This is a genomic window from Caulobacter sp. 17J80-11, from assembly GCF_014349105.1.
Classification (GTDB): Bacteria; Pseudomonadota; Alphaproteobacteria; order Caulobacterales; family Caulobacteraceae; genus 17J80-11.
Map to the genome: position 1 here is coordinate 109,724 of NZ_JACSJI010000003.1, position 53,400 is coordinate 163,123.

Genomic DNA, 53,400 nt, shown 5'->3' on the forward strand with positions numbered 1-53,400 from the left:
CTCGACCACCTCGGGCACCAGCAGGGCCTGGCGGGCGGCGCCGCCGGCCTCGGCCATCTGCGCCTTCATGCGCTCGTAGACCAGCCGCTCGTGGGCGGCGTGCTGGTCGACGATGACGATGCCGTCGCGGGTTTGGGCGACGACGTAGGTCTCGTGCACCTGGGCGCGGGCGGCCCCCAGCGGATAGTCGACCGGGTCGATCACCGCGGCCTGTTCGAAGCCGGGGGCGGGGGCTTCCTGAAGGCTGTGGACGGCGGCGGCGAAGACGCCGGCGTCCAGGCCCTGCGGCTCCACCCGGGCCGACATTTCGCCCAGGCCCGGGATGAAGCCGGTCTGCGCCCGCGGCGGCGGGCTCCAGCCGCCCCAGGACGGCGTGGAGGGGGCGACGCCCGGGCGGAAGCCGGACAGGGCGCTGACCGCCACGGTGGTCGAGGCGCGGTGGCCGGCGGCGGCCAGGGCGTGCTTCAGGGCGCCGACGATCAGGCCGCGCACCAGGTTCGGATCCCGGAAGCGGACCTCGGCCTTGGCCGGGTGCACGTTGACGTCGACCTCCTTGGGGTCGAGGTCGAGGTAAAGCGCCGCCAGCGGATGGCGGTCGCGGGCCAGGAAGTCGGCGTAGGCGGCGCGCAGGGCGCCCTGCAGCAGGCGGTCGCGCACCGGGCGACCGTTGACGAAGAGGTACTGGTGGGCGGCGTTGCCGCGCGAATAGGTCGGCAGGCCGGCGTAGCCCGACAGGCGCACGCCCTCGCGCGACTGGTCGATCAGCAGCGCGTTCTCCTCGAACTCGCGGCCCAGCACCGCCGACAGGCGCGCGAGGCGCCCCTCCGGCCCGGCCCGCTCGGCCGGCAGGCGCAGGATCTTGCGGCCGTCCAGGTCGAGGGCGAAGGCGGTGGCCTCGTGGGCCATGGCCTGGCGCTTGATCTCCTCGGTGATGGCCAGCGACTCGGAGCGCTCCGACTTCATGAACTTCAGGCGGGCGGGGGTGGCGTAGAACAGGTCGCGCACCTCCACCCGCGCCCCGTGCGGCCCCGGGAAGGCGGCAGGCGCGATGTCGGAGACCGCCCCGCCCTCGACCCTGACCGCATAGGCGTCGGCGGCGCCGCGGGCGCGTGAGGCGATGTGCAGGCGCGCCACCGAGCCGATCGAGGGCAGGGCCTCGCCGCGGAAGCCCAGGGTGGAGATGTGCAGCAGGTCCCACTCGCCGGTTTCGTCGGGCGCCAGCTTGGAGGTGGCGTGGCGCTCGATCGCCAGCGGAAGCTCGTCGACGCCCATGCCCTTGCCGTCGTCGGCGACCAGGATGCGCGCCAGGCCGCCCTGGTCGGCCTGCACCTCGATGCGGGTCGAGCCGGCGTCGAGCGCGTTCTCGACCAGCTCCTTGATGGCGCTGGCCGGGCGCTCGACCACCTCGCCGGCGGCGATGCGGTTGACGGTCTCTGGCGGAAGGCGGCGGATCGGCATGTGTGGAAGCCCAGAAGAGCCTCGAAAAACCAAAAGGGCCGCTCAGGATATCCCGAGTCGGCCCTTGAAGCGGTCGCTTGAGGCTGCGGCTTAGAGGCCCGGCAGCTTCAGCTTGTTTTCCTTCTTGGCGATGACCACCGGCTGGCCTCCGGTCAGGCCCTTGACCCGCTCGGCTTCCTTGGCGGCGTCGACCGGATCGGCGCTCTCGGTCGGCTGCGCGGCCTCGCCCTTGTCGTTCTTCCAGAACAGGACTTTGTCGGCGAAGCTCTTTTCCTTGTAGGCCAGGTCGCCGTTCTCGTCGTCGACGACGTAGCGGGCCAGCGGGTCGGCCTTGTCGGCGCCGGCCTTGGCGGCCAGCAGCTTCTCGCCTTCCGAGCGCATCTGGTTCTGGCGCTGGCCCAGCAGGACCTGACGCGCCGAGCTTTCCGGCTGCAGCTCTTCGGGGCGCGGCTCGCCCGGCGTCGGCGGACGCAGGGCGAAGTCCGGCGGCACCACCAGCGGGGCCTTGGAGACGACGCGGAACTCGTCCGGCGTGACCTTGGTCATGCCGAGCGCCTGGCGGGTCGACTGGCAGGCCGTGGCGCCAAGCGCCGCCGCCGTCAGGATCGCCACGGTGATCACGCGGTTGATATTCATGCCCTGCTCCGAAGACCCGTCCCGGTGGGAGTGCTCAATCGTCAGTTAACCCGATCCCGGCGGGAAGCCAACACTTCCCGCGCGCTGGGCCAAAAGGTCTCAACCAGCAGCAGGATGACGCCCACGGTGATGGCGCTGTCGGCCACGTTGAACACCCACGGGAACATCAGCCCTGAGAAATCAAGGAAGTCGACCACCTTGCCGAAGCGCACGCGGTCGATCACGTTGCCCAGCGCCCCGCCCATGACCAGGCCCAGCGACCAGGCGGTCCAGCGGGAGGTGGTTTGCCGCACCCACCAGCCGATGGCGATCGACACGCCGACGGCGAAGACGGTGAAGAACCAGCGGCCGAACTGGCCGCCGGACTGGCCGAGCCCGAAGCTCATGCCCTGGTTCCACACCATGCGCAGGTCGAAGATCGGGGTCAGTTCGACGAAGCCGCGCTCGCGCAGCTTCACCCCGTAGAGGATCCAGGCCTTGGAGAGCTGGTCGAGCACGATCACGCTGGCGGCGATCGCAAAGGCCATGCGCCCCTGCCGGGAGGTTTGAGTCTTTAGGTCCATGTGCGTGTTAAACCCCGAACCTGTGCCTCAGGCCACCGCTTCGTTTCGACGCGCGTCCCACCAGGCCACCGCGTCGGCGTCGCGCAGGGACAGGTCCGGATAGCGGGGATCGGTCCCCACCTCCGGCAGCACCCGCCAGGAGCGCGCGCACTTGCGGCCTTCGGCCTTGTGCGGGGCGACCCACACGCCGGCGATCTCCGGCATGGCGAACAGGCCTTCGGTCGCTGGCGCCGCGTCGACCTTCTCCAGCTTCGCGGCGCTGGTGCGGAACACCTCGGCCGGGTCGACCGGGGGCAGGCCCGCGCCGCCCGCGAAGGCGTCGAGCAGGGTGGCGTCGACGGTGTAGAGCGTCGGCGCGGCGTCCAGCGCCGAGCCGATGCGCTTCTCGCGACGCTCGACCTCCAGTGCGCCGGTCACCACCCGCAGGCCGCGGTCGATGTGGGTCCAGCGCTCGAACTCCGGCGTGTTGCGCCATTGCTCCGGCGTCTCCGGGAAGACGCGCAGGCAGTTGGAGCCGGCTTCCGGGAAGCGCGTTGTCCACGCCTCTTCGGTGGTGAAGGGCACGAGCGGCGACAGCCAGATGGTCAGGCGTTCGAACACCAGGTCCATCACCGTGCGCGCGGCGCGACGGCGGTCGCTGTCGGGACGGTCGCAATAGAGGCTGTCCTTGCGGACGTCGAAGTACAGAGCCGACAGCTCGTTGGAGCAGAACTCGGCCACCGGCCGGATCACGTCCGAGAAGCGATAGGCGCCGTAGGCTTCGCGCACCTGGCCGTCCAGTTCCTGCAGGCGGTGCAGAACGAACCGCTCCAGCGGCGGCATGGCCTCGTAGCCGACCCGCTCGGCCTCCTCGAAGCCGGCCAGGGCGCCCAGCAGGTAGCGGAGCGTGTTGCGCAGCTTGCGGTAGGCGTCGACCGTGGTCTGCAGGATCTGTTTGCCGATCCGCAGGTCGTCCTCGTAGTTCGACAGGGCCACCCAAAGCCGCAGGATCTCGACCCCGCTCTCCTTGGCGACGTCCTGCGGGGCGACGACGTTGCCCTTGGACTTCGACATCTTCTCCCCGGCCTCGTCGAGCACGAAGCCGTGGGTCAGCACCGCCTCGTAGGGCGCGCGGCCGCGCGTGCCGCAGGCTTCCAGCAGCGAGGACTGGAACCAGCCGCGGTGCTGGTCGGAGCCTTCCAGGTAGAGGTCGGCCGGCCAGCGGCTGTCGGCCCGGCCTTCCAGGGTGAAGGCGTGGGTCGAGCCGGAGTCGAACCAGACGTCGAGGATGTCCTCGACCTTCTCGTAGCGCTCGGGATCGTGGTTGCCGAGGAACTCGCGGGCGTCTTTGGTGAACCAGGCGTCGGCGCCTTCGGCGGTGATCGCCGCGACGATGCGGGCGTCCACGTCGGCGTCGTGCAGCGGCTGGCCGGTGTTCTTGTCGATGAACATGGCCAGCGGCGTGCCCCAGGCGCGCTGGCGGCTGATCAGCCAGTCGGGCCGGCCTTCCACCATCGAGCGGATGCGGGTCTTGCCGGCGGCCGGGAAGAACTGGGTCGCCTCGATGGCGTCCAGGGCGGTGTCGCGCAGGCTCCGGCCGGACGGCAGCGGCTGGCCGTCCATGCGCACGAACCACTGCGGCGTGTTGCGGAAGATCACCGGGGCCTTCGAGCGCCAGCTGTGCGGATAGCTGTGCTCCATCCGCCCGCGGGCCAGTAGGCGGCCGGCCTCGATCAGCTTCTCCACGACGGCGCCGTTTGCCGGGCCGAACTTGCCGGCCTTCTTGCCCTCGGTCTCCAGCACCTTCAGGCCGCCGAACAGCGGCACGTGCGCATAGTAGGCGCCGTCCGGATCGACGGTGTCGGGGATCTCGTGGTGGCCGTGGGCGCGCCAGACGTCGAAGTCGTCGGCGCCGTGGCCGGGCGCGGTGTGCACGAAGCCGGTGCCGGCGTCGTCGGTGACGTGGTCGCCGGCCAGCATGGGCACGCTGAAGCCGTAGCCGCCGTCCAGCGCCGCCAGCGGGTGGCTCAGCACCGCGCCCTGCGGGTCGAAGCGGTCGACCTTGCGCCATTCGGCGATCTTGGCGGCCTGGCGCACGTCCTCCGCCAGCTTCTCGGCGACGATCAGCCGGTCGCCGGGCTTGGCCCAGGGCTCGAACGGCAGGTCGGTCTCCATCGCCTCGACCTCGTAGACGCCGTAGGCGATGTCGGGGCCGTAGGACACGGCGCGGTTGGCCGGGATGGTCCAGGGGGTGGTGGTCCAGATCACCACGTCGGCGCCGACGGCGCTGTCCTGGCCCTGCACGACCGGGAAGCGCACCCAAACGGTCGGCGAGACGTGGTCGTGGTACTCGACCTCGGCGTCGGCCAGGGCGGTGCGCTCCACCGGGCTCCACATCACCGGCTTGGAGCCGCGGTAGAGCTGGCCGGAATTCTTGAAGGCGTGGAATTCACGAACGATCGCCGCCTCGGTGGCGAAGTCCATGGTCGCGTAGGGGCGCTCCCAGCGGCCCAGCACGCCGAGCCGCTTGAACTCGACGCGCTGCTTGTCGATCCACTCGGCGGCGTAGGCGCGGCAGCGCTCGCGGAACTCGGCCTTGGAGACCTCGTCCTTGCGCCGGCCCTTGGCCCGGAACTCCTCCTCGATCTTCCACTCGATCGGCAGGCCGTGACAGTCCCAGCCGGGCACGTAGTCGACGTCGTAGCCCATGGCGAAGCGCGAGCGGACCACGAAGTCCTTCAGCGTCTTGTTCAGGGCGTGGCCGATGTGGATGGCCCCGTTGGCGTAGGGCGGGCCGTCGTGCAGCACGTAGAGCGGCGCCCCGGCCGCCTGGCGCTCGCGCCGCAGGGTCTCATAGAGCTTGATGTCTTCCCAGCGGGCCAGGGTCTCCGGCTCGCGCTGGGGCAGGCCCGCGCGCATGGGGAAGGGCGTTTCGGGCAGGAAAACGGTGTCGCGGTAATCGCGGGCGGATTTGACGTCGTCGGCCATGACAGGTCCCGGCGGAAGTTCGGACGAAAATGGTGCGAAAGCGGGTAGCCCGGCGCGCGCTGGGACACGTCCCGGCGGCGTCACGCCGGGGAAGTAATTCGCTTCGCGGGGAGGGTCCGAAGAGCCATGCGCGGCGGTGTAACAGAGGGCAGGGGGAGGGGGAAGGGCGGCCCGTCGGCTGATCGGACGCCGCCGCCGGCCAGGAACCCCGGGGCCGGAGTCGATGCTGTCAGCCCATGGAGCGCACCTACAACCGCATCGCCGGAAGCGGCGTGGAGCGTCTGGCGGCGCTGAGCGACGGCCTGTTCGCCATCGCCATGACCCTGATCGTGCTGCAGATCGAGGTGCCGGACCCCGGGGCGATCCGGTCGGAGGCGCAGCTGGTGCGCGCGCTCGTCGCGCTCGCGCCGCCGATCGTGACCTACCTGATGAGCTTCATGACGCTGGGGATTTTTTGGGTCGGCCAGCAGACCCAGCTCAACCAGCTGGCCCGCAGCGACCGCAACCTGACCTGGCTTCACCTCGGCTTCCTGGCCGCGACGGCGACCATGCCGTTCTCGACCGGCCTCCTGGCCGAGTTCATCACCTATCGGCTGGCGCTGGTGATCTACTGGCTGAACATCGCCCTGCTCGGGGGGATGCTCTACGCCACCTGGATCTACGCGGTCGGCGCCGCCGTCCTGAAGCCCGACGTGTCCGAGGAGATCTCGCTCGCGGTGAAGCGGCGCATCGTGGTCGCCCAGTCGCTCTACGCCGTCGGCGCGGCCCTGTGTCTGATCCACCCGGGCTGGAGCATCGCCTTCCTGTTCCTCGTGCAGCTGAACTACGTGATCGCGCCGCGGCTGCCGTGGATCTGGAAGACCTGACCCTAGAGGGGCGGCAGCAGCAGGTCGCGGGCGGCCTGGGCGTCGGCGGCGATCTGGGCCTTCAGGGCGTCCAGGCCGTCGAACTTCTGCTCCGGGCGCAGGAAGGCCAGCAGCGCCGTCTCCACGGTCTGGCCGTAGAGGTCCTCGTCGAAGTCGAACAGGTGCGTCTCCAGCCGCTCGTCGGCGCCGTTCACGGTGGGGCGGCGACCCAGGTTGGAGACGCCCGGAACCTCGCGGCCGTCCTCCAGCCGGGTGCGGGTGGCGTAGACTCCGAAGGCCGGGCGAACGTAGTCGCTCAGGGACACGTTCAGGGTCGGGAACCCGATGGTGCGGCCGCGCTTGTCGCCGTGGACGACCTGCCCCTCGATCGCGAACGGACGACCCAGGATCTCGCCCGCCTCCTCGGGACGTCCGGCCTTCAGGGCGTCACGCACCGCCGAGGAGGAGTACTTCACGTCGCGGTCGTCGGCGGCCCGCTCGGCCACCGAGACGCTGAAGCCCAGCCGCCGGCCGTCTTCGGCCAGGGACTGGGGACTGCCGGTGCGGCCCTTGCCGTAAGTGACGTCGAAGCCGACGGCCACGTGGCGCGCGCCCAGGCCTTGCGCCAGCACCTGTTCGGCGAAGGCGTGGTCGCTCATGGCGGCCATCTCGGCGTCGAACGGCAGGACGTAGAACAGGTCCACGCCCAGCGCCTCGAGTGCGCGGGCCTGCTGGCCCAGGCTCATGACGTGGAACGGCTCCGCGTCCGGCTGGAACAGCCGGCGCGGATGCGGGTCGAAGCTGATCACCCCCAGCGGCGCCTTGAGGCGGGCGGCGGCCTGGGCGGCGTCGGCGATCACGCGGCGGTGGCCGCGGTGCACGCCGTCGAAATTGCCGAGCGCGACCGACGCGCCGCGGACCTCAGCCGGCAGGTCGCGCCAGCCTTTGACGACGGTCAGGCTCAAGCGACGGCGCCTTCCGCCTTGGCGCGGCGCGGCGCCTGCACCATGGCCTCGCCCTCGACCACGGCCTTGCCGTTCACCAGGCAGGTGGTGTCGAGCCAGACGAAGCCGCGGCGCTCGTCCAGCTTGGTCACCTCGATGCGGGTGACCACCTCGTCGCCCGGGCGCACCGGGCGTTTGAACTTCAGGTTCTGGGACAGGTAGACCGAGCCGGGCCCGGGCAGTTTGTTGGCCAGGGCCGCGGAGATGAAGGCGCCGGACAGCATCCCGTGGGCGATGCGGCCCTTGAACGGCGTGGTCTGGGCGTAGGCCTCGTCGAGGTGGACCGGGTTGAAGTCGCCCGAGGCCTCCGCGAACTTCACGATGTCGGCGTCGGTGACGACATGCGCGACCTCGACCCGACGGCCGACGGCCAGGTCCTCGAGAAACAGCCCTTCCGACATCGGATCATCCACTCCGCAAGCAGGCGGGGTGTTTAGCGCGTTTTCCGGCGAAGGGGAGGGGCGGCGTGACCGCCTTCAGATCGCGACGTAGTCGGTCGCCGCGCGGTCGGTCGAGCGACGCAGCGGGCCGGCGTAGGCCGGGTCGGGCTGCCGACGACGGTCCGGGCCGAAATAGCTTTCGGTGCGGATGAAGGGACGCGGATGGAAGATCACCGCGTTCAGCCGGCTCAGCAGCGCCTTGGCGGTGACCGGCTTGACCACGAATTCGGTCACGCCGGCGTCGCGGGCCTCGACCACGCGCGAGCGCTCGGAGTGGCCGGTCATCATAATGATCGGCAGGAACGGATTGGGGCTGTCGGCCGAATTGCGCACCAGCTTGGTGAACTGCACCCCGTCCAGCGGGAACATGTTGAAGTCGACGATGGCGATGTCGGCCGGCCGGTGACGCAACTGGGTCAGGGCCTCGGAGCCGTCGCCGACCTCGCGGATATTGTTCACGCCCGCGCCGCGCAGCACGGCGACCACGATCCGCCGCATGTACGGATTGTCGTCGACCAGCAGGATGTCGAGGGCGTCCAGGGCCATCAGCGCTCGGCGGGGTGGGCGGAAGGGGGACTATGCCCTTGAGTCGGCTCGAAGTCTCCTCCGAACGAACGCGTTCAGGCGGGCGCGCGGGCCCCCACCATCAGGCTGGGATCGAGGTTGCGGCCCCGCCACTTCATGCGCCAGCACAGGTGCGGGCCGGTGGCCCGGCCGGTCTTGCCGACCGCGCCGATCAGCTGGCCGCGCGCGACCCGATCGCCCGCTCGGACCGCTTGCGCCGACTGGTGCAGGTAGATGGAGATGAGGCCTTGTCCGTGGTCGATGGCGGTGATGCCGCCTTCGAAGTGCATGTCCGGCTCGGCCAGCACCACCAGGCCCGGGGCCGGGGCCCGGATCGGCGCGCCGACTGGAGCGGCCATGTCGAGGCCGTAGTGCGGACGCGCGGGCGTGCCGTTGAGGATGCGCTGCGAGCCCCAGGCGCTGGTCACCCGCACCTCGCTCAGCGGCCAGGCGAAGCCGTCGCGGAAGTCGTCGCCGGGTGCGATGCTGGCGAAGGCGGCGGCCTTCACCTCGGTCTCCCGGCGGATACGCTCCAGCACGGCCGGGTCGGTCGGCTCGACCGTCTGCGGCGGCAGGCCGTCGATGCGCTGTTCGGGAAAGGCGCCCCTTTCAATGGCCAGGGCGCGGACGAAGGCGTCGGCCCCGCCGCGCACCTCCAGCGTCGCGCTGGGCGCGGCGTCGCGGTCGAAGCCGATCACGAACAGTCCTGAAGGGGCCGCCTGGGCGACGGTGTCGTCGAGCCGGACCTCGGCGCCCGGTCGGGCGCGGCCGAACAGGAAACCGCCCTGGACGGAGCGGCCCGACAGCGGCAGGTCGGCGGCCCGCACCGGGCCGGCCAAGCCCAGCGCCGCGGCCGAGGCCAGCGCGCCGCGGCGCGTCAGGCCTTTTCGTTCAGCTCTTTCCATCGCTTCAGGGCCTGTTCCGGACCGGCGTAGGCTTCCTGAAGCTTCGGGTTCCAATAGCGCAGGCCGTCGAGCGGAATCTGCTCGCCGCTCACCGCGCACAGCACGTAGCGGCCGGGCTTGAGCACCACGTACTCGCCGTCGCCGTAATGGACGACCGCCTGTCCCCCGAGGTCTCGATCGAAAGCGTTCATGGCCGCCAATCTAGTGGTTCGCCCGTTCGGGCGGAACCCCGCGCGTCAGAACAGGTCGCCTTGCCGCGTGTCGGGCTTGGCCGCCGGCTTGGGCGCGGGTTTGGCCGTGGGCTTAGGGGCGGGCGTCGGCGGCGCGGGCGGGGCCTCGCCGTCGACCACCGCGGCGCGGTCGCCGTCGTGGAAGACCAGGCGCACCGCTTCGCCGGCGGTCAGCTCGCCTGCGCCATGCGCCAGCGCGCCGTCCGCCTTGTGCACGCGGGCGAAGCCGCGCTTGAGCGGCCGGTTCGGGTCCAGCGAATTGCGCAGCTGGTCCAGCGAGGCCAGCCGGTCGGACGCCATGCGCAGGCGCCGACCGACAGCCGCCGCCATGCGTTCGTCCAGCTCCGGCAGGCGGGCGCGGCGCTCGGCGTTCTCGCGGGCGCGCAGGGCTGCGGAGTCCAGGCGGGACGACAGCTCGGCCAGCCGCTCGGCCTTCAGCCGGCGCGGGCGATCCAGCAGCCCCGGGGTGAGACGCGAGGCCCAGCGCAGCAGGTCGCGCTCGTGGGCGGCGGTGTTGCGCTCCAGCGCCGAGGCCAGACGGCCGGCGACCAGGTCGAAGCGCTGGCTGGCCATGGCCAGCAGGTCGGCCGGTCGCGGCAGGCCGCGAGCGGCGGCGTTGAGCCGATGGCGGCGGTCCTCCAGCGTGCGCGCGGCGCTGCGCATCAGCCGGCGCTCATAGTCGGCGGTGGCCGCCTTAAGTTCGGCCAGCACCGGCGTGGCCATTTCGGCGGCGCCGGTCGGCGTCGGGGCGCGACGATCGGAGACGTAGTCGATCAGGGTGGTGTCGGTCTCGTGCCCCACGGCCGAGATCAGCGGGATGCGCCCTTCTGCGACCGTGCGGGCCAACGCTTCGTCGTTGAACGGCCACAGGTCCTCGATCGAGCCGCCGCCGCGGGCGACGATCAGCACGTCGGGGCGCGGCACGGGCCCGCCCGTGGCCGGCAGGGCGTTGAAGCCGCGCACGGCGGCGGCCACCTGGGCGGCGGCCTGGTCGCCCTGCACGATCACCGGCCAGACCACCACGCGGCAGGGCCAGCGGTCGCGGATGCGGTGCAGGATGTCGCGGATCACCGCGCCGGTCGGACTGGTGATCACCCCGATGGTCGAGGGCATGCGCGGCAGCGGCCGCTTGTGCTCGGCGGCGAACAGCCCCTCGCCGTGCAGCTTGGCCTTCAGCCGCTCCAGCTGGGCCAGGAGCGCGCCCATGCCGGCGTGCTCCATGGTCTCGATGACGATCTGGTACTTGGACGAGGCCGGGAAGGTGGTGATCCGCCCGGTGACGATCACCTCCAGACCCTGCTCGGGCTGGGCCTTCAGGCCGCGGACCTGACCCTTCCAGATCACCCCGTCGATGCAGGCGCGTTCGTCCTTGATCGACAGATAGACGTGGCCGGAGGAGTGGCGGGTCACCTTCGACAGCTCGCCGCGCAGGCGCACGAAGCCGTAGGCGTCCTCCAGCGTGCGCTTCAGCGCCATCGCCAGTTCGGACACCGAGTAGGACGGCGCGTTGCCTTCGTTCTGCGGAGCTGAATCGACCAGGGACATCCCCGACCTATAGCGCATCGGAACGGGCCGTCGCGCCGCTCGTTCGATCCGCGAAAGGATCACCGCGTATGTCCCGCGTTCCGGAGCCGCTGTCCGAGCCTTCCCCGCCCCCGCATCCGCCCGCCGCGCCCGCAGAACTGCAGGCCGACCCGGCCGCCGCGCTCTCGGCCGACGAGATGGACGTCTTCGACCCCGCCGCCGGACTGACCGCCGACGAGATGGACACCTACGAGCCCGTCGAGCCGGCGCGGACGCCAGAACGGCGGCTGGGACCGGGCCTCGTCCTGCTGATGGTCGGGGCGGTGCTGCTGGTGGCGCTGGCGTTCACCTTCTTGAAGTGACGCGACCGCTTGACCGCGCACGCGACGCGGGCGAGACGCGGGGCATGAACATCCTCGTCGTCGGTTCCGGCGGCCGCGAACACGCGCTGGCCTGGAAGATCAAACAGTCCCCGCTGGTGAAGCGCCTGGTCGTGGCGCCCGGCAACCCAGGCATGGACCACCTGGCCGAGCTGCATCCGGTCAAGGCGACCGACGTCGACGGCCTGGTGGCGCTGGCGCGCGAGATGCGCGCCGACCTGGTGGTGGTGGGACCGGAAACCGCGCTGGAGACCGGACTGGCCGATCGTCTGGCCGCCGTCGGGATCCCCTGCTTCGGGCCGACCGCCAAGGCCGCGCAGCTGGAGACCTCCAAGGCCTTCACCAAGGCGTTCTGCGACCGGCACAACATCCCGACCGCGGCCTACGGCGTGTTCGAGGACGAAGCGCAGGCCAAGGCCTTCCTGTCCAACTTCCAGCCGCCCTACGTGATCAAGGCCGACGGCCTGGCCGCCGGCAAGGGCGTGGCCATCTCGCCGGACCGCCGCGACGCCGAGGCCGAGATCGAGGCCCGCATCGGCGGCCGCTTCGGCGGCGGCCCGGGCGCGCGGGTGGTGATCGAGGAGTTCATGGCCGGCGAGGAGGCCTCGCTGTTCGCCCTGTGCGACGGCGAGCGCGCCCTGCTGTTCGGCGGCGCCCAGGACCACAAGCGCGCCTTCGACGGCGACGCCGGCCCCAACACCGGCGGCATGGGCTCCTATTCGCCGACCTCGGCCTTCACCGACACGGTGGTCGAGGCGGCCCGCACGAAGATCGTCGAGCCGACCGTGCGGGGCATGGCGGCCGAGGGCGCGCCGTTCCGCGGCGTGCTCTACGCCGGCCTGATGATCGGCGAGGGCGGGCAGCCGCGGCTGGTCGAATACAACACCCGCTTCGGCGACCCGGAATGCCAGGTGCTGATGATGCGCCTGAAGAGCGACATCGTCCCGTTCCTGCATGCGGCCGCCACCGGCAACCTGGCCAAGGTCGGCCAGCCCCAATGGCGCCCCGAGGCGGCGGTCTGCGTGGTCATGGCCGCGCGCGGCTATCCGGACAGCCCGATCCCGGGCTCGGTGATCCGTGGGGCGGAGCAGGACTTCGGCCCCGACGTCACCGTCTTCCACGCCGGCACCAGCCGGCGCGCCGACGGCACGCTGACCGCGGCCGGCGGGCGCGTGCTGAACGTCTGCGCGCTGGGCGCCGACTTCGCCGAGGCGCGCAACAAGGCCTATGCGGCCGTGGGCCAGATCGACTGGCCGGGCGGCTTCTACCGCACCGACATCGGCTGGCGCGAGCTGGCGCGCCAGCGCTAGGTCAGGTTCACGCCGCCGCGAACAGCAGCCGCCCCTCGCCCAGGCGCGGGCGCAGGGTCTGCAGGTCGGCGCTGGCGGTGGCGAAGCAGCCGTAGCTGCGGCCCAGCTTTCCGTGCGTCTCCAGGTACGCCGGCTCGCAGTAGTCGGCGCCGTGGACGATGATCGCCCGGGCGCGCGCGGCCGAGTTGGTCGGGTCCAGGCCTTCCAGGATGGTGTTCGGGCCGTGCTTGGCCCCCATGCCCGGGCCGCCGGTGACGTACGCGCCGACCGACGAGGCGTGCGAGTCCGCCACGTTGGAGAACAGCCGCGCGAAGCCGCTGTGGTTCGGATCGGACCCCTGGCCGTGGGCGGTGCGGAAGCGGCGCACGTCGCCCGAGTGCATGTCCAGTTCGAACAGGCGCTGCTGGCTGGAGTGCTTGCTGAAATCGACCAGGTAGATCCGGTCGCGGTTGGTCAGGCTTCGGCCGTGACGCTCGTAGGCCTCCAGGCCGGCCTGGAGCAGCGGCTGGCGGATCCAGCCCTTGGGGTCGTAATTGGTCTGCGCCGCAGCCACGACGTTGAGCGTCGCGCGGGCCGGAGGCAGCACGGGCGCGGTCGGGGGCGGCGGGGCGGCCGCTTGCAGAACCGGAGACGGACGCCGACCGGCCGTCGCACAGGATCCGGCCAGGGCCGCGCACCCCAGGATCAGTCCTCGACGCGACAGGTCCATTTACAAACTCTCGAAAACGCTAAACTTTCGCTATTTGGGCGAGTCCTTTGGGCCAACGAAAGGCGCCCTTGGCGTCTGAGGCTGCGGCCTTATGCTGCACTTCGTATTGTTGGAGGGGATTCATGAAGCGTCTGATCGTCGCGGCCAGCCTGGCCGCCCTGTTGGGGACCGGCCCCGCTGCGTTCGCTCAAACTGCTCCGGCCGGAGCTAAGTTCATCCAGGTCGGTCGCCTGATGGCCGATCCGGCCACCGGGAAGGTCGAGACGAACAAGACTCTGGTGGTCGTGGACGGGAAGGTCGTGGAGATCCGCGACGGCTTCGTCGGCGAAGGCCAGGTCGTCGACCTGCGCGACAGCTTCGTCCTGCCGGGCCTGATCGACAGCCACGTGCACCTGACCAGCCAGCAGGGCGCCAACGCCCGCCTGGACGAGGTGACCCAGTCCTCCGCCGACCAGGCGATCATCGGCGCGGCCTACGCCGCCAAGACCCTGCGGGCCGGCTTCACCACCGTCGCGGACCTGGGCGCTGAGAACGACGCCATCTTCGCCCTGCGCGACGGCATCCGCGCCGGCAAGGTCCCGGGCCCGCGCATCCTGGCGGCCGGCTCGGCCATCACCCCGGACGGCGGCCACGCCGACGCCCACGGCTTCCGCGAAGACATCCTGCACGTCATCTCCTCGCCGACCGCCTGCTCGGGCGCCGACGAGTGCCGCAAGGCCGTGCGCATGCAGGTCAAGTACGGCGCGGACCTGATCAAGATCACCGCCACCGGCGGCGTGCTGTCCAACACCAAGGCGGGCCTGGGCCAGCAACTGGCCGACGACGAGCTGGTCGCCATTGTGGAAGCCGCCCACTCGCTGGGCCGCCGGGTGACCGCCCACGCCCACGGCGTCGACGGCATCAACGCCGCCCTGGCCGCCGGCGTGGACTCGATCGAGCACGGCACCTTCGCCGACGCGGAGTCGTTCAAGCTCTACAAGAAGAACGGCGCCTACCTGATCCCGACCCTGATGGCCGGCGACTTCGTCACCCGCGTCGCCAACAGCCCGAACAACTTCTTCTCGCCGGCCCAGACGGCCAAGGCCAGGGAAGCCGGGCCGAAGATGCTGGACATGGCCCGCCGCGCCCACGACGCCGGCATCAAGATCGCCTTCGGCACCGACTCCGGCGTCTCCGCCCACGGCGACAACGCCCAGGAGTTCGCCCTGCTGGTGAAGGCGGGCCTGAGCCCGCTGGAGGCCATCCAGGCCGCCACCGTGCGCGCCGCCGACCACCTGCAGATCTCCGACGAGGTCGGCGCCCTGAAGCCCGGCATGGCCGCCGACCTGGTGGCGGTGAAGGGCGATCCGCTGGCCGACGTCACCGTGCTGGAGCACGTCGCGTTCGTCATGAAGGGCGGCGAAATCTACAAGAACTGAGCTGGAAAAAGGTCGCCGCCTCGCTTGGGGTGAAGGGGCGGCGACCCCATATATTTCTTGTCGCCGAGGCCTCCAGGGGGCTTCGGCGGCGGCCCCCGAGGCGACCCAGCCTGCGGCGCCGCCGCGTCCCTTTCGGACGAGACGACACCACGACTTCGCCAGCTTCGAGCGGCTCCACTCTTAGAGAGGAGATGTGAGATGCTACGCGATCTCGCGCCCTGGACGCCTGAACGAAACCTCATCCCGCGTGGGATGGATTCCGTCCTGACGCTCAACAGGGAAATGACTCGCCTGTTCGAGCGCCTGGCCCGCGACGGTTTTGACCTCGCCTATCCTGCCTACGCCTACCGGGCGGACACTCCCGCCGCCTCGGTCTGGCCGCAGGTCGAGATTTACGAAGCCGAGACCGGCTACAAGGTCAGCGCCGAACTGCCCGGAGTCGACGAGAAGGATGTCGAAGTCCTGCTCGAAGACGACGGGACCCTGATGATCAGGGGCGACAAACACGTCGAACATGAAGGCGTCGGAGCCTTCAGCGAACGCATGTACGGGCATTTCGAACGCACCATCGCGCTCGGACCGGCCGTTGATGCCACCCGCTGCGGGGACGACTGCAAGGCGACCTTCAAGAACGGCGTCCTGACCGTCTTCATTCCGAAGGCGGCCGAGGCCTCCCAGTACCGGAAGATTCCGGTCAACGGGGCGGCCGACAAGCAAGCGGCCCCGGCCCCGCAAGGCGCCGAAGCCGAAACGGCCGCGCCTTTCCGTAAGGCGGCGTGACCGTCAAGCCGGCGGCGAAATCTCCGCAAGGAGCGCCTTCGCCGCCGGTTCGTCGTCGAAGCGCGCGCGGATACGCCAGGGGCTCACCCGCGCGCGCCAGCGGGGCGGCAGTCGCACCCAATCCTTTTCCGTCGTCACCAGCCCGGCGCCTGACGCCTCAGCGCGCCCGGCGAGGCGCTTCAGCGTGACCTCGTCGTAGGCGGCGTGGTCGGGGAACGGCTCGAAGGCGACCAGCTCCGCGCCGGCGGTGGTGATTGCGCGCTCGAACTTCCACGGCTTGGCGATGCCGGCGAAGCCGACCAGCGGCCCGGGCGGCGGCGGGGCGGCCTGCTCCAGCCGCGCGACCAGCACCGGCTTGCCGACGAACATTTCCAGCAGTTCCGGGTCGGGCGCGGCGAGGTCGGCCGGCAGCAGCACGATCACCGCGTCGGCGCGGGCGAGGCCCGCGGCCAGCGGCTCGCGCATCGGGCCGACCGGGAACACCGAGCCGTCGCCGAACGGCCACTCGCCGCCGCGGGTCTCGCCATCCACGACCACCAGAGACAGGGTCTTCCTCAGCGTCGGGTTCTGATGGGCGTCGTCCAGCACCAGCGCCCGCGCGCCGGCCGCGACCGCCGCCTCCGCGCCGGCGGCGCGGTCGCGGGCGATCCAGTAGGCGCCGTCGCCGGCGAGCATCAGGGGCTCGTCGCCGACCTCGGCCGCGCGGTGGACGGCCGGATCGACGCGCAGCGGGCCGGCCTCGCTGCCGCCGTAGCCGCGCGACAGGCCGTGCGCCTCGACGCCGGCATCGCGGAGCAGGCGCAGGATTTCGCGCGCGATCGGGGTCTTGCCCGAGCCGCCGACCGTCAGGTTGCCGATCGAGATCACCGGCGCGCCGGGATCGACGGGGACGGCGCGCGCGATCTTGCGGGCGGTGACTCCGGCCCACAGCCACGACAGAGGCGTCAGCAGCCGCCGCGCGGCCGGCGCGCCCTGGCGCGCGTACCACCAGCGCGGCGTCGACAGGTTCATGCCGGAAGCAGGCGCGCCAGCGCGGCGTAGGCGCGGTCGGCGACGTCGGCGCGGCTGTCGGCCAGGCCGCGGGCGCGGGCGGCGCGGGCGCGGGCGTCCTTGGGCGCGTCGAGGTCGTCGGCCCAGGCGTCGCCCAGGCTGACCACGCCGGCCACCGTCTTCAGCGCCCGGGCCGCTTCGAAGTCGCGGAACACCGCCGCCCAGTTGTCGACGTAGGGGCCGGACATGAACGGGCAGTCCAGCCGGGCTGGCTCCAGCGGGTTGTGGCCGCCGACGTCGGGGACCAGGCCGCCCCCGACCAGGGCGGTGCGCGCCAGCCGGAACCAGAGGCCGAGCTCGCCGAGGGTGTCGGCGACGTAGACCTCGGCCTCGGCCGCGGGCGGCTCCTGGGCGGCGCGGCGGCGGGCCTCGTAACCGAGCTCGCGGGCCGCGGCGACGATCTCCGCGCCGCGCACCGGGTGGCGGGGCACGATCACCAGCAGCGGCCGGTCGGGGCGCTGCTTGAGCGCCTTGAAGGCCTTCAGGACAATGTCCTCTTCGCCGGGGTGGGTGCTGGCGGCCAGCACCACGGGGCGGTCGCCGATCTCGGCGCGCAGGCGTTCCAGGGCGTCCGGATCGGCGGGCAGGGGTTCGCCGGCGTACTTCAGGTTCAGCCGGCCGTCGTCGCGGGCGCCCAGCGCGCTCAGGCGGCGGGCGGCGTCGACGTCCTGCGGCAGGACCAGGTCGAAGGCGCCGAGCAGTTCGCGCGCGGCCTGCGGGAACAGCGACCAGTTGCGCTGACTGGATTCCGACAGCCGGGCCGAGATCAGGGCCAGCCGCGCGCCGCGGGCCTTGGCGCCCAGGATCAGGTTCGGCCACAGCTCGCTCTCGACGAAGCCGACGACCGTGGGGCGCCAGTGGTCCAGGAAGCGGTCGGCCACGCCCGAGGCGTCGACCGGGGCGAACTGGTGGATCACGCCTTCGGGCAGGCGCTTGGCCAGCAGTTCGGCCGATGTGACCGTGCCGGAGGTCACCAGCACCGAGACGTCCGGGCGTTCGCGGGTCAGGCGCTCGACCAGGGGCAGGTGCGACAGGCTCTCGCCGACGCTGGCCCCGTGCAGCCACACGAGCGGGCCTTCGGGGCGCGGGCGGCTGGCGTAGCCCAGCCGTTCGGTCAGGCGCGCCGGATCCTCCTTGCCGCGCCGGGCGCGGTCGCGCAGCACCGCCCCGACCAACGGTTCGAGGGGAGCGGTCAGGCTCCGATAGGCGCGCAGGGCGACCGTCACGCCGCCAGCTCCTCGGCCCGGTCGGTGACGCGGGTGAGCCGCGCCGACCAGGCGCGCCGCAGCTCGTCCAGGTCGGCGTCGCGCGGGGCGATCACCGGGTCTTCCCAGACCACGACGCCGCGCGAGAACGGCAGCGGCACGACCGAGCGGTCCCAGGTGCCCAGGCGAATGGCCGGGTTACAGGCCACCCCGAACATCAGCACCGGCGCGCCGGAGGTCTTGGCCAGCATGGCGGCGCCTTCGGCCATCTCCTCGGCCGGGCCGCGCGGGCCGTCCGGCGTGATCGCGACCGCGCCGCCGTTCTTCAGCCAGCGCAGCAGTTCGCGGAAGGCCGCGCCGCCACCCTTGGCCTTGTCCGTCGCCGTCTTCTTCATCGACGAGCCGCGCACCGCCGGGAACCCCAGCTTCTCCATCGCCCGGGCGAAGAACTCGCCATCGGGCGACATGGACACCAGGGCGCGGATCTCCTGTCCGCGCGAGTGGTCCCAGACCGCCGGCCCCAGCGCCACGCGGGAATGCCAGAACAGCACGATCACCGGCCCGCCGGACGCCCACACGCGCTCGACCGCGGCGCGGTTCTCGTGGCTCCAGCGGATGGTCACGAAGCAGAGCTTGAGCCAGGAATAGAAGACCCAGGACAGCACGGCCTGGACCCAGGGATGACGCATAGGACGCTTCACGAGGCGGCGCTCTCCACCGGGGTGTCCAGGCTCTGGCTCTTGGCCAGGCGGGCGTAAAGGCCGCCCTTGCGGGCGAGGGCGGCGTGGGAGCCCTGTTCGACCACGCGACCGGCTTCGATCACGTAAATGCGGTCGGCGTTGCGCACGGTCGACAGGCGGTGGGCGATCAGCAGGGTGGTGCGGCCCTGCATCAGACGCTCCAGCGCCTCCTGCACGCGCGCCTCGCTCTCGGTGTCGAGCGCGCTGGTGGCCTCGTCGAGCAGCAGGATGGGCGCGTTCTTCAGGAAGGCGCGGGCGATGGCGATGCGCTGGCGCTGGCCGCCCGAAAGCCGTCCGCCAGCCTCGCCGACCGGGGTGTCGTACCCCTTCGGGAGGGCCTCGATGAACTCGTGCGCGGCGGCCGCCTTGGCCGCCTCGACCACGGCTTCGAACGGCGCGTCGGGGCGGGCGTAGGCGATGTTGGCGCGGATGGTGTCGTCGAACAGGAACGGCTCCTGGGTGACCAGCGCGATCCTGTCCCGCAGCGAAGCCAGCTCGACCTGGCGCACGTCCAGGTCGTTGATCAGCACCCGGCCGGAGACCGCGTCGTAGAAGCGCGGGATCAGGTTCAGCACCGTGCTCTTGCCGCCGCCCGAGGGACCGACCAGGGCGATGGTCTCGCCGGGGCGCGCCTCGAGCGTGACGCCGCGAAGGATCGGGGCGTCCTCGTGATAGGCGAAGCCGACGTCCTCGAAGCGGACCGAGCAGGGGCCGGGCGGCAGGGCCGTGGCCCCGGCCGCGCTGCTGATCTCGGGTTCGACGTCCAGCGCGTCGAACATGCGCTGCGCAGCGGTCAGGCCTTCGGCCAGCACGGTTTGCAGATTGGCGAGTTGGCGCAGGGCCTGGGAGGCCATGGCCAGGGCGGTGATAAAGAAGGTGAACTTGCCGGGGTTCATCGCCCCGCTTTCGGCCCGCCAGCCGCAGTAGAGCAGGACGGCGGCGGTCACCACCATCATCAGCGCCTCGGTCACCGGCGCGGACAGAGCGCGGGAATCGGCGCCCTTGATGATGTGGGTCTGGCGGCGTTCGACCACGTCGGCGACCCGCTGCTCTTCATAAGCCTCGCGGTTCTCGATCTTGACGATTTTCACCCCGTCCAGGCTCTCCATGATCGCCGTGGACAGGTTGGAGGTCTCGGCCATGGCGCCCACCGCGGCCTTCTTGGTCTGCTTCTGGAACGTCTGGATCACCCATCCGGCCACCGGGGCGACCACCAGGACCAAGCCCGCCAGCAGCGGGTCCTTGTAGAGCATGGCCCCGACCACCGCGATCAGGGTCAGGGCCTGCTGGGTGTAATTGACCACGCCGTTGGTGAAGGCTTCGCGGATCAGGTTGGCGTCGTAGAGCACCGACGAGACGTGCGCGCCGGAGTGGGCGCTTCGCAGGCGCGACAGGTCGGCGTGCACCAGCTTGCCGAACAGCTGGATCTGCACGACGCCGACGATCCGGTGCCCCATCCGGTTGACGATGCGGGCCTGGATCACCTGGGCTACGGTGCGCGCCAGCGCGAGGCCGACGACCGTCAGCGGGATGATCACGAGCGCGCGCGCGTTCCGGTCTTCGCCCATCAGCTGGTTGACGGCGGGCTCGAGCACGGTCGCGAGCTTGGCGGTCAAGCCGGCCACGGCCGCGGCGCACAGCAGCGAAAACAGCAGCAGCGGCCAACGCGGCTTCAGATAATCGCGCCAAATCCGCCCCAGCAGGGGACGCGCGCTTTCGGAATCTTTCGCCGTCGCGGCGGAGCTGGTCATGTGCGTTCGGTCGGATGCGGCGGCTGCGAAGTCAAGCCGCGCTTTTCAAAGCGGGTTCAGGGCCCTAGGTAGGCGCGGCCGCAGCACGGCCGGAGATGACGTTTTGGCGCGTTACGACCTTTCCACGCCGCAGGGGCGGTTCAAGGCCCAGTGGGACTTCATCTGGGGCGACCATGCGTTCCTGCGCGTGGGCTTCCAGAACGCCCACTGGATCGGAAAGGACCTGGTGCGCACCAACCAGCCCTGGCCGTTCCAGCTGAAGCGCTGGGCCGACAAGGGGATCCGCACGGTCCTGAACCTGCGCGGCACCTTCCCGGACGTCGCCTACTACGCGCTGGAGAAGGACGCCTGCGAGCAGTTCGGCCTGAAGATGGTCGATTTCAAGATCGGCTCGCGCGAGGCGCCGTCGCGCCAGCGCATTCTGGGCGCGCGCGACCTGTTCGCGCAGTTGGAGTACCCGGTGCTGATGCACTGCAAGTCCGGCGCGGACCGGGCCGGCATCATGAGCGTGCTGTACCGGCACTTCCATCTCGGCCAGCCGATCGAGATCGCCATGACCGAGCTCAGCCTTGAGAAGCTGCATGTGAAGCAGGGCAAGACCGGCGTGCTGGACTACGTGTTCACCCGCTACCTGACCGAGGGCAAGCCGGCCGGCCTGAGCTTCGTCGAGTGGGTCGAGAGCGACGCCTACGATCCGGTCGCGATCAAGAAGGATTTCCACGCCCAGTGGTGGGGGAACCTGATCACCGAAGGGGTGCTGCGCCGCGAGTAGGGCCTAGAACTAAATGCGATCCACTTGGATCGGATTTAGTTCGGGAAGACTTTGAGTGAGCGCATTTTCTTCGCCGAACCGGCCTCCACTTCGGCGGAAAATGCGCTAGCGGCCGGCCTGAATCAGTCGCCGTCGCCGACGTCGTTCGGGTCCTGCGCGCCGCCCTTGGCCTTGGTGGCCAGGACCAGCAGCAGCAGGACCACGAGCAAGCCCGCCATTCCGATCAGAATGATGGTCGTCATGAGCGTTCCCCGGACTCGCCCACGAGGGAGGCTCTCACGGGCGGCTTACGCCCGCAAGGCGAGTCGGAGACCGGCGTTATTCCGAGTCGTGCGTCGGGTCCAGAAGCCGGTGGGCGTGGATCACGAAATAGCGCATCAGCGCGTTGTCGACGGTGGCCTGCGCCTTGGCCTTCCAGGCGCGGCGCGCCTCGTCGTAGGTCGGATAGGCGCCGACGAACTCGACCTTCGACAGGTCGCGGAATTCGGAGCCGGCGACGTCCTTGAGTTCGCCGCCGATGACGATGTGCAGAAGCTGTTTGGAAGCCATGGTTCGCTCGCTGGAGACGCGCCGAGCCGGACCGGCGGACGCGCTATTCGGGCAGGCTGATAGGCGCGCAGCGGGACAAGATCAACGGGTGCACGCCCGGGGCGGCGCAGACCAGGCTGGGCTGGGCCGGCACGGGCTGGTTGAAGCGGAACGGTCGTCCGCGGTGGTCGGTGGTGATCGCGCCGGCTTCTGCGGCGATCAGCGCGCCCGCGGCGACGTCCCAGTCGTGCTTGGGCGACAGGGCGACGGCGGCGTCGAAGGCGCCGGCCGCCACCAGCGCCATGCGGTAGGCGATGGAATTTCGCTTCTCAAAGCGCATGGCCGGCCAGGGATCGGCCCAGATGTCCCGCTCAAACAGCTTGGCGTCGGCCAGCATGGCCGCGTCTTCCAGGCTGTCGGCGTCCGAGGCCCGGATCGGCTGGCCGTTGCGCCGCGCGCCCTGGCCCGCGGCCGCCTCGTAGAGCTCGTCCAGGGCCGGGGCGTAGACCACGGCGGCGACCGGCTGCTCGTCCTCGACGACGGCCAGGGCCACGGTCCACCACGGCTTGCCCTTCATGAAGGCCACGGTGCCGTCGATCGGGTCGACCACGAACAGCCGCCGCCGCGAGAGGCGGGCGGGGTCGTCCGCCGTCTCCTCCGACAGCCAGCCGTAGTCCGGCCGGGCGGCCAGCAGGATGTCGTGCAGGCGCTTGTCGACCGCGAGATCGGCGTCGGTCACCGGCGAGCCGCCGGACTTCGACCAGATCTTCAGGCCGCGTTCCCGGTGCTCGCGCGCGATCCGGCCCGCCTCCAGGGCCGCGTCCCGGAGCAGGACCAGGTCGTCGGTCATCGGCCGGCGATGGCGATCGCGTCGGCCATCAGCGACGGCGAATTGGTCGAGCCGCGGAACTCCAGGTCCGAGCCCGGGATCAGCCGGCCGTACACGTCGACCAGGTTGCCGGCGATGGTGATCTCGGTGACCGGATAGGCCGGCTCGCCGCCCTCGAACCAGTAGCCCGACACGCCGGCCGACCAGTCGCCGGTGTTGGCGTTCAGCGACGGGCCGAACATGGCGGTGACCAGGAGGCCCGAGCCGGCGTCTCGCATCAGGCCGCTCAGGTCCAGCTTGCCGGGCGTGACGTGCAGGTTGTGGGTCGACACCCCCGGCGGTCCCGCCAGGCCGCGCGTGGCGTGTCCGGTCGAGGTCATGCCCAGCTGGGCGGCGGCCGAGCAGTTCAGCAGCCAGGTGGTCAGCACGCCGTCTTCGATGATGGAGCGCTTCTCCACCCGAACGCCCTCGTCGTCGAAGGGGGCGGAGGACAGGCCGCGCGGCCGGAACGGGTCGTCGACGACCTGGAAGCCGGGGGCGAACACCCGCTGGCCCAGCTTGTCCTTCAGGAAGGAGGTGCCGCGCGCCACGGCCGGGCCGGAAATGGCGCCGACCAGGGCCGACAGCATGCCGGCGGCGATGCGGTTCTCGATGATCACCGGCGCGGTGCAGCTGGCGATCTTGCGCGCGCCCAGGCGCTTGACCGCCCGTTCGCCCGCGTCGCGGCCGATGGCCTCGGCCGAGGGCAGGTCGCCGAGGTTACGGGCCGTGCGGCCCTCGCCGGCGCGCTCCATGCCGTTCTCGTCGGAGGCGATGACGCTGGCCGACAGCGAGAAGGCGCTGCCGCGGTGCGCGCCTTCGAAGCCGGTGGAGGTGACAAGCCGCCAGGCGCCGGTCGACCAGGACGAGGAGGCGCCGTCCGAATTGCTGACGCCCTGCACCGCGCGCGCCGCGGCCTCGGCGGCCAGCGCCTGGGCTTCCATCTGCTCGGGCGACAGCTCGGTCGGATCGTAGAGGTCGAGGTCCGGGTGAGGGCCGCGCGCCAGCAGCTCCTCCGGCGCCAGGCCGGCGTAGGGATCTTCCGGCGCGAGCTTGGCCATGGCCACGGCCCGCTCCACCAGCCGGCTGCGCGTGGCGGGCGAGAGGTCGGAGGCGGAGACGGTCGCCTGGCGGCGGCCCATGAACACCCGAAGGCCCAGGTCGCGGGACTCTTCGCGCTCGACCTCCTCCAGTTCGCCGAGTCGGGTGGTGACCGACAGCGCCTGGCGTTCGGAGACCACGGCCTCGGCGGCGTCGGCGCCGGCCTTGCGCGCGGCGGCGATCACCTCGTGAAGGAGGGCGGAATGTTCTTCGGACATAGGGCGACGGATATGACCGACCCCCGGTCTGCGGGCAAGCCGGGCCGTCAGCCCATGCCGTAGAACAGCAGGCAGACCGCGGCCATCAGCCAGGCGATCCAGGTCAGGATCATGCCGACGCTGCGGCCGAGCGAGGTGCCGGCGCTCAGGCTGAGGCCGACGCCGTGCGCGACCCGGCCGAAGAACAGGATCGCGCCCACGACGTGAACGATGGCCGGATGCGCGCCGGCCAGGGCCAGGATGGCCAGGGCGGCCAGGCCGGCGGGGATGTACTCGCTGGCGTTGCCGAAGGCGCGCAGCGCGCGGACCAGCTCGGGCACGCCGTCGTCGCCGACCGCGACGCGATGCCGGCGGCGCTGGCGCGTGACGAGCACCGACAGGACCAGCAGCACCAGCAGGTTCAGCCCGGCCCACAACGCAGCCGCACCGCCCGCCGGGATCAAGACGTCCATCGTCGACCTCAAGTCACCAAACGGGCGCATAAGGCCAAGCTTCGGACGCCGCCGCAAGGCGACTCCAGTCTAGAACTTGATGAGGCCCTGCTCGTGGGCGCGTTGCAGGGCCGCGCGGCCTTCCTGCTGGACCTGCGGCAGCCACCGGCTCAGCGCCGCGCACCGGTTGGCCGGCGGCTTGGGCCGATCGGACCAGGCCAGCTGCAGGGTGTCGGCCAGATAGTCGCCGACCGCCTCCTGGCGCATCCGCTCGCCGCCGCCCTTGGCCAGCGAGCTCATGGTGGCGAGCTCGAGCGCGGCCACCGCGCCCGCCTGCAGCACCTCGGTCTTGGGCAGGTCGCAGGCGTAGGCGTCGGCGATCGCCACCGACCATTTGGCCACCGCGGTGTCGACCTGCTGCTCGGATGGGCGACCGGCGAAGAAGGCCCCGGTCTGGCCGTGCGAAGCCGCGGTCGCATAGTGCACCTGCGGCAGGTCGCCGGGCGTGTAGGCGCACGCGCCGAGCGCGAGCGCGAGGAGCAGCGCCCCCGTGGGGCCGGGGCGGCGAGGAGCGGTCATGAGCGTCGGCCTCCTTCCGGCGAACGCCCCGATAACTCCGCGGTCGCCGCCCGGCTCCCGACGGCGGCCGGAATTCGTCAGCCGGCCGGGGCGGGCGCGACCTCAGCGGCGACCGGCTGGTCGAGCTTCTTGCGCAATTGCAGGCGCAGCAGGCCGATGCTCAGCAGCGCCTGCATGAACACCGAGGCGACCGACAGCTTCCAGAAGGTCTCGAGCGGCACGCCCGGCTGGTGCGTCAGCCACAGGGCCGGCGCCACGAAGGTCAGCAGGCGGCTGGCGCTGCTGAAGAAGGCCGGCCGGGTGTCGCCCAGCGCCTGGAACATGCCCGAGCAGGTGAACACCAGCCCGGTCGCCACGAAGTTCCACGAGGCTATGCGCAGGAAGGCGGCGGCCACCGCGGCGGCCTGCGGCTCCTGGACGAACGGGCGGACCAGCAGCTCGGGGCTGATCTGGCAGAGCAGGGTCAGGCCGACCATGATCGCGCCGCCGATCAGGGCCGACTGGCGGAACGTCTCGCGCACGCGCGCGGCCTGGCGGGCGCCGAAGTTCTGGCCGGCGATCGGGGCGGCGGCGAAGGCCACCGCCATGGCCGGCAGGAAGATCGACTGCATCACCCGGCTGCCGACGCCGAAGCCGGCCTGGGCGTGGGCGCCGTAGTCGCGGATCACGGCGTAGACCACGCTGGCGATCACCGCCATCAGCAGGAACTCGCCGCCGGACGGCAGGCCGATGCCCAGGATGCGGCTCCAGGTCTTGAGCTGCGGCTTGATCTCGGCCCGCTCGAGCTTGAGGCGCGACTGCATGCGGGTGAACAGCAGCAGGGTGACCGCCAGCGCGGCCGCGACCGCGATGGTGCTGGCCAGACCCGCGCCGGCCACGCCCATCGGACGGCCGGTGCCCCAGCCGGCGATCAGCACCGGCGCGAGGGCGGCGTTCACCGCCACCGAGCCGGTCTGGATCATCATCGGCGGACCGGCCACGCCGGCGGCGCGCAGGGCCGTGCCGAGCGCGGCCATGGGGAACATCAGGGCCAGCGACGGCAGGAAGAACGTCAGATAGCTGCGGCCGGCGGCGACGGTTTCCGCGTCGGCGCCCAGCGCGCCGAGCGCGATCGGGCCGAGGCTGTAGCCCAGCACCAGCACCAGCAGGCTCGTGCACAGCGACATGCCGACCGTCTGGTTGAAGACCCTGCCGGCGTCTGCGTCGTCCTTGCGGCCCAGCGCCTGGGAGATGAGGGCCAGGGCGCCGACCGCGATGGTCTGGCTCAGGGCCATCACCACCATCCAGGCCGGGCCGGCGGTGCTGACGCCCGCGATGGCGTGCTCGCCGAGGTGCGAGACGAAGTAGAGGTCGACCAGGAAGTACAGCGTCTGCACGATCATGCCGACGCCGATGAACGCCGCCATGCCGAGCAGATGGCGGGTGATGGAGCCTTGGGTCAGGTCACGCATGGAGAGGCCGCCCCCCCGCGGCCGAACAGCAAAGTCGGGCGAGACGGTGCGCCTGCGCCGTCCCGCGCGCAAGGCTCAGCTCACTTCCAGATCGGCGTTCCGTCGCCGGGCAGGCCCAGGCTCGCCCACATGTCGCTGACCCGGTCGACCACGGCCTGGTCCATGCGGATCTCCTCGCCCCATTCGCGCTTGGTCTCCGGCGGCCACTTGTCAGTGGCGTCTAGGCCGATCTTCGAGCCGAGGCCCGACTCCGGCGAGGCGAAGTCGAGATAATCGATGGGCGTGCTTTCGATGACGGTGATGTCGCGGGCCGGGTCCATCTTGGTCGACACCGCCCACATCACGTCCTTCCAGTCGCGGGCGTTGATGTCGTCGTCCACGACGATCACCCACTTGGTGTACATGAACTGGCGCAGGTAGCTCCAAACCCCCAGCATCACGCGCTTGGCGTGGCCGGGGTAGGCCTTCTTCATCGACACCACGGCGATGCGGTAGCTGCAGCCCTCCGGCGGCAGCCAGAAGTCGGTGATCTCCGGGAACTGCTGGCGGATCAGCGGGATGAACACCTCGTTGAGCGCCTCGCCCAGCACCGAGGGCTCGTCCGGCGGACGCCCGGTGAAGGTGGTCAGGTAAATCGGGTCCCGGCGCATGGTCACGGCCGTGACCTGGAACACCGGGAAGCGCTCGACCGAATTGTAGTAGCCGGTGTGGTCGCCGTACGGGCCCTCGTCGGCGTACTCGTCCAGCAGGACGTGGCCTTCCAGCACGATCTCGGCCTGGGCCGGGACCATCAGCGGCACGGTCTTGGCCGGCACGAGGTCGACCTTGGCCCCGCGCAGCAGGCCGGCGAACTGGTACTCCGACAGGGTGTCCGGCACCGGCGTGACGGCGGCCAGGATGGTGCCCGGGTCCGCCCCAAGCACGGCGCAGGCGGGCAGGGGCTCGCGTTTGCCCTCCTTCTTCCAGCGGCCGTAGTGCTGGGCCCCGCCGCGGTGGGCCAGCCAACGCATGATGCAGCGGTCCTTGCCCAGCACCTGCATGCGGTAGATGCCGAGGTTGAAGTCGTCCTCGCGCGCGTCGGACGGGCCCTTGGTGACCACCAGCGGCCAGGTGATCAGCGGGGCCGGCTCGCCCGGCCAGCAGGTCTGGATCGGCAGCTTGGTGAGGTCGATGTCGTCGCCCTTGAGCACGACCTCCTGCACCGGGGCCTTCTTGACCACGTTCGGCCGCATCGACAGCACCGACTGCATGGTCGGCAGCATGTCCAGCGCGCCCTTCAGCCCGCGCGGCGGCTCCGGCTGGCGCAGGAACGCCAGCAGCTCGCCGACCTCGCGCAGGTCGGCGCCCGTGGTGCGCTCCTTGTCCTGCAGGGTGACGCCCATGGCCACGCGCTTGACCGTGCCGAACAGGTTGGCCAGGGCCGGGATCGGCGAGATCTCGCCGTCGGCGCGCACCGGCTTCTCGAACAGCACGGCCGGGCCGCCGGTGGCCAGCAGGCGGGTCTGGATCTCGGTCATTTCGAGCACGGTGGAAACGGGTTCCTTCACCCGCACCAGCTCGCCCTCGGCCTCCAGCCTGGCCATGAACTCACGCAAAGACCGGTAGGCCGCCATCGAACGCTCCATTCGCCGCGTCGAAGCTCTAGAGCGCCTGTCCTTGACTGTCACGCTTCCGACGCGAACCTCGGCTATGGGCCGCCGCGAGTGAGCGTGCGGAGGCGTTCGTGAGCGAGTTGGTGCTGGAATTCGAGGGCGCGGACGCGTCCACGCGGGAGTCCCTGACCACGCTCTGGAACCGCGCCTACGAGGGCTACTACGTCCCGCTCAGCTTCAAGCCGGAGCAGCTGGACCGCCACGTCCGCCGGGCCGGGATCAGCCTCGCGGCCTCTCGCGTGGGCCGGATCGAGGGCCTGACCTTCGGCCTGTCGCTGGCGGCGGTGCTGGGCGACCAGGCCTGGATCGGGGGCTTCGGGATCGCGCCGGAATTTCGTCGCAAGGGGCTGGCTGGGCGGCTGATCCAAGCTCAGTGCGAGGCGCTTCACGCCGCCGGCGTGAAGCGCACGCGGCTGGAGGTGATCGACTTCAATCCGGCGCGCCGGGTGTACGAGGCGGCAGGCTTCACCGCGCAACGCGAGCTGCTGCTGCTGGAGGGGCGGTCGCCGGACGGCGGCGAGCCGGGCTGCATGCTCAGCTTCGACGAGGTGGTGCAGGCCCACGGGGCCGCCCACGATCCCGCCCCGCCCACCTGGCGGCGCGGCCTGCCCAGCCTAGTGAAGACCCTTATGGAGGAGCGCGCGGTGATCGTCGGCGTGAAACGCGGCGACGACGTCGCCGCCTTCGCCGTCGGCGTGCCGGAGCTGTCGCGTGTGGTGCTGATCGACGCCGCCGCGGCCGACCTGCGCGCCGCCGAGGCTCTGCTGTCGGCGCTGGGCGCGCGCTGGCCGCACACGCCGCTACGCCTGGTCGATGAACCGGGCGAAGGCCCGATCGCCAAGGCCTGGACCGCCGCCGGCTTCGAGGTTCCGCTGCGGCAGGTGGAGATGGTGCGCCGCGCGGTTTAAGCCGCGTCGGCCTCCAGCCAGTCCCACACCTCGGCCCACACGCCCTGGCCGGCGGCGCGGAAGGCGCCGTCGTGGCCGAGGCGCCTGGCGCCGTAGTCGCGCGGGCGGCGCTCGATCAGCTCGGTGGGGGCGTTGGGGAAGAGTTCGAGGATGTCACGCGCCGCCGCGGGGGTGGCGATCGGGTCGTCGGTGAAGGCCCAGGAGCGGATCGGCGCGGTGACCGCACCGAACCGGTGCCAGCCGAAGCGGCGGTCCAGCTCACCGGCGAAGTAGCGGCTCTGGTGGGACCAGCGCCGCCAGGTGGTGAACACGCCGCGCGGGAGGGCGGTGCCGCCCCACATGCCGCCGGCCGGGATGTAGCCCCTGGTCGCCAGGCAGGCCGGCCCGTACAGCCACCAGAAGAACACCTCGCGCGGTCGGTGGCTCAGGTGGTGGCGCGGGCCGTAGCCGGAACCGACCGCCACGAAGGCGTGGCGCGAGATCCGTTCGTGGTTGCGCATGAAGCCGACGAACTGACCGCCGGCGCTGTGGCCGACGTGGACGATCCGCCGGCCGGGCACGGCTTCGGCCAGGGAGTCCAGGGCGGCGGGCATGTCCAGCCGGCCCCAGTCGCTGTAGTCCATGGAGAAGCGCTTCAGGTCGGCGGGGGCCGAGCCGCCGATGCCGCGGCAGTCGAACACCAGCACCGCGCAGCCTCTGGCCGCCCAGGCCTTGGCGAAGCGCAGGTAGAACTCCTTCGGATAGCCGGTCGCCGGCGTGATCAGCGCCGCCAGCGTCGGCTCGGCGGGCGCGACCAGCACGCCGGCCAAGGGATGGCCGTCGTCGGCGGCGAACTGGATCGTACGGACGCTGACGTCCTCGGCTCGGGAGTTCGTTTTCATTCGAAACGATCTATCACGGCGCCCTTGCGTCAACACAAGCCTGCATTAGGACGGGGCCGAGTTCGAGGAGTCGGGGATGTCGGAACAGGACGGCGCGGCGCGGCGGCGCGCCACCTTCGTGGGGCTGAGCGCGGTGGCCATGTGGTCGACCCTCGCCCTGCTGACCACGGTGTCGGGCGAGACCCCGCCGTTCCTGCTGAACGCCCTGTGCTTCGGCCTCGCGGGCGTGCTGTCGCTGGTCATGCTGCTCGCGCGGGGCCGCAGCCTGCGGGTGCTGGCCCAGCCGTGGAAGGTCTGGGCGCTGGGGGTCGGCGGGCTGTTCGGCTACCACTTCCTCTACTTCACCGCCCTGAAAAGCGCGCCGCCCGTGGCGGCCAACCTGCTGAACTACCTGTGGCCGCTGCTGATCGTGCTGCTGTCGGGCCTCTTGCCCGGCGAGCGGCTGAAGGCGCACCACGTGGCCGGCGCGGCGCTGGGCTTCGCCGGCGCGGCGGCGGTGGTGCTGAGCGGCGGCGGCGTGTCCCTGAGCGGCGGCGCGGCGGCCGGTTATCTGGCGGCCCTGGGCGCGGCCTTCACCTGGGCGGTCTATTCGGTGCTGTCGCGGCGTCTGACCATGGTGCCGACCGACGCGGTGGCCGGCTTCTGCCTCGGCACGGCGGCGCTCAGCCTGGTCTGTCACCTGATCTTCGAGCGGACGGTCTGGCCGGACGGCGCCGGCCAGTGGCTGGCGGTCGCGGCCATGGGCCTGTTCCCGGTCGGCGCGGCCTTCTTCGTCTGGGACCATGGGGTGAAGCGCGGGGACATCCAGGTGCTGGGCGCCGCCGCCTACGCCACGCCGCTGCTGTCGACCCTGCTGCTGCTCCTGGCCGGCAAGGGCCGCGCCACCCCGGCCGTGGCCTTCGCCTGCGTGGCGGTCACCGCCGGCGCGGTGCTGGCGGCCAAGGACATGCTGTTCAAGCGCAAGGCCGCTTAAGGCCGGTCCCGCTCCCAGGCCGCGACCACGCGCTTGGGCGCGCGCGCCCGCCAGCTGCGCTCGATCAGCCCGCGCAGGGCGTCAGGCCCGGCTGCGGTCAGCCGGGCCAGGACGCACGGGTAGTCGCGATAGTGGTCGGTGAAGTGGAAGACGTCCGGCCGGCTTTCGATCAGCGCCTCGCGCTCGTCGAAGCCGATGTCTTGCAGCACCACGGTCGCGCCGTCCTCGCGCAGGCGGACCAGCAGCCTGCCGCCGACCTTCAGCGCCGGCGTGCCGTAGGAGGTCCCGTCCTCGACGCCGGGCAGGGCGCGGGCCAGGCCGCGGACCTCCTCCCAGGTCATCAGTAGGTCAGCGCAAGACCGTCCTTGCGCATCTCCGAGGCCGCGCCGTAGGCCTCCGGGCCTTTCAGGATGGCCTGGTAGCCGCCGAAGCCCCCGTCGGACGGCCCCAGCTTCCAGCCCATGTCGGCCAGGGCTTTGCGGGTCGCCTCCGGCACGCCGGTCTCCAGGTGCAGCACGCCCACGCCCTCGGCCGGCTCGCCGGTCGGCTCGGACGAGCCCTCGTGGTGCCAGCGCGGCGAGTCGCCGGCCTCCTGAACGCCCAGGCCGTAGTCGACCATGTTGGCGATGATCTGGGCCTGGCCCTGGGGCTGCATGTCGCCGCCCATCACCCCGAACGACAGCCAGGGCTGGTCGCCCTTGGTGGCGAAGCCCGGGATGATGGTGTGGAACGGCCGCTTGCCGGGCGCATAGCTGTTCGGCCGGCCCGGCTTCACGTCGAACAGCTCGCCGCGGTCCTGGAACATGAAGCCCAGCCCGTCGGCCACCAGCCCCGAGCCCATGCCGCGGTAGTTCGACTGGATGAAGGACACCATCATCCCGTCGGCGTCGGCGGTGGTGAAGTAGGTGGTGTCGCCCTTCGACGGCGCGTCGCCCGGGAACACCCGGTCCATCACCCGGTCCGGGCGGATCAGCTTGGCGCGCTGCTTGGCGTAGTCCTTGGAGGTCAGCTGCTCGATCGGGGTCTTGGAGAAGTCGGGATCGGCGAACCAGCGGGCGCGGTCCTCGAAGGCCAGGCGCTTGGCCTCGGCCTGGTGGTGCAGCGAGGCGGCCGACTGGAAGCCCATCGACTTCAGGTCGAACTGCTCCATGACGTTGAGCATCTGCAGGGTCGACAGGCCTTGGGTGTTGGGGGCCAGGCCCCAGACGTGCACGCCGCGATAGTTGGAGACCAGCGGTTGGGTCCACTCCGAGTGGTGGGCGGCCAGGTCGGCCTTGGTCATCCAGCCGCCGATCCGCTTGAAGTAGCGATCGATGATCTCGGCGATCTCGCCTTGGTAGAAGGCGTCGCGCCCGCCCCTGGCGATCAGGCGCAGGGTCCGGGCCAGGTCGGGGTTTCTGAACACCTCGCCTTCGCGCGGCGTGTGGCCCTTGGGGGCGTAGGTCTTCAGCGCGTTCTCGACCTCCTCCACGCCGGCGCCCGGCGCGGTGAAGCGTTTCATGTTGCCGTCCATGTACCAGGCGATGGTCTGCGGCACCGGCGCGCCCTGTTCGGCGAGCGCGGCGGCCGGCTCCAGCACCTCGGCCCAGGGCAGCTTTCCGTAGCGCTGGTGCAGGGTCCACCAGGCGTCGACCGTTCCGGGCACGCTGACCGAGACCGCGCCGTAGGAGGGGATGTGCCCGTCCCGGGCGCGCGCCTGCACGGTGGCCGCCGACAGCCCGCGCGGGCTGCGGCCCGAGCCGTTGAGCCCGACGACGGTCTTCAGCTTGGGGTCCCACAGCATGACGAAGGCGTCGCCGCCGACGCCGTTGGCGGTCGGCTCCAGGAAGCCCAGCGCCGCGTTGGCCGCGATCGCCGCGTCGACGGCGGAGCCGCCGCGGCGCAGGGTGTCGATCGCGATCATGGTCGCCATCGGGTGGGCGGTGGCCGCCGCGCCGTGCGTTCCCCAGACCGCCGAGCGGCCGGCGAAGCTGGCGCCCGAGATACGGTCGCCCGGGTAGACGCCGGGATAGACCGTCGGCGCGGCGTTCGCGGCGGCGGACGCCAGGGCGGAAGCCGGCAGGGCCAGCATGAAGGAACGGCGACGCATGTTGGCCCCCCAACGACAGGACTATCGTCCCGCATAGAGGAGCAAGCGTCGCCGTCGGGCAAGCGGCGAAACCGCTCAGTGCTGGACGGGAATGCGCAGCGCCTGGCCGGGATAAATCTTGTTCGGATCCGACAGCATCGGCCGGTTGGCCTCGAAGATGGCCTGGTACTTGTTGGCCGAGCCGTAGAATTGCTGGGCGATGGCCGACAGGGTGTCACCGGGCTTCACCGTATAGAACTGGCTTTCCGGCTCGATGCGCGGCGGCGGGGCGGCGGCCGCGCCGGCTTGCGGGTTGGTCTGCGGCACGGCGGTGCGGACCTGGGCGGCGGTCGGCGCGGCGATGCGGATGTCGTCGTCGACCTTCTCCACGCCCTTCACGTTGCCGACGATCAGGATGGCCTTTTCGCGTTCGGACTGGCTGTCGGCGATTCCCTTGATGGTGACCGTCTCGCCCTTGACCTTCAGGTCGAGGTTCTGGAGCGTGACGCCGTGCTTCTGCAGCGCCTGGGTCAGATCCTTCTCGTCCGGTCCGCCCATGCCGATGGCGTGGCGCAGGCTCTCGCCGGCGTCGCGCGCGAAGTTGAACAGTCCCATCTGCGTCTCCGATCGATACTGAAGCCGGTGGCGGGCGAGGGCTGGCCGCCCGCGCGGAAGGCGGGCTTATGACGTTCGCGGGCGACGGATCGTTCCCTGTTACGGTTCTGGGCGCGACCAGCCTGGTCGGCCGCTTCGCCCTGCCCCGACTGGCGGCGGCGGGCCGACGCGTGGCGGCCGTGAGCCGGCGGCCGGGGGAGGCGCAGCCGGACGTGGACTGGATCGGCGCCGACCTGGAGGGACCGGAGCTCGCCGCCCTGCCGGCGGCGCGCGAGGTGCTCAGCCTGTCGCCGATCTGGCTGCTGTCGACGCGCGTGCTCGAAACGCTGCGCGACCGCGGCATGACCCGGCTGGTCGCGTTCTCGTCGACCAGCCGCTTCACGAAAGAGCGTTCGCCCGATCCGGCGGAGCGCGCCGTCGCCGCCCGCCTGGCCGACGGGGAGGCGAGGGTGGAGGCGTTCTGCGCGACGTGCGGCGTCGCGTGGACCGTCCTGCGTCCGACCCTGATCTACGCCGAGGGCCTGGACCGCAACGTCAGCCGCCTGGCGGGCCTGGCCCGGCGTTTCGGCGTGCTGCCCCTGTCAGGGCACGCGCGGGGCCTGCGCCAGCCGGTTCACGCGGACGACCTGGCGGCCGCTGCGGTGGAGGCCTTGGGGCGGGAGGCCGCGTTCGGGCGCGCCTACGACCTGCCGGGCGGCGAGACCCTGAGCTATCGGGCTATGGCGGAGCGGGTGTTCGCGGGGCTGGGTCGCACGCCGCGGATTCTCAGCGTGCCGAAGTCCGTCTGGCGGGCGGGGCTGGCCGTGGCCGCGCCGCTGCTGCCCGGCGTCGGCGCGGAGATGGGCGAGCGGATGGACCAGGACTTGGCCTTCGACGGCGCGGACGCCGAGCGCGACCTGGGCTGGGCCCCGCGTGCGTTTAGGCCGCGTTTCGACGCGCCTTAATCGTCCTTCTTCGGGTCCTTGCCGGACTTGGCGGCGTCGGTCCGCCGCTTGCCGGCCCGCAGCATCAAGAGGGCCAGCAGGCCGTCCTTCTTGCGTTCGTCGTCCTTGCCCTTGGCCATCGTGGTGTCCCTCAGCCGTACGGGGACGATGACGCGGCGAAGCTCCGACGGCAAGGGCTGGGCGAACGCGGTTAGCTCAGTCCTGGTCTTCGCGTTCGTGCGCGTCCAGCGCCTTGCGGGCGCGCTGGCGCTCGGCTTCGTCCACCGCGCGGTCGGCCTTGGTGCGGCCGTGCTTGGCGCGGTTCTCGACCGCGCGCGCCTTGTCGGCGTCGCGGGCCTTGGCCTTGCGGGCCTTGTTGAGGTTGACGATTTCGCCCACCGGTCAGCCTCCGTTCCCATCAAAAAGCGCCCCGCTGGGCGGATCGGCGATGAAGACGATATCGGCGCATCCGGGCGCCTGGGGCAAGCGCCGCCTGCCGGAATAGGGGCTGGAACGGGGGCCGTCCGGCCGCCGTTCTCCCGCGGAGACCACAGGCGGGTCCGGATCGCCGTCGCGCACGCATCCGGGGCCGTGTCAGTAGAGGAGTACCGCCGTGGCCGACACCAGCTCCATTCGCGAACACATGGAGGTCATCGCCTCCGACGGCGGCCACGTCGGCCGCGTGGACCACATCCTGGGCACTGAGATCGAGCTCGCCCGGTTCGACTTCGGCTCAGGCCTGAAGCACCACATGATCCCCACCAGCTGGGTCGACCGTGTGGACGACGCGGTGCACCTGAACGTGACCCGTGAGGAAGCCAAGGCCAGCTGGCACGCGAAGCACTGACATGACCGCAGACATCTACGCCATCCAGGAGCACATGGAAGTCATCGGGTCGGACGGCCGCCACGTCGGCGACGTCGATCATGTGCTCGACCGCGACATCAAGCTGACCCGCCGCGACTCAGAGGCGGTGGACGGCAAGCACCACCTGATCCCGTTCGACTGGGTCGACCGGGTCGCGCCCAACGAGCGCAAGGTGTTTCTGAACTGCACCCAGTCCGAGGCCGAGGCGCGCTGGCGCCCGGTGCAGTAGCGGCCCGGCTTACGCCGAATTAATCGCCCGCCCGCTCGACAGCCGGGCGGTTCTGAAGCACGGCTTGGACAGGGTTCGAGCTTCGGAGACCGTCCGTGCGCTTTCTGCTGAACGTCGTCTGGTTCATTCTCGGCGGCTGGATTTCCGGCCTGCTCTGGCTGCTGGGCGGCCTGCTGCTGGCCATCACCGTCGTGGGCCTGCCCTACACGGCCGCCGCCTGGCGGATCGCCGGCTTCGCGGCCTGGCCGTTCGGTCGGGAGATCATTTCGCGCGAGCACGTCAGCGGCGAGGACATCGGCACCGGGCCGGTCGGCTGCGTGCTGAACGTGATCTGGTTCGTGCTGGGCGGCTGGTACATCGCGCTTTCGCACCTGCTGATCGCCGTGGCCGAGTTCGTCTCGATCATCGGCATCCCCTTCGCCCTGAAGGACCTGGAGCTGGCCGGCGTGGCCCTGGCCCCGATCGGCAAGGTGGTGGTCGACAAGCGCTGACGAAAAAGGCCCGCCGGATCGCTTCGGCGGGCCTTCGTTTCAGCTGATCCTGGACCGGATCACTCCGGCGCGATCATCTTCTCCGGACGAACGACCGCGTCGAACTCTTCGTTCGTCACGTAGCCGCCGCCGACGGCTTCTTCGCGCAGCGTGGTGCCGTTCTTGTGGGCGGTCTTGGCGATCTTGGCGGCGTTGTCGTAGCCGATCTTGGGCGCGAGCGCGGTGACCAGCATCAGCGAGCGCTCCAGGCCCGACTGGATGTTGTCGAGGCGCGGCTCGATGCCGACCACGCAGTTCTCGGCGAAGCTGACCGAGGCGTCGGCCACCAGCCGCACCGACTGCAGGAAGTTGTAGGCCATCACCGGGTTGAAGACGTTCAGCTCGAAGTGGCCCTGCGACCCGGCGAAGGTGATGGCGGCGTTGTTGCCGAACACCTGCACGCAGACCTGGGTCAGGGCTTCCGACTGGGTCGGGTTGACCTTGCCCGGCATGATCGAGGAGCCCGGCTCGTTTTCCGGCAGGCTCAGTTCGCCCAGGCCCGCGCGCGGGCCCGAGCCCAGGAAGCGGATGTCGTTGGCGATCTTGAACAGCGAGGCGGCGACCGTGTTGATGGCGCCGTGGCTGAACACCATGGCGTCGTGGGCGGCCAGGGCCTCGAACTTGTTCGGGGCGGTCTTGAACGGCAGGCCGGTGATGCCGGCGATCTTCTCGGCGACCATCTCGGCGAAGCCGACCGGGGCGTTCAGGCCGGTGCCGACGGCGGTGCCGCCCTGGGCCAGCTCCATCAGCCGCGGCAGGGTCTGCTCGATGCGCTCGATTCCCAGCTGCACCTGCATGGCGTAGCCCGAGAACTCCTGGCCCAGCGTCAGCGGGGTGGCGTCCTGGGTGTGGGTGCGGCCGATCTTGATGATGTGGGCCCAGGCCTTGGCCTTGTCGTCCAGCGCCTTGTGCAGGATGCGCAGCGCCGGCAGCAGGCGGTTCACGATCTCTTCGGCGCAGGCCACGTGCATGGCCGTCGGGAAGGTGTCGTTGGACGACTGGCTCATGTTGACGTGGTCGTTGGGGTGGACGGGCTTCTTGGAGCCCATCTCGCCGCCCAGGATCTCGATCGCCCGGTTCGAGATCACCTCGTTGGCGTTCATGTTCGACTGGGTGCCCGAGCCGGTCTGCCACACGACCAGCGGGAAGTGCGGGGTCAGTCGGCCCTCGATCACCTCGTTCGCGGCCTGGACGATGGCGGCGCCGATCTTCGGATCGAGGCGGCCCAGCGCCATGTTGGTCTCGGCGGCGGCGCGCTTGACCACGCCCAGCGCGCGGACGATCGGCTCCGGCTGCTTCTCCCAGCCGATCTTGAAGTTGCCGAGGCTGCGCTGGGCCTGAGCGCCCCAGTACTTGTCGGAGGCGACCTCCAGCGGTCCGAAGGTGTCTGTCTCGGTGCGGGTCGTGCGCGGCGACATGGGGAGGGCCTCGGCTTGCGGTTGTTCGACGGGCGCGCGGTTTAGCACGCGACGGCGGCCGAACAAGGCGGAGAGGAAGCGGAACATGGCGATCCGTAGTGGCGGCGGGTTCAGCGACCACTTAAAGGTTCGGCCTCGCTTGTGACTAGGAGCTTCGCCTGATGAGCGCGGAAGGCTCCGCTTCCGACTGGATCGCCTGGGGCAAGGTGCGCGCCCGCGAGGAGGGCGGCGGCCTGGAGATGGTGGTCGACGGCCTGACCACCCAGGCCAAGTACTACAAGCCGTTGATCTACGAGTTCTTCCGCAAGGCGTGGCGCGGGTCGCGCCCGGCCTGGGGCGAGTTCTCGGTCGAGATCTATATGGAATACGTGGGCGAGCCGCCGTGGCTGGACCTGGACAACCTGGCCAAGGCCCTGCTGGATTCGATCAAGGGCTACGCCTTCCACGACGACGCCCAGGTCGGCCGCCTGCTGGTCGAGCGCCGCCCGGGCGAGCGCGAGCGGATCCTGATCCGGGTGTCGCGGCGCGGCTAAGGCCGGTCGAACCGCATCAGCGGCAGCATCATGCGCAGTTCGCCGCCGACGAAGGTCTGCGGCTCGGAGGGCGGGGCCATGTCCTGCTCGTCCTCGCGCTGCACCACGCAGGCCTTCACCGCCTGGGCCAGGGTCATGAAGTCGGCCGACTTCGGCAGGGACTCCAGCACGCAGGCGTCGAAGAACGGGTAGCGGTCCTTCTCGCCGCATCCGAATGAGCTGCGGTCGGCGCGCGCGGCGGTCAGGATCATGCGGTTGGGGCCGGACAGCGTCGGCACGAACACGCCCGAGAAGCAGGCGGAGATGATCGCCACGGTCGGCCGTGAGCCGCAGGCCTCGGTCAGCATGCGGTTCAGCGTCTTGGGGGTGAGGGTGTCGTTCGGGCCGTACACCGCGCCGGCGGGCGAGCCGTGCGAGCTGATGTAGAACAGGCAGCCGCCCGTGGCCTTGCGGGCCGTCTCGGCGAAGCCGGCGGCGACCTGGTCGGGCGTGGTGACCGGGGAATTGGACGGCCGCAGCGAATACTCGCGCAGGTTCTCGGCCGAGAAGCCGGCCTTCAGCAGGGCGGCGCCCACGTCGCGGCGGACGTTCTCGAAGGCTTCGGTCGACTGTCCCTCATGGGCGCGCCAGTCGCCGGCCACTACAACCGCGGCCCAGTCCCGGAACGGACCGCCCGAATCAGCCGCCAGAGCGGCCGATTGCGCGAACGCCCATCCGAACAGCGCCAGCACGCAAGCCAGAAGCGATCGCCGCATGGGCTCCTCCCTGCGGCGGTCAGCATAGGCTCGAACGGCGACGCTTTTGAAGCCCCGAAGAACGCCGTTCCCCGGGGGGCGGGGTCACTTCTTGCGGAAGTGGTCCAGCGACACGACCTTGGGCGCGCTCTCGTCGGACGCGGCCTCGCCGGCGTGCTCGGGCGCGGCGTGGGGCTGCACGGCCTCGGCGGGTTCCGGCTCCGGCGCCTCGAACTGCAGCAGGAACTGCACGCTCGGGTCATAGAAGCGGGTGACGGCGGTGTAGGGCGCCGACAACCGGCGGGGCTGGCCGCCGAACTTCAGGGTGACCGAGAAGAAGGTCTCGCCCGGGGCGAGGTCCCAGTACTGGTGCTGGAGGACGATGGTCATCTCGTCCGGGTACTTGGCGATGATTTCCGGGGGGACGGTGACGCCCGGCGCCTGGGTCTTGAAGGTGATGTAGAAATGATGCTGGCCCGGCAGCCCTTCGGGCGCGGCCGCTCGTTTCAGCGCCGCCTTCACCACGCCGCGCAGGGCCTCCTGCGCCAGCGCGTCGTAGCGCATCTCGTCCTTCGGAAACCCGTCTTGGTCCATCTACGCCTCTTCCGCCCAGCCCGCGGGAAACTAACGCCTCGGCTCCTTACGGCAAAGCCGCTCGCCCAAGGCGCGACCGAGACCCGCAAGCATACATCAAATGAACGCGCCGCGCTCGCCCAAGGAGGGTGAACGAGCGATGAAATTCTTGTCGGGAGGGAGAGGGGCCGGCTTCCTGCGGATTACGCTGCGGAGGCGGCGAAAGTGGGGGAGTTCTGTTGCCAGGCCTCCCCCGAGCCCCGCCTGGGGATCTGAACCCCCAGGGCTTTAGGTCGAACTCACCGGCGCCGCATTACGCAGCGACAGCGAACTCTTCAGCGAAGTTATCGTTCGCAGTTAGTAAATGACCCGAAACGGTGGGTCAGGCCGAGAGAAAGCAACGCCTTTACACGTCCGTCGATGCTGATCGGCCCCATGCTTTCCCGCCGATAACGCGGAGGAAGGTGATGGTGGAGCCGCCGGGAATCGCACCCGGGTCCGGTCCGCTTATTTCGCGCGCGTTTATCCCCATAGTCCGGTCGAAACCGGACAGGTTGAATATAGGGACGCGATCGGCGAAGCGGAAGACCCTGCGGAGCGATCAGCCCTTCGCGCCGGTCGACCCGAGGCTGCGCTGCATGTCCTGGTTCATCAGCTGGTTTTCCAGCTCGATGCGGTCCCACTCGGCCTTGGTCTTGCAGATTTTCGAGGTCCGCTTGGCCAGCCGCGTGCCGGTCTTCTTGGCGGTCTTGCAGATGATCTTGTCAGGATCGGTGTCGGTGGCGCTCGCCGCGCCCGACGTAGCGGCGGTGCTGGTGGCGGCGGGAGCGTCTTCCGCAGCGGCCGCGGAAAACGCCAGGGACGACGCGATAAGCGCGGCGGCGGACAACAGACGGACGCTCAATTCACCCTCCAACAATCGGCGTATCTGATCGACTTTCACGTTATGCGCGTAGTTTCGTTCTGTGAAGGGCGTTCAGACGCAAAATCTGGGCCACTCAGGGGTCTGGTTGCGCAGCCATGTGAGCTGGCGTTTGGCGTAACGACGGGTCTCCTGGCGCCCCAGCGCCGCGGCGTCCACCAGCGAGAGCTCGCCGGAGAGATGGCGGCCCAGTTCGCGCAGGCCCACCGCCTTCATCGCCGGCAGGTTCGGACCCAGGCCGCGGGCCAGCAGGGCGCGAGCCTCCTCCAGCGCGCCTTCGGCCAGCATGGCGTCGAAACGGGCGTCGCAGCGGGCGTAGAGCACATGGCGCGGGGGCTCGATCACCAGCGCCTCGTAGCTGCCGGCCGCGAGCCGGGGCTGGGTGTCCGCCTGCCAGTCGCTGAGCGCGCGCCCGGTGGCGGCGTGCACCTCGAAGGCGCGGGCCAGCCGCTGGCGGTCGCCGGGCGCGATGCGGGCGGCGGCGGCCGGGTCGCGCTCGCGCAGTTCCGCGCGGAAGGCGTCCTCGCCCAGTTGCTCCAGCCGCGCGCGGGCCTCGGCACGCACCTCTTCGGGGATGGCGGGCACGTCGGCGAGGCCGCGGGTCAGGGCGCGGAAGTAGAGGCCCGTGCCGCCGACCACGACCGCGGTGCGGCCCTCGTCGGCGATCTCGTCCAGCGTCGCGGTCGCCGCTTCCAGCCAGCGGCCGACCGACCAGGTTTCCGACGCGTCGGCCACGCCGTAGAGCCGGTGCGGGACGCGCGCCTCCTCCTCGGCCGAGGGACGGGCGGACAGCACGCGCAGGTCGCGATAGATCTGCAGGGCGTCGGCGTTGACGATCACGCCGCCGGTCGCCTCGGCCACGCGCAGCGCCAGGGCGGACTTGCCGCTGGCGGTGGGGCCGGCGATCAACCTGACCTTGGCGGAGTCGCTCAGCTTCACGTGTCCTTCGTCTTGCGTTGCGGCGCGGGCGCCCGGATATGAAGCCCGCCTGCAGCCCCCGCAAGGAAAACCCCATGGCCGACACTCCCGATCGCGACGCCGTCCTGGCCGCGCTGGATCGCGTGACCGACCCGAAGAGCGGGCAGGGCCTGGCCCAGGCGGGGCTGGCGCGCGGCCTGGCGCTGGGGCCCGGCCGGGCCGGCTTCATGCTGGAGGTCGCTCGCGAGGACGCCGCGCTCTACGCGCCGGTCCGTGAACAGGCCGAAGCCGCCTTGCGCGCCGTGCCCGGCGTGGAGCGGGCCCAGGTGGTGCTGACCGCCGAGGGCGCTGCGTCCACACCGGCCCGCCCCAAGGGCGCGCGCCTGTCCGACGCCGCGGCCGACCAGGGCCGGCCCAAGGCCCCGGTCGCCGCCGGCCGGCCCGACCACGTCAAGGCGGTGGTGGCGGTGGCCAGCGGCAAGGGCGGGGTCGGCAAGTCGACCGTGGCGGTCAACCTGGCCTGCGCCCTGTCCAAGCTCGGCCTGTCGGTCGGCCTGCTGGACGCCGACGTCTACGGCCCCTCGGCGCCGACCATGTTGGGCCTGAAGGATCCGCCGCAGTACGCCGACAAAAAGATGGTCCCGCTGGAGGCCTGGGGGCTGAAGGCCATGTCGATCGGCCTGCTGGTCGATCCGGAGCAGGCCATGATCTGGCGCGGGCCGATGGCCAGCCAGGCGATCACCCAGATGCTGAACGAGGTGCGCTGGGGCTCGGAAAATGCGCCGCTCGACGTGCTGATCGTCGACTTGCCGCCCGGCACGGGCGACGTGCAGCTGACCCTGGTGCAGAAGACCAAGCTGGACGGCGCCGTTGTGGTCTCGACCCCGCAGGAGGTGGCGGTCGCCGACGCGCGGCGCGCCGTGACCATGTTCGAGAAGATCGGCACGCCGGTCCTCGGCCTGGTCGAGAACATGGCCTACTTCCCCGATCCTTTGACCGGCGCGCCGATCCCGATTTTCGGCCGCGGCGGCGCGAAGGCCGAAGCCGAACGGGTCAAGGCGCGCTTCCTGGGCGAGGTGCCGATCGACATGGCGCTGCGCGAAGGCGCGGACGCCGGCCGCCCGCTGGTCGCCGCCGCCCCGGACTGCGCGACCGCCCAGGTCTTCCTTGAGATCGCCGGGCTGGTGCGCGATCGGCTGGTGACGATGAAGGTCTGAGTTCATTTCCCTTCTCCCCTTGCGGGAGAAGGTGGCCGGCGGAGCCGGCCGGATGAGGGGTGCCCGCGCCGCATTATCAGGATGAGAGGCGTGGTCCCGCTCGACGTTCAAACGTCGCGTCGACACCCCTCATCCGACGCGCTCCGCGCGCCACCTTCTCCCGCAAGGGGAGAAGGAGATTCACCGCCGCTCCAGCACCCGGAACACGAAGCCGTGGTCGTCGCCCTCGGCCGGCGCGTGCGCTTCGCGGCGGACCTCGGTCCACTGGGCGTCGTCGAAGGCCGGGAAAGTCGCGTCGCCTTCCGGCTCGGCGTCGACCTCGGTGACGTAGAGCCGCTTGGCGCGCGGCAGGGCCAGCTCGAACAGGGCCGTGCCGCCGATCACGCAGACCTCGTCCACGCCGTCCTCGGCCGCCTGCTCGCGGGCGATCTGCACCGCCTCCTCGAACCGCTCGCACACGATCGCGCCCTGCGGCTCGAACGAGCCGTCGCGCGACAGCACCAGATTCAGCCGTCCGGGCAGCGGTTTGCGAGGCAGGCTGTCCCAGGTCTTGCGGCCCATGACGATCGGCTTGCCCAGCGTCACCTGCTTGAACAGGGCCAGGTCCGACTTCAGCCGCCAGGGCAGTGCGCCTTCACGGCCGATGACGCCGTTCCTGGCGCGGGCGACGACGAGGGCGAGGTGGGGCAGGCTCATGGTCAGACCGCCACCGCAGCCTTGATGTGCGGGTGGGCCTGGTAGCCCTCCAGCACGAAGTCCTCGAAGGCGAAGCCGAACAGGTCGGTCTTCGGCGCAATCTGCATGCTCGGCAGCGGGAACGGCTCGCGGGTCAGTTGCAGCCGGGCCTGGTCGACGTGGTTCAGATACAGGTGCGCGTCGCCGAAGGTGTGCACGAACTCGCCCGGCTTCAGGCCGACCACCTGCGCCACCATCATGGTCAGCAGGGCGTAGGAGGCGATGTTGAACGGCACGCCCAGGAACACGTCGGCCGAGCGCTGGTATAGCTGGCAGGACAGCTTGCCGTCGGCGACGAAGAACTGGAACAGGCAGTGGCAGGGCGGCAGGGCCATGTCGTCGACGTCGGCCGGGTTCCAGGCGCTGACGATGTGGCGGCGGCTGTTCGGGTTCTTCTTCAGGCCCTCGACCAGCCTTTCGATCTGGTCGATCGAGCGGCCGTCCGGGGCCGCCCACGAGCGCCACTGCTTGCCGTAGACAGGGCCCAGCTCGCCGTTAGCGTCGGCCCACTCGTCCCAGATGCTGACCCCGTGCGCCTTCAGCCAGGCGATGTTGGTCTCGCCGCGCAGAAACCACAGCAGTTCATAGACGATCGACTTCAGGTGCAGCTTCTTGGTGGTCAGCAGCGGGAAGCCCTGCCCGAGGTCGAAGCGCATCTGGCGGCCGAACACGCCCAGCGTCCCGGTGCCGGTGCGGTCGCCGCGCTCGACCCCGTTGGCCAGGATGTCGGCCAGGAGGGCGAGGTACTGGCGCTCCGGATGATCCGGGGCGGCGACGGCGAGAGGCTGGGACACGGCGTTCATGGCGGGGAACATCCGGCCGGAATCGGTCGGGATCAAGCTGGTGCGCGGTCGCGGCCTCACCCCGAAAACCCGCCGTCGGCCAGATACGCCTGCTCCTCGGGCGTGCTCTCCCGTCCCAGCGCCGCGTTGCGGTGGGGGAAGCGGCCGAACCGGACGATGATCTCGCGGTGGTGGCGGGCCCATCTGGTGTCGTCGTCGCCGCAATCGGCCATGGCGGCGAGACCCCGGTCGTGGTCCGCCAGCCGCTCCGAATGCTGGAAGGGCAGGTACCAGAAGGCGCGCAGATCCCTCGGCCCGCTGCGGTCGAAGCCCCGGTCCAGCGCCCGGTGCGCGAACGTCCGCGCCAGGGGATCGGTCGCCCACATGTGCGCGGAGCCCCGCCACAGGTTGCGCGGAAACTGGTCGAGCAGCAGGAGCAGGGCCAGCGCGCCCTCGGCCGTCTCGGCCCAGTCGTCCAGCTCGCGCCGCGCGGCGGCGAAATGGGCCGGCTCGAACTGGCGGCAGGCGTGATCGAAGGCGTCGCCGCCGCGGAACCACTTGCTAGGACCGGCCTCGCGCCAGAAGTTCAGCACCCGTTCGGAAGAGAGAGTCGCGTTCATGCCTGAGCAGTTAGGAACGCCGTTGCCGGTTTACTACGACCGCGACTGCGACCTGTCCCTGATCCGCGGCCGCAAGGTCGCCGTGGTCGGCTATGGCAGTCAGGGGCGCACCCAGGCGCTGAACCTGCGCGACTCCGGCGTCGGCGACATCCGGATCGGCGTGCGCGAGGGCAAGTCGGCCGACGCGGCGCGGGCGGACGGATTCGAGGTGGTCTCCGTGGCCGAGGCGGCCGGCTGGGCCGACGTGCTGGCCCTGCTGACCTCGGACGAGGCGCACCGGGACCTCTACCGCGACGAGATCGCCCCGCACCTGAAGCCCGGGGCCTGCCTGGTGTTCGCCCACGGCCTGTCGGTGCGCTTCGGCCTGGTCGCGCCGGCCGCTGACCTCGACGTGGTGCTGGTCTCGCCCAAGGGCATCGGCCCGCGCATCCGCGATCTCTACGTGGAAGGCGAGGGGGTGTTCTGCCTGTTCGGGGTGCACCAGGACGCCACCGGGAATGCGAAGGCGCTGGGCCTGTCGTTCGCCGCGGGCCTGGGCTGCGGGCGCAAGGGCATTCTCGAGACCACCATGCGCGACGAGTGCGAGAGCGACCTGTTCGGCGAGCAGGTGGTGCTGTGCGGCGGCGTGCCGGAGCTCGTCAACGACGCGTTCGAGACCCTGGTCAGGGCCGGCTATCCGCCGGAGGTGGCCTGGTTCGAGTGCTTCTACGAGCTGAAGCTGGTGGTCGACCTGATGTTCGCCCGCGGCGTGGCCGGGGCGTTCGAGAAGATCTCCAACACCGCCGAGTACGGCGCCTACCAGACCGGCCCGCGGGTGATCGGCGAGGCCGCCCGCGCCGCCATGAAGGGCGTGCTCGACGACGTGCAGGACGGGGGGTTCGTGAAGAAGTTCATGGCCGACTACGACGCCGGCTTCCCCGAACTGCTGGCCCGCCGGCGCGCGCTCGGCGAACGCCCGATCGAGGCGGCCGGCCGGCGGCTGGCCGAGGTGGCGGCGAAGGCGGGGGAGTGAGGGGCCGAAATCCTCGTCCTTCGACAGGCTCAGGATGAGGATTTCTACTGCGGCCCAGTAGCTCTCATCCTGAGCTTGCCGAAGGACGAGGGCGGCCCCGTGGCGGCCAGCCCGCCGCTCCGCTAGAACGTCGCCATGCGGCGCATCTCCACCGTCTGCCTGCTCGGCCCCGACCTCTGGTTCCCGGAGGCGGAGGAGCATGCGCGCCGCCAGCGCGACCTGTGCGACCAAGCCGGCTTCGTCGGGATCACGGCGCTCGACCACAATCTGGTCGAGACCGAGCCGTCCGAAGCCATGGCGCGAGAGATCTACGCCGAGAGCATCGCCCGCATCCGCCGCTGCGACGCGGTGGTGGCCAACCTGACCCCCTGGCGCGGGCCGGGTTGCGATGCGGGCACCGCCTTCGAGGTCGGCTTCGCCGCGGCGTTGGGCAAGCCGGTGTTCGCCTATCTGAACGTGGTCGACGAGGAAGAGGCCGACCATCGCGACCGCGTCGAGCGGATGATCGGCGCGGAGATCGACGCCGACGGCGAGTGGCGCGACAGCTACGGCTGCACCGTCGAGGACTTCGGCCTGCCGGAGAACCTGATGCTGTGGGCGGAGGCGCGGCGTCTGTACGTGATCGTCACGCCCGACCCGCTGCGCGACCTGACCGGCCTGGAGCTGGTGCTCGACGCGCTCAAGCTCTACGCGGATTAGGCGGCGGGACCGCCCTCGTCCTTCGACAAGCTCAGGATGAGGGCTATTAGGGCCGCAGTAGAAATCCTCATCCTGAGCTTGTCGAAGGACGAGGATTTCGGCCCCCTCACATCCACCCCAGCCCCGCCTCGCCGCGGAGCACCGCCTCCGCCTCCGGCGTGTGCTTCCGGGCGTCGCCGCGGGCGTGCAGCACCAGCGGCGGCAGGATGCGCAGGGGCGCCTTGCCGGTCTTCACCGCCTGCACCAGCACCCGCTTGGCCGGGGCGTCGGCGAAGGGATGGATCGCGCGGATCTGGAACGAGCCGGCCGTCGCGCCCAGCAGGGCCAGCAGGTCGGCCAGCCGGTCGGCGCGGTGGATGACCACGATCCGCCCGCCCTCGCGCACCGCCTTAAGCAGGAAGCGGGTCCAGGCGTCCAGGCCGGTGTCGGCGATCCAGGCGGCGCGGCGGCTGGGGTGGGGCGCGCGCAGGGCGTTCGGGTCGTCGAAGAAGGGCGGGTTGGCGATCGCCACGTCGAAGGGCGGCTCGCCGGGCGCCAGGAAGCCGTGGGCGGCGAATCCCCGGCCCACGTCGCCGGCGCGCACCTGCACTCGGCCTTCCGCGTCGTTCAGGCCGATATTGCGCTCGGCCAGGGCGAGGGCCTCAAGATCGCGCTCCACGCCGGTGAAGCGGGCCTCGGGCGAACGCGAGGCGGCCTGGAACAGCACCGCGCCGGCGCCGCAGCCGGCCTCCAGCACGCGCTCGCCGGGCTTGGCGTCGACCGCGGCGGCCAGCAGGGCGGCGTCCATGCCGGCGCGATAGCCCTTAGCCGGTTGCAGCAGGCGCACGCGCCCGTCGAGCAGGCGGTCGTCGGTGACCAGCGGTTGTTCCAGAGGCGGCGCGTCGAGGTGTTCGGTCATGCAACAGAGCTGGGAGCGGAGCAGTTCAGGTGCTAGGGCGGCTTGACCCTGCAAGGGCGCCTAACCATTGTGCGCCGCGTTGACGCGGGGCCGCCAGTCGGTCCGGCCGTTTTTCTGGAGTTTGAGCGTTGGACGCAGCAACCGCCTCCGTCGCGCGCCCCTCGGGCGACGTCGAGAGCCTGATCCGGCTCGCCGTGGCCGACATGGCCGCGGTGGACGCGCTGATCGTCGAGCGCATGCAAAGCCCCGTAGCGGTGATTCCCGCCCTGGCCGAGCATCTGATCGCGGCCGGCGGCAAGCGCCTGCGCCCCTTGCTGACCGTGGCCGCCGCGCGGCTGGCCGGCATCGAGGGCGGCGCGCACCACAGGTTGGCAGCGGCTGTGGAGTTCATCCACACCGCCACCCTGCTGCACGACGACGTGGTCGACGGCTCTCAGCTGCGCCGCGGCAAGGTCGCCGCCCACCTGATCTGGGGCGCGGCGTCGAGCGTGCTGGTCGGCGACTACCTGTTCGCCCGCGCCTTCGAGCTGATGGTCGAGACCGACTCGATCCGCGCGCTCGGCATCCTCTCGCGCGCTTCCAGCGTGATCGCCGAGGGCGAGGTGCTGCAGCTGACGCGCGCCCACGACCTGAAGCTGACGCAGGACGTCTACCTGGAGATCATCGGGGCCAAGACCGCCGAGCTGTTCGCGGCCGCGGCCGAATCGGGCGCGGTGGCGGCCGGCGCGCCGGAAGCCCGCATCCAGGCGCTGCGCGCCTACGGCATGAACCTGGGCATGGCCTTCCAGCTGGTCGACGACGCGCTGGACTACGGCGGCACGACCGAGGCCCTGGGCAAGAACGCCGGCGACGACTTCCGCGAGGGTAAGGCGACGCTGCCGCTGCTGCTGGCCATCGCCCGCACCGCGGGGCGCGAGGACGCTTTCTGGGAAAAGGCCATGGGCCACCCGGGCGACCAAACCGAGGCCGACTTCCGCCGGGCTCGCGAGATCATCGTCGGCTGCGGCGCCCTGCAGGCGACCCTCGACCTGGCCGGGTCATACGCCGACGCCGCCAAGGCGGCGCTGGAGGTGTTCCCGGCCGGGGAATGGCGCCACGCCCTGGAAGGCCTGGCCGACTTCGCGGTCAGCCGCCGGGCTTAAGCAGCCAAATATCCTTCTCCCCTTGCGGGAGAAGGTGGCTGGCGGAGCCGGCCGGATGAGGGGTGCAAGCGCCACGCATCCGGGCGAAGGCGCTGTCCCGCTCTGCTTGCAAACGCCCCGCCGTCACCCCTCATCCGACGCGCTTCGCGCGCCACCTTCTCCCGCAAGGGGAGAAGGGGAGATTGGCGCCTGCCGGCGCAGCACGCCCCACAGCAGGCATCCAGCGCCCGCCGCCGCCAGGCTGAGGCCGAAGCGCCAGCCTTCCGGCGCGCGGTGGATGGCGAAGCCCAGTCCGATCGCCGCTCCGGTCAACGCCCAGAACCGCCAGGCCAGAGCCGCGTGGCCCTTGCCGGTGTGGTCCAGCCACAGCTGGTAGACGTGCTCGCGGTGCGCGTGGAACAGCGGGCGCTTGCGGCGCGTGCGGTCCACCAGGGTCAGCAGCACGTCGGTCAGGATCGGCAGGGCGGCGACCGCGGCGAACAGAGGCGCGGTCGGCTCGCGCCCGGCCAGCAGCACCGCCAGGCCGCCGATCAGGAAGCCGGAGAACTGCGAGCCGGCGTCGCCCTGGAAAAGCCGCGCCCCCGGAAAATTCCAGGGCAGGAAGCCCAGTCCGGCGGCCGCGGCGACCGCGCACGCGCCGGCCAGCAAGGGGTTTGCGCCGGTGAGCGCGGCCAGCGCGCCGAGGCCCGCCAGGGTCAGCACGTTGGCGCCGACCACCAGGCCGTTGGAGCCGTCCATGAAGTTGACCGCGTTGCCCACCACCACCAGCCAGGCGGTCGTCAGGCCGACGGCGACCACGGCCGGCAGATCCAACCGCAGCCCCGGCGCCAGCGGCAGCACGTCGATGCGGGCGACCCACAGGGAGAAGGCCAGGGCCAGCAGCACCTGCGCCAGCAGCTTGTGGGTGGCGGGAAAGTCCCAGACGTCGTCGGCCGCGCCGTAGAGGCCCAGCGCGCCGGCCAGGCCCAGCAGCAGGGCCAGATCGCGCGTGGTCGCGCCCGCCCCGGGCAGCAGGGCGACCACGCCCAGCACGGTCGCGGCGATCAGGGCGAGGCCCCCGCTGGTCGGGGTCGGACGCCCATGCGCGTGGCGCCGGTCCGGCCGGTCGACCGGGCCGCACCAGGCCAACGCGCCCGCCAGCCCTGCCGCCGCGAGCGCCGCGAGCAGGGCCGGAAGCATCAGGTCAGGCTCGCGCAGAACCGCTGGATGCGCCCGCAGGCGTCTTCGAGGATGTCGTTGGAGGTGGCGTAGGAGATGCGGAAGAACGGCGACAGGCCGAAGGCCGCCCCGTGCACCACCGCCACGCCCTCGGCCTGCAGCAGCTCGGCGGCGAAGGCCTCGTCGTCCTTGATCACCGCGCCGTCAGGGGTCTTGGTCCCGATCAGATCCTTGATCGACGGGTAGACGTAGAAGGCGCCTTCGGGCGTGGCGCACTTGATGCCCTTGGCCTGGTTGAGCATGGACACCACCAGGTCGCGGCGGCCCTCGAACACCTTGGCCTGGCGCGGGATGAAGTCCTGGGGACCGTTCAGCGCCTCGACCGCGGCCCACTGGGCGACCGAGCAGGCGTTCGAGGTAGACTGGCTCATCACCTTGGCCATGGCCTTGATCAGCGGCTCGGGGCCGCCGGCGTAGCCGATGCGCCAGCCGGTCATGGCGTAGGCCTTCGACACCCCGTTCATGGTCAGGGTGCGGTCGCGCAGCTCCGGCGTGGCCTGAAGGATGGTGGTGAACTTGAAGTCGCCGAACACCAGGTGCTCGTACATGTCGTCGGTCAGCACCCAGACGTGGCTGTGGCGCTTCAGCACCTCGCCGAGGGCCGCCAGCTCCTCACGGGTGTAGGCCGCGCCGGTCGGGTTGGACGGCGAGTTGAGGATCAGCCACTTGGTCTTGGGCGTGATCGCCTCGGCCAGGGCCTGCGGCGTCAGCTTGAAGTTGGTCTCCGGCCCGGCCGGCACGATCACCGGCTCGCCGCCGGCCAGCAGCACCATGTCCGGATACGAGACCCAGTAGGGGGCCGGCACGATCACCTCGTCGCCGGCCGACAGGGTGGCCATGAAGGCGTTGAACAGCACGGTCTTGCCGCCCGGGGAGACGTTGATCTCCGAGACCTTGTAGTCGAGGCCGTTCTCCCGCTTGAACTTGGCGACGATGGCCTGCTTCAGCTCGGGAATGCCGTCGACGTCGGTGTACTTGGTCTCGCCGCGGCGGATGGCGGCGATCGCCGCTTCCTTGACGTTCTCCGGCGTGTCGAAGTCCGGCTCGCCCGCGCCCAGCGAGATCACGTCGCGGCCCGAACGCTTCAATTCGCGGGCTTTCTGCGTGACGGCGATGGTCGGCGACGGCTTCACGCGCCGAAGCGCGGCGGATTCAATCGACATGGGGCCTCCCGGGGGACCTCGGCTGTTTACGCCCCGCGCGGGAACGGTGCAATCTGAGCCGAGGGGGCGCCGTAGGGGAATGCACGCACGGATTTTTACGCTGATCGCGATGACGGCCGCCGCGCTGGTCTGCGCGGCGACGCCGCAGGTCGCTCGGGCCGAGCCGGAAGACGGCTGCGTCGACACCCGGTGGGACTGGTGCGGCGCCCAGCTCAGCGAGGCGCTCGACGCGCACGGGCTAAAAGCGGCCGAGGACTGGAGCCGTCGCGGCGACGCCCTGATCCGCGTCTTCGTCGTGGACGGCTTCGGCCATGAAAAGCCGGTGGTGGCTTTCTCAAGGCGGCTGAACGACCGGCGCGTTTACGCCTATCCCGGCGATCCCGATTACGGGCACGCGCGTTCGGGCCAGGTTTCCCTCACAGATTGGGAGGTCGCAGACGCTGCGCTCAGGGCGGTTCATACGGCTCCGAGCCGTGGCGACGACACGAACGTCGAAACCGAATTGCCGGATGGCACCGTCGAGATGGTGCTTTGCACCGATTATTGGACCTATTTGATCGAAGCGGTTTCCGATGGCCGCGTCAGCCGCCGGTTTCGAACTGCGTGCGGCGACGACCCGCTCATTGAGCACGTGGAGACTTTGGCTCAGCTCGCGCGCTCGCGTCTGTCGCCGTGTGACTTGCTCGATATCGAGCATGACCGCCCCTTCGCCGCGCTCGAGGCCTGCGCCTACCTCTATGGACGTGAAACAGATGCGGTCTCGGTGATGAACCGTTTCCACAGCCAGCCTTTCGACGAGGCCGACGCCGCCGATCCGGGGCAGGTCGCCGACCTCTTCACGGCCGATGCGGAAGTGCGCTGGCCGGATCAGGCGCCGGCGCTCGGGCGGGAACAGGTGGCGAAGCCCTGGTCAGAGATGACGCGGAGCCAGGACGCCGAGGCGTATTACGAGCGGGTCGACGGCGTGGCGGCGGGCAGGGTCGTGATCAAGGGCGAGCTCTACGTAGAACGTCCGAGTGCGGACGACCCGAAGTCCTCCGACGAGTTTTCGGCCGACTACACCCAGACCTGGATCCGCGACTCGGACGGCGCTTGGCGGATTAGTCGCTGGGCCGTCCAGCCCTTTCGGATTGTGAACTGAGCCTGCCCGGCTATATGCGCAGCCTGATGAACCAGCTCTGGACCTTTCTGACCAGCATGGACCGGCGCGCCTGGCGCGCGATCGGGGTGACCGTCGGGCTTTTCGCGGCCATGGCCGTGGTGTTCATGATCGGCCGCAGCTTCATGGGCGGCGACACCGAGCGCGAGCTGGAGGCCTGGCTGCAGGGCTTCGCGGACGGGCCGTGGGGCCTGCCGGTGGTGATCTTCCTGTTCACCGCCTCGGCCTTCATCGGCGCGCCGCAGTTCGTTCTGATCGCCGCCTGCGTGGTCGCCTTCGGGCCGTGGCTGGGCTTCCTCTACAGCTGGGTCGCCACCGTGGTTTCGGCCGCCGCGACCTTCTGGGTCGGCCGGGTGGCGGGCGCCAGGTCGCTGGAGCGGTTCGGCGGCGGCGTGCTGAACCGCATGTCCAGTTATGTCGGCAAGAACGCCTTCACCGGCTCATTCATCATCCGCAACGTGCCTTCGGCCCCCTTCATCGTGGTCAACATGGCCTTCGGGGTCTCGCGCGCCTCGTTCTGGCAGTTCCTGGCCGGCTGCGCGCTGGGCGTGCTGCCCAAGACCGCGCTGGTGGCCTTCTTCGGCGGCTCGTTCATGACCGCGGTGGCCGGCGACGGGGTGTGGAGTTCGGCCATCCTCGCGGGGATCGGCCTGGCGTGGCTGGCGATCATGCTGATCGCTCGCGAAATCCTGCGCCGCCGCGCGCCGCGCACGTCCCAAGACGAGGTCTGATCGTGAAGCCGAAGCTGTTCTACGCCCCGGGCGCCTGTTCGCTGGCCCCGCACATCGCCCTGCTGGAAGCCGGGGCCGAGGTGGAGCTGGTGCGCGTGGACCTGCACAAGGCCGAGCAGCGCCGGCCCGAATACCTGGCGCTCAATCCGAAGGGGCGGGTGCCGCTGCTGGTCACCGAGCGCGGGACCCTCACCGAGGCGCCGGCCATCCTGGCCTGGATCGCCCAGACCTGGCCGCAGGCGCAGCTGTCGCCGGCCGACCCGTGGGCGGCGGCCCAGGTCAATTCGTTCAACGCCTACCTGTCCTCGACCCTGCACATCACCTTCGCCACCCACTTCCGGCCCGCGCGCTTCGCGCAAGGCACGGCGGCGGCCGAGGCGATGGCGCAATACTTCCCGACCGCGCTGGCGCAGGGCTTCGCCTTCGTGGAGGCCCAGCTGGAGGCCAGCGGCGGCCCCTGGGTGCACGGCGAAGGCTACACCACCTCCGATCCCTACCTGCTGACCATGGCCCGCTGGGCCAAGCGGGTGGGGGCCGACATGTCCGGCTTCCCGAGGATCGCCGAGCACACTGAGCGGACCCTGACCCGCCCGGCCGTGGCGCGCGCTTTCGAGGCGGAGGAAATCGTCTTCGGCTGAGTTCGAAGGCCGCCGTTTTTCCAATTCGGACAAGCGGCTGCAGCTTCGCCGTTGACAATGTCGTGTAAGTCGCACCTTCCCCGGCGTCTTGGCTCTTGAAATCGCCCACGGGGCAGGGCACACGAACCTTCGTCCGACGGCGAAAAACACAAGAATCGTTGCGCGAAGGGGATCGCGTGACGGGGCGTCGCCGAAGGGTTCGTTCCTCAGGTCC

59 protein-coding genes, 1 other RNA gene and 2 pseudogenes (1 of these 62 running past the window's edge) are annotated in these 53,400 nt (G+C 70.8%); 21 read left to right on the forward strand and 41 right to left on the reverse strand.

From position 1 onward, the window contains the following. The 4 genes from mutL to ileS all read right to left on the reverse strand — a co-directional run. Positions 1 to 1,458, reverse strand: partial view of a DNA mismatch repair endonuclease MutL gene (mutL, locus tag H8B08_RS04565; protein ID WP_187449021.1) — the 5' portion only. Its footprint begins 396 nt before the window's first position; the window shows 1,458 of its 1,854 coding nt (coding positions 1-1,458); it begins with the start codon at positions 1,456 to 1,458; its stop codon lies off the left edge, out of view. Positions 1,459 to 1,548: 90 nt separating this feature from the next. Continuing rightward, positions 1,549 to 2,094 carry a DUF3035 domain-containing protein gene (locus H8B08_RS04570; protein WP_187449022.1) on the reverse strand — a complete coding sequence of 182 codons (546 nt, stop codon included), beginning with the start codon at positions 2,092 to 2,094 and terminating at the stop codon, positions 1,549 to 1,551. Positions 2,095 to 2,135: 41 nt separating this feature from the next. Next, a complete protein-coding gene (gene lspA / locus H8B08_RS04575; protein ID WP_187449023.1) occupies positions 2,136 to 2,657 on the reverse strand; it encodes a signal peptidase II in 522 nt (173 codons plus the stop codon). Positions 2,658 to 2,684: 27 nt separating this feature from the next. Next, positions 2,685 to 5,624 carry an isoleucine--tRNA ligase gene (gene ileS / locus H8B08_RS04580; RefSeq protein WP_187449024.1) on the reverse strand — a complete coding sequence of 980 codons (2,940 nt, stop codon included), beginning with the start codon at positions 5,622 to 5,624 and terminating at the stop codon, positions 2,685 to 2,687. Between the two features lie 236 nt (positions 5,625 to 5,860). Here ileS and H8B08_RS04585 point away from each other — a divergent pair, with 236 nt between their 5' ends. Continuing rightward, positions 5,861 to 6,490, forward strand: a complete 630-nt coding sequence (locus tag H8B08_RS04585) for a TMEM175 family protein (protein WP_187449025.1) — start codon at positions 5,861 to 5,863, stop codon at positions 6,488 to 6,490. Between the two features lie 2 nt (positions 6,491 to 6,492). Here H8B08_RS04585 and H8B08_RS04590 read toward each other — a convergent pair whose 3' ends face one another. The 6 genes from H8B08_RS04590 to xseA form a co-directional block, all read right to left on the reverse strand. After that, a complete protein-coding gene (locus tag H8B08_RS04590; RefSeq protein ID WP_187449026.1) occupies positions 6,493 to 7,434 on the reverse strand; it encodes a bifunctional riboflavin kinase/FAD synthetase in 942 nt (313 codons plus the stop codon). After that, positions 7,431 to 7,874 carry a MaoC family dehydratase gene (locus H8B08_RS04595; protein WP_187449027.1) on the reverse strand — a complete coding sequence of 148 codons (444 nt, stop codon included), beginning with the start codon at positions 7,872 to 7,874 and terminating at the stop codon, positions 7,431 to 7,433. Before H8B08_RS04595 ends, H8B08_RS04590 begins: the two co-directional genes overlap by 4 nt. Before the next feature lie 75 nt (positions 7,875 to 7,949). Next, positions 7,950 to 8,459, reverse strand: a complete 510-nt coding sequence (locus tag H8B08_RS04600) for a response regulator (protein ID WP_187449028.1) — start codon at positions 8,457 to 8,459, stop codon at positions 7,950 to 7,952. Positions 8,460 to 8,533: 74 nt separating this feature from the next. Then, complete coding sequence (locus H8B08_RS04605; RefSeq protein ID WP_187449029.1) at positions 8,534 to 9,382, reverse strand: M23 family metallopeptidase; 849 nt, start codon at positions 9,380 to 9,382, stop codon at positions 8,534 to 8,536. Continuing rightward, positions 9,355 to 9,573 carry a DUF2093 domain-containing protein gene (locus H8B08_RS04610; RefSeq protein WP_187449030.1) on the reverse strand — a complete coding sequence of 73 codons (219 nt, stop codon included), beginning with the start codon at positions 9,571 to 9,573 and terminating at the stop codon, positions 9,355 to 9,357. Before H8B08_RS04610 ends, H8B08_RS04605 begins: the two co-directional genes overlap by 28 nt. A 45-nt stretch (positions 9,574 to 9,618) precedes the next feature. Next, a complete protein-coding gene (gene xseA / locus H8B08_RS04615; protein WP_187449031.1) occupies positions 9,619 to 11,157 on the reverse strand; it encodes an exodeoxyribonuclease VII large subunit in 1,539 nt (512 codons plus the stop codon). Positions 11,158 to 11,225: 68 nt separating this feature from the next. Here xseA and H8B08_RS04620 point away from each other — a divergent pair, with 68 nt between their 5' ends. Continuing rightward, positions 11,226 to 11,498, forward strand: a complete 273-nt coding sequence (locus H8B08_RS04620; RefSeq protein ID WP_187449032.1) for a hypothetical protein — start codon at positions 11,226 to 11,228, stop codon at positions 11,496 to 11,498. A gap of 44 nt (positions 11,499 to 11,542) precedes the next feature. After that, positions 11,543 to 12,826 (forward strand): phosphoribosylamine--glycine ligase, encoded by a 1,284-nt coding sequence (gene purD / locus H8B08_RS04625; protein WP_187449033.1) that lies wholly within the window; start codon positions 11,543 to 11,545, stop codon positions 12,824 to 12,826. A 7-nt stretch (positions 12,827 to 12,833) separates the two neighbouring features. Here the strand turns inward: purD and H8B08_RS04630 are convergent, their stop codons facing one another. Continuing rightward, positions 12,834 to 13,535 carry a murein L,D-transpeptidase catalytic domain family protein gene (locus H8B08_RS04630; protein ID WP_187449034.1) on the reverse strand — a complete coding sequence of 234 codons (702 nt, stop codon included), beginning with the start codon at positions 13,533 to 13,535 and terminating at the stop codon, positions 12,834 to 12,836. A 122-nt stretch (positions 13,536 to 13,657) separates the two neighbouring features. On the opposite strand from H8B08_RS04630, the gene H8B08_RS04635 reads away from it, so the two are divergent. After that, entirely contained in the window at positions 13,658 to 14,953 is a 1,296-nt protein-coding gene (locus H8B08_RS04635; protein WP_187449035.1) for an amidohydrolase family protein, read from the forward strand. A 282-nt stretch (positions 14,954 to 15,235) separates the two neighbouring features. After that, a complete protein-coding gene (locus tag H8B08_RS04640; protein ID WP_187449036.1) occupies positions 15,236 to 15,733 on the forward strand; it encodes an Hsp20/alpha crystallin family protein in 498 nt (165 codons plus the stop codon). 3 nt (positions 15,734 to 15,736) lie between these two features. Here the strand turns inward: H8B08_RS04640 and lpxK are convergent, their stop codons facing one another. From lpxK to H8B08_RS04660, 4 genes are read right to left on the reverse strand one after another with little or no spacing between them, the layout of a single operon-like run. Continuing rightward, complete coding sequence (gene lpxK / locus H8B08_RS04645; RefSeq protein ID WP_187449037.1) at positions 15,737 to 16,744, reverse strand: tetraacyldisaccharide 4'-kinase; 1,008 nt, start codon at positions 16,742 to 16,744, stop codon at positions 15,737 to 15,739. After that, the gene (locus H8B08_RS04650) at positions 16,741 to 18,009 is read right to left on the reverse strand and encodes a glycosyltransferase N-terminal domain-containing protein (protein ID WP_187449038.1); all 1,269 of its coding nucleotides are present in this window, start codon (positions 18,007 to 18,009) and stop codon (positions 16,741 to 16,743) included. Before H8B08_RS04650 ends, lpxK begins: the two co-directional genes overlap by 4 nt. Next, complete coding sequence (locus tag H8B08_RS04655; protein WP_187449039.1) at positions 18,006 to 18,677, reverse strand: lysophospholipid acyltransferase family protein; 672 nt, start codon at positions 18,675 to 18,677, stop codon at positions 18,006 to 18,008. Before H8B08_RS04655 ends, H8B08_RS04650 begins: the two co-directional genes overlap by 4 nt. An 8-nt stretch (positions 18,678 to 18,685) precedes the next feature. Then, a complete protein-coding gene (locus tag H8B08_RS04660) occupies positions 18,686 to 20,479 on the reverse strand; it encodes an ABC transporter ATP-binding protein (protein WP_187449040.1) in 1,794 nt (597 codons plus the stop codon). A gap of 103 nt (positions 20,480 to 20,582) precedes the next feature. Here H8B08_RS04660 and H8B08_RS04665 point away from each other — a divergent pair, with 103 nt between their 5' ends. Beyond that, positions 20,583 to 21,251, forward strand: a complete 669-nt coding sequence (locus H8B08_RS04665) for a protein tyrosine phosphatase (protein ID WP_187449041.1) — start codon at positions 20,583 to 20,585, stop codon at positions 21,249 to 21,251. A gap of 318 nt (positions 21,252 to 21,569) precedes the next feature. Here the strand turns inward: H8B08_RS04665 and H8B08_RS04670 are convergent, their stop codons facing one another. From H8B08_RS04670 to H8B08_RS04700, 7 genes are all read right to left on the reverse strand, one after another. Then, complete coding sequence (locus H8B08_RS04670; protein WP_187449042.1) at positions 21,570 to 21,800, reverse strand: DUF4170 domain-containing protein; 231 nt, start codon at positions 21,798 to 21,800, stop codon at positions 21,570 to 21,572. Between the two features lie 43 nt (positions 21,801 to 21,843). After that, positions 21,844 to 22,629 (reverse strand): 3'(2'),5'-bisphosphate nucleotidase CysQ, encoded by a 786-nt coding sequence (locus H8B08_RS04675; RefSeq protein ID WP_187449043.1) that lies wholly within the window; start codon positions 22,627 to 22,629, stop codon positions 21,844 to 21,846. After that, positions 22,626 to 23,966 carry a TldD/PmbA family protein gene (locus tag H8B08_RS04680; RefSeq protein WP_187449044.1) on the reverse strand — a complete coding sequence of 447 codons (1,341 nt, stop codon included), beginning with the start codon at positions 23,964 to 23,966 and terminating at the stop codon, positions 22,626 to 22,628. The genes H8B08_RS04675 and H8B08_RS04680 overlap by 4 nt, the downstream gene beginning before the upstream one ends. 47 nt (positions 23,967 to 24,013) lie before the next feature. Continuing rightward, positions 24,014 to 24,418, reverse strand: coding sequence for an MAPEG family protein (locus H8B08_RS04685; RefSeq protein WP_187449045.1), 405 nt, complete (start codon positions 24,416 to 24,418; stop codon positions 24,014 to 24,016). A gap of 69 nt (positions 24,419 to 24,487) precedes the next feature. Beyond that, a complete protein-coding gene (locus tag H8B08_RS04690) occupies positions 24,488 to 24,976 on the reverse strand; it encodes a hypothetical protein (protein WP_187449046.1) in 489 nt (162 codons plus the stop codon). Positions 24,977 to 25,053: 77 nt separating this feature from the next. Next, positions 25,054 to 26,427: an MATE family efflux transporter gene (locus H8B08_RS04695; protein ID WP_187449047.1), complete on the reverse strand. Its 1,374-nt coding sequence runs from the start codon at positions 26,425 to 26,427 to the stop codon at positions 25,054 to 25,056. An 80-nt stretch (positions 26,428 to 26,507) separates the two neighbouring features. Continuing rightward, positions 26,508 to 28,040 carry a UbiD family decarboxylase gene (locus tag H8B08_RS04700; protein ID WP_187449048.1) on the reverse strand — a complete coding sequence of 511 codons (1,533 nt, stop codon included), beginning with the start codon at positions 28,038 to 28,040 and terminating at the stop codon, positions 26,508 to 26,510. 110 nt (positions 28,041 to 28,150) lie between these two features. On the opposite strand from H8B08_RS04700, the gene H8B08_RS04705 reads away from it, so the two are divergent. Continuing rightward, positions 28,151 to 28,987 carry a GNAT family N-acetyltransferase gene (locus H8B08_RS04705; RefSeq protein ID WP_187449049.1) on the forward strand — a complete coding sequence of 279 codons (837 nt, stop codon included), beginning with the start codon at positions 28,151 to 28,153 and terminating at the stop codon, positions 28,985 to 28,987. Here H8B08_RS04705 and H8B08_RS04710 read toward each other — a convergent pair. Then, a complete protein-coding gene (locus H8B08_RS04710) occupies positions 28,984 to 29,868 on the reverse strand; it encodes a serine aminopeptidase domain-containing protein (protein ID WP_187449050.1) in 885 nt (294 codons plus the stop codon). The genes H8B08_RS04705 and H8B08_RS04710 overlap by 4 nt on opposite strands. Positions 29,869 to 29,944: 76 nt before the next feature. Between H8B08_RS04710 and H8B08_RS04715 the strand changes: the two genes are divergently transcribed. After that, positions 29,945 to 30,841 carry a DMT family transporter gene (locus H8B08_RS04715; RefSeq protein ID WP_187449051.1) on the forward strand — a complete coding sequence of 299 codons (897 nt, stop codon included), beginning with the start codon at positions 29,945 to 29,947 and terminating at the stop codon, positions 30,839 to 30,841. On the opposite strand, the gene H8B08_RS04720 is transcribed toward H8B08_RS04715, so the two are convergent. From H8B08_RS04720 to H8B08_RS04730, 3 genes are all read right to left on the reverse strand, one after another. Continuing rightward, positions 30,838 to 31,182, reverse strand: coding sequence for an MmcQ/YjbR family DNA-binding protein (locus H8B08_RS04720; RefSeq protein WP_187449052.1), 345 nt, complete (start codon positions 31,180 to 31,182; stop codon positions 30,838 to 30,840). The genes H8B08_RS04715 and H8B08_RS04720 overlap by 4 nt on opposite strands. Further along, the gene (gene ggt / locus H8B08_RS04725) at positions 31,182 to 32,930 is read right to left on the reverse strand and encodes a gamma-glutamyltransferase (protein WP_187449053.1); all 1,749 of its coding nucleotides are present in this window, start codon (positions 32,928 to 32,930) and stop codon (positions 31,182 to 31,184) included. The genes H8B08_RS04720 and ggt overlap by 1 nt, the downstream gene beginning before the upstream one ends. A gap of 75 nt (positions 32,931 to 33,005) precedes the next feature. Beyond that, a complete protein-coding gene (locus tag H8B08_RS04730; protein ID WP_187449054.1) occupies positions 33,006 to 33,524 on the reverse strand; it encodes a LysM and BON domain-containing protein in 519 nt (172 codons plus the stop codon). A gap of 68 nt (positions 33,525 to 33,592) precedes the next feature. Between H8B08_RS04730 and H8B08_RS04735 the strand changes: the two genes are divergently transcribed. Then, positions 33,593 to 34,468, forward strand: a complete 876-nt coding sequence (locus H8B08_RS04735; RefSeq protein ID WP_187449055.1) for an NAD-dependent epimerase/dehydratase family protein — start codon at positions 33,593 to 33,595, stop codon at positions 34,466 to 34,468. Here the strand turns inward: H8B08_RS04735 and H8B08_RS19055 are convergent. Continuing rightward, a complete protein-coding gene (locus H8B08_RS19055; RefSeq protein WP_255500661.1) occupies positions 34,465 to 34,587 on the reverse strand; it encodes a hypothetical protein in 123 nt (40 codons plus the stop codon). The genes H8B08_RS04735 and H8B08_RS19055 overlap by 4 nt on opposite strands. A 76-nt stretch (positions 34,588 to 34,663) precedes the next feature. Next, on the reverse strand, positions 34,664 to 34,846 hold the full coding sequence (locus H8B08_RS04740) for a DUF4169 family protein (protein WP_163260708.1): 183 nt from the start codon (positions 34,844 to 34,846) through the stop codon (positions 34,664 to 34,666). A gap of 214 nt (positions 34,847 to 35,060) precedes the next feature. On the opposite strand from H8B08_RS04740, the gene H8B08_RS04745 reads away from it, so the two are divergent. From H8B08_RS04745 to H8B08_RS04755, 3 genes are all read left to right on the forward strand, one after another. Continuing rightward, a complete protein-coding gene (locus H8B08_RS04745; RefSeq protein WP_187449056.1) occupies positions 35,061 to 35,294 on the forward strand; it encodes a DUF2171 domain-containing protein in 234 nt (77 codons plus the stop codon). A gap of 1 nt (position 35,295) precedes the next feature. Further along, positions 35,296 to 35,544: a DUF2171 domain-containing protein gene (locus H8B08_RS04750; RefSeq protein ID WP_187449057.1), complete on the forward strand. Its 249-nt coding sequence runs from the start codon at positions 35,296 to 35,298 to the stop codon at positions 35,542 to 35,544. 95 nt (positions 35,545 to 35,639) lie between these two features. Continuing rightward, positions 35,640 to 36,035 carry a YccF domain-containing protein gene (locus H8B08_RS04755; RefSeq protein ID WP_187449058.1) on the forward strand — a complete coding sequence of 132 codons (396 nt, stop codon included), beginning with the start codon at positions 35,640 to 35,642 and terminating at the stop codon, positions 36,033 to 36,035. 59 nt (positions 36,036 to 36,094) lie between these two features. Here H8B08_RS04755 and fumC read toward each other — a convergent pair whose 3' ends face one another. Further along, entirely contained in the window at positions 36,095 to 37,492 is a 1,398-nt protein-coding gene (gene fumC / locus H8B08_RS04760; RefSeq protein ID WP_187449059.1) for a class II fumarate hydratase, read from the reverse strand. 161 nt (positions 37,493 to 37,653) lie between these two features. On the opposite strand from fumC, the gene H8B08_RS04765 reads away from it, so the two are divergent. After that, positions 37,654 to 38,025: a RusA family crossover junction endodeoxyribonuclease gene (locus tag H8B08_RS04765; RefSeq protein ID WP_187449060.1), complete on the forward strand. Its 372-nt coding sequence runs from the start codon at positions 37,654 to 37,656 to the stop codon at positions 38,023 to 38,025. Here the strand turns inward: H8B08_RS04765 and H8B08_RS04770 are convergent. From H8B08_RS04770 to miaA, 5 genes are all read right to left on the reverse strand, one after another. Then, positions 38,022 to 38,780 carry a C13 family peptidase gene (locus H8B08_RS04770; protein WP_187449061.1) on the reverse strand — a complete coding sequence of 253 codons (759 nt, stop codon included), beginning with the start codon at positions 38,778 to 38,780 and terminating at the stop codon, positions 38,022 to 38,024. The two genes, H8B08_RS04765 and H8B08_RS04770, sit on opposite strands and share 4 nt — an antisense overlap. Before the next feature lie 84 nt (positions 38,781 to 38,864). Continuing rightward, positions 38,865 to 39,353, reverse strand: a complete 489-nt coding sequence (locus H8B08_RS04775) for an SspB family protein (RefSeq protein WP_255500662.1) — start codon at positions 39,351 to 39,353, stop codon at positions 38,865 to 38,867. Between the two features lie 203 nt (positions 39,354 to 39,556). Beyond that, positions 39,557 to 39,922, reverse strand: a transfer-messenger RNA (tmRNA) gene (ssrA, locus tag H8B08_RS04780). Between the two features lie 11 nt (positions 39,923 to 39,933). Then, entirely contained in the window at positions 39,934 to 40,236 is a 303-nt protein-coding gene (locus H8B08_RS04785; protein WP_187449062.1) for a hypothetical protein, read from the reverse strand. 72 nt (positions 40,237 to 40,308) lie between these two features. Continuing rightward, positions 40,309 to 41,187, reverse strand: a complete 879-nt coding sequence (gene miaA, locus H8B08_RS04790; RefSeq protein WP_187449188.1) for a tRNA (adenosine(37)-N6)-dimethylallyltransferase MiaA — start codon at positions 41,185 to 41,187, stop codon at positions 40,309 to 40,311. Positions 41,188 to 41,267: 80 nt separating this feature from the next. Here miaA and H8B08_RS04795 point away from each other — a divergent pair, with 80 nt between their 5' ends. Further along, positions 41,268 to 42,389 (forward strand): Mrp/NBP35 family ATP-binding protein, encoded by a 1,122-nt coding sequence (locus H8B08_RS04795; RefSeq protein ID WP_187449063.1) that lies wholly within the window; start codon positions 41,268 to 41,270, stop codon positions 42,387 to 42,389. Positions 42,390 to 42,569: 180 nt separating this feature from the next. Here H8B08_RS04795 and H8B08_RS04800 read toward each other — a convergent pair whose 3' ends face one another. The 3 genes from H8B08_RS04800 to H8B08_RS04810 are packed head-to-tail and all read right to left on the reverse strand — an operon-like array spanning position 42,570 to position 44,526. After that, a complete protein-coding gene (locus tag H8B08_RS04800; RefSeq protein ID WP_187449064.1) occupies positions 42,570 to 43,085 on the reverse strand; it encodes a dihydrofolate reductase in 516 nt (171 codons plus the stop codon). Positions 43,086 to 43,087: 2 nt separating this feature from the next. Then, positions 43,088 to 43,927, reverse strand: coding sequence for a thymidylate synthase (locus H8B08_RS04805; protein ID WP_187449065.1), 840 nt, complete (start codon positions 43,925 to 43,927; stop codon positions 43,088 to 43,090). A 56-nt stretch (positions 43,928 to 43,983) separates the two neighbouring features. Next, entirely contained in the window at positions 43,984 to 44,526 is a 543-nt protein-coding gene (locus H8B08_RS04810) for a DUF924 family protein (protein ID WP_187449066.1), read from the reverse strand. A gap of 22 nt (positions 44,527 to 44,548) precedes the next feature. Here H8B08_RS04810 and ilvC point away from each other — a divergent pair, with 22 nt between their 5' ends. From ilvC to H8B08_RS04820, 3 genes and pseudogenes are all read left to right on the forward strand, one after another. Beyond that, positions 44,549 to 45,538 (forward strand): ketol-acid reductoisomerase, encoded by a 990-nt coding sequence (ilvC, locus tag H8B08_RS04815; protein ID WP_370545404.1) that lies wholly within the window; start codon positions 44,549 to 44,551, stop codon positions 45,536 to 45,538. A gap of 9 nt (positions 45,539 to 45,547) precedes the next feature. Beyond that, positions 45,548 to 45,633, forward strand: a pseudogene (locus H8B08_RS19515) (hypothetical protein); the annotation flags it as partial. 40 nt (positions 45,634 to 45,673) lie between these two features. Continuing rightward, the gene (locus tag H8B08_RS04820) at positions 45,674 to 46,237 is read left to right on the forward strand and encodes a nucleoside 2-deoxyribosyltransferase (RefSeq protein WP_187449068.1); all 564 of its coding nucleotides are present in this window, start codon (positions 45,674 to 45,676) and stop codon (positions 46,235 to 46,237) included. On the opposite strand, the pseudogene H8B08_RS19060 reads toward H8B08_RS04820, so the two are convergent. After that, a pseudogene (locus H8B08_RS19060) lies at positions 46,238 to 46,333 on the reverse strand (hypothetical protein); the annotation flags it as partial. Positions 46,334 to 46,343: 10 nt separating this feature from the next. Further along, a complete protein-coding gene (locus H8B08_RS04825) occupies positions 46,344 to 47,135 on the reverse strand; it encodes a tRNA1(Val) (adenine(37)-N6)-methyltransferase (protein ID WP_187449069.1) in 792 nt (263 codons plus the stop codon). A gap of 128 nt (positions 47,136 to 47,263) precedes the next feature. On the opposite strand from H8B08_RS04825, the gene H8B08_RS04830 reads away from it, so the two are divergent. Next, complete coding sequence (locus tag H8B08_RS04830) at positions 47,264 to 48,277, forward strand: polyprenyl synthetase family protein (protein WP_187449070.1); 1,014 nt, start codon at positions 47,264 to 47,266, stop codon at positions 48,275 to 48,277. Positions 48,278 to 48,400: 123 nt separating this feature from the next. Here H8B08_RS04830 and H8B08_RS04835 read toward each other — a convergent pair whose 3' ends face one another. Together H8B08_RS04835 and H8B08_RS04840 are read right to left on the reverse strand one after the other, a co-directional pair. Next, positions 48,401 to 49,456, reverse strand: coding sequence for a glycosyltransferase family 4 protein (locus H8B08_RS04835; protein WP_187449071.1), 1,056 nt, complete (start codon positions 49,454 to 49,456; stop codon positions 48,401 to 48,403). Then, positions 49,456 to 50,658, reverse strand: coding sequence for a pyridoxal phosphate-dependent aminotransferase (locus H8B08_RS04840; RefSeq protein ID WP_187449072.1), 1,203 nt, complete (start codon positions 50,656 to 50,658; stop codon positions 49,456 to 49,458). Before H8B08_RS04840 ends, H8B08_RS04835 begins: the two co-directional genes overlap by 1 nt. Positions 50,659 to 50,737: 79 nt before the next feature. Between H8B08_RS04840 and H8B08_RS04845 the strand changes: the two genes are divergently transcribed. From H8B08_RS04845 to H8B08_RS04855, 3 genes are read left to right on the forward strand one after another with little or no spacing between them, the layout of a single operon-like run. Next, a complete protein-coding gene (locus H8B08_RS04845; protein WP_187449073.1) occupies positions 50,738 to 51,799 on the forward strand; it encodes a hypothetical protein in 1,062 nt (353 codons plus the stop codon). 26 nt (positions 51,800 to 51,825) lie between these two features. Beyond that, the gene (locus H8B08_RS04850) at positions 51,826 to 52,548 is read left to right on the forward strand and encodes a TVP38/TMEM64 family protein (protein WP_187449074.1); all 723 of its coding nucleotides are present in this window, start codon (positions 51,826 to 51,828) and stop codon (positions 52,546 to 52,548) included. 2 nt (positions 52,549 to 52,550) lie between these two features. Continuing rightward, a complete protein-coding gene (locus tag H8B08_RS04855; RefSeq protein WP_187449075.1) occupies positions 52,551 to 53,186 on the forward strand; it encodes a glutathione S-transferase N-terminal domain-containing protein in 636 nt (211 codons plus the stop codon). The last annotated feature ends 214 nt before the right edge of the window (positions 53,187 to 53,400 follow it).

Bases quoted from the DNA above. Each gene is read 5' to 3' on its own strand.
- H8B08_RS04735 (WP_187449055.1), top strand. From the start codon at position 33,593: ATGACGTTCGCGGGCGACGGATCGTTCCCTGTTACGGTTCTGGGCGCG.
- H8B08_RS04730 (WP_187449054.1), bottom strand. From the start codon at position 33,524: ATGGGACTGTTCAACTTCGCGCGCGACGCCGGCGAGAGCCTGCGCCAC.
- H8B08_RS04720 (WP_187449052.1), bottom strand. From the start codon at position 31,182: ATGACCTGGGAGGAGGTCCGCGGCCTGGCCCGCGCCCTGCCCGGCGTC.
- H8B08_RS04835 (WP_187449071.1), bottom strand. From the start codon at position 49,456: ATGCTTCCGGCCCTGCTCGCGGCGCTCGCGGCGGCAGGGCTGGCGGGC.
- H8B08_RS04680 (WP_187449044.1), bottom strand. From the start codon at position 23,966: ATGTCCGAAGAACATTCCGCCCTCCTTCACGAGGTGATCGCCGCCGCG.
- H8B08_RS04655 (WP_187449039.1), bottom strand. From the start codon at position 18,677: ATGCGTCATCCCTGGGTCCAGGCCGTGCTGTCCTGGGTCTTCTATTCC.
- H8B08_RS04825 (WP_187449069.1), bottom strand. From the start codon at position 47,135: ATGACCGAACACCTCGACGCGCCGCCTCTGGAACAACCGCTGGTCACC.
- H8B08_RS04695 (WP_187449047.1), bottom strand. From the start codon at position 26,427: ATGCGTGACCTGACCCAAGGCTCCATCACCCGCCATCTGCTCGGCATG.
- H8B08_RS04570 (WP_187449022.1), bottom strand. From the start codon at position 2,094: ATGAATATCAACCGCGTGATCACCGTGGCGATCCTGACGGCGGCGGCG.
- ggt (WP_187449053.1), bottom strand. From the start codon at position 32,930: ATGCGTCGCCGTTCCTTCATGCTGGCCCTGCCGGCTTCCGCCCTGGCG.
- ileS (WP_187449024.1), bottom strand. From the start codon at position 5,624: ATGGCCGACGACGTCAAATCCGCCCGCGATTACCGCGACACCGTTTTC.
- lpxK (WP_187449037.1), bottom strand. From the start codon at position 16,744: ATGAACCTGTCGACGCCGCGCTGGTGGTACGCGCGCCAGGGCGCGCCG.
- H8B08_RS04670 (WP_187449042.1), bottom strand. From the start codon at position 21,800: ATGGCTTCCAAACAGCTTCTGCACATCGTCATCGGCGGCGAACTCAAG.
- H8B08_RS04750 (WP_187449057.1), top strand. From the start codon at position 35,296: ATGACCGCAGACATCTACGCCATCCAGGAGCACATGGAAGTCATCGGG.
- H8B08_RS04850 (WP_187449074.1), top strand. From the start codon at position 51,826: ATGAACCAGCTCTGGACCTTTCTGACCAGCATGGACCGGCGCGCCTGG.
- H8B08_RS04765 (WP_187449060.1), top strand. From the start codon at position 37,654: ATGAGCGCGGAAGGCTCCGCTTCCGACTGGATCGCCTGGGGCAAGGTG.
- H8B08_RS04805 (WP_187449065.1), bottom strand. From the start codon at position 43,927: ATGAACGCCGTGTCCCAGCCTCTCGCCGTCGCCGCCCCGGATCATCCG.
- lspA (WP_187449023.1), bottom strand. From the start codon at position 2,657: ATGGACCTAAAGACTCAAACCTCCCGGCAGGGGCGCATGGCCTTTGCG.
- H8B08_RS04690 (WP_187449046.1), bottom strand. From the start codon at position 24,976: ATGACCGCTCCTCGCCGCCCCGGCCCCACGGGGGCGCTGCTCCTCGCG.
- fumC (WP_187449059.1), bottom strand. From the start codon at position 37,492: ATGTCGCCGCGCACGACCCGCACCGAGACAGACACCTTCGGACCGCTG.
- H8B08_RS04800 (WP_187449064.1), bottom strand. From the start codon at position 43,085: ATGAGCCTGCCCCACCTCGCCCTCGTCGTCGCCCGCGCCAGGAACGGC.
- H8B08_RS04595 (WP_187449027.1), bottom strand. From the start codon at position 7,874: ATGTCGGAAGGGCTGTTTCTCGAGGACCTGGCCGTCGGCCGTCGGGTC.
- xseA (WP_187449031.1), bottom strand. From the start codon at position 11,157: ATGTCCCTGGTCGATTCAGCTCCGCAGAACGAAGGCAACGCGCCGTCC.
- purD (WP_187449033.1), top strand. From the start codon at position 11,543: ATGAACATCCTCGTCGTCGGTTCCGGCGGCCGCGAACACGCGCTGGCC.
- H8B08_RS04620 (WP_187449032.1), top strand. From the start codon at position 11,226: ATGTCCCGCGTTCCGGAGCCGCTGTCCGAGCCTTCCCCGCCCCCGCAT.
- H8B08_RS04640 (WP_187449036.1), top strand. From the start codon at position 15,236: ATGACTCGCCTGTTCGAGCGCCTGGCCCGCGACGGTTTTGACCTCGCC.
- H8B08_RS04820 (WP_187449068.1), top strand. From the start codon at position 45,674: ATGCGGCGCATCTCCACCGTCTGCCTGCTCGGCCCCGACCTCTGGTTC.
- H8B08_RS04660 (WP_187449040.1), bottom strand. From the start codon at position 20,479: ATGACCAGCTCCGCCGCGACGGCGAAAGATTCCGAAAGCGCGCGTCCC.
- H8B08_RS04600 (WP_187449028.1), bottom strand. From the start codon at position 8,459: ATGGCCCTGGACGCCCTCGACATCCTGCTGGTCGACGACAATCCGTAC.
- H8B08_RS04770 (WP_187449061.1), bottom strand. From the start codon at position 38,780: ATGCGGCGATCGCTTCTGGCTTGCGTGCTGGCGCTGTTCGGATGGGCG.
- H8B08_RS04715 (WP_187449051.1), top strand. From the start codon at position 29,945: ATGTCGGAACAGGACGGCGCGGCGCGGCGGCGCGCCACCTTCGTGGGG.
- H8B08_RS04795 (WP_187449063.1), top strand. From the start codon at position 41,268: ATGGCCGACACTCCCGATCGCGACGCCGTCCTGGCCGCGCTGGATCGC.
- H8B08_RS04840 (WP_187449072.1), bottom strand. From the start codon at position 50,658: ATGTCGATTGAATCCGCCGCGCTTCGGCGCGTGAAGCCGTCGCCGACC.
- H8B08_RS04610 (WP_187449030.1), bottom strand. From the start codon at position 9,573: ATGAACGCTTTCGATCGAGACCTCGGGGGACAGGCGGTCGTCCATTAC.
- H8B08_RS04710 (WP_187449050.1), bottom strand. From the start codon at position 29,868: ATGAAAACGAACTCCCGAGCCGAGGACGTCAGCGTCCGTACGATCCAG.
- H8B08_RS19055 (WP_255500661.1), bottom strand. From the start codon at position 34,587: ATGGCCAAGGGCAAGGACGACGAACGCAAGAAGGACGGCCTGCTGGCC.
- H8B08_RS04700 (WP_187449048.1), bottom strand. From the start codon at position 28,040: ATGGCGGCCTACCGGTCTTTGCGTGAGTTCATGGCCAGGCTGGAGGCC.
- H8B08_RS04635 (WP_187449035.1), top strand. From the start codon at position 13,658: ATGAAGCGTCTGATCGTCGCGGCCAGCCTGGCCGCCCTGTTGGGGACC.
- H8B08_RS04630 (WP_187449034.1), bottom strand. From the start codon at position 13,535: ATGGACCTGTCGCGTCGAGGACTGATCCTGGGGTGCGCGGCCCTGGCC.
- H8B08_RS04685 (WP_187449045.1), bottom strand. From the start codon at position 24,418: ATGGACGTCTTGATCCCGGCGGGCGGTGCGGCTGCGTTGTGGGCCGGG.
- H8B08_RS04845 (WP_187449073.1), top strand. From the start codon at position 50,738: ATGCACGCACGGATTTTTACGCTGATCGCGATGACGGCCGCCGCGCTG.
- H8B08_RS04585 (WP_187449025.1), top strand. From the start codon at position 5,861: ATGGAGCGCACCTACAACCGCATCGCCGGAAGCGGCGTGGAGCGTCTG.
- H8B08_RS04810 (WP_187449066.1), bottom strand. From the start codon at position 44,526: ATGAACGCGACTCTCTCTTCCGAACGGGTGCTGAACTTCTGGCGCGAG.
- H8B08_RS04675 (WP_187449043.1), bottom strand. From the start codon at position 22,629: ATGACCGACGACCTGGTCCTGCTCCGGGACGCGGCCCTGGAGGCGGGC.
- H8B08_RS04775 (WP_255500662.1), bottom strand. From the start codon at position 39,353: ATGGACCAAGACGGGTTTCCGAAGGACGAGATGCGCTACGACGCGCTG.
- H8B08_RS04605 (WP_187449029.1), bottom strand. From the start codon at position 9,382: ATGGAAAGAGCTGAACGAAAAGGCCTGACGCGCCGCGGCGCGCTGGCC.